This window comes from Candidatus Neomarinimicrobiota bacterium (assembly GCA_036476315.1).
Taxonomy (GTDB): Bacteria; Fidelibacterota; Marinisomatia; order Marinisomatales; family S15-B10; genus JAZGBI01.
The window spans coordinates 1-41,864 of the sequence record JAZGBI010000106.1; the positions used below are offsets into that span (position 1 = coordinate 1).

Here is a 41,864-nt window from a genome sequence, read left to right on the forward strand (position 1 = left end):
ATTGAGGAAGTATTCGGGAATGAGATAGATCTGATTGCAGACGATGGTGTGTTGCCTCCGTCAGAGGGTTCCCGCATCTACGACATGTCCGGAACGGACATCGTTGTTCTCCGAGAAGGCAAATGAAATACCCGTTCTTTCTCGCCTTGACGGCTCTTTTCATCCCCCTCACCCTGCCAGGACAGGGAACATTACCGTTTCAAGTTGGAGAGACACTGCATTACGACTCAAATCTCAATTTTGTGAGAGCAGGAACAGCTAAGCTTCAGGTTCTGGCCCTGGAGTCGGTGGATGATGTTCCTGCGTACCATATTCTTTTTACCATGAGCACCAATTCTATCCTGGATCATATCTTTAAGATTAGAGATAGAGTGGAAACCTGGATTGACGCGGAGGATCTTTACACGCTAAGATTCAACAAGCAGGTTCGTGAAGGGAGGCACAGGTACAGGTTCTCGGCGAACATGAACTACGAGGACTCCGTGGTGACGACCGGTGACGAATCGTTCAAGTTTGATCACGAACTGAGGGATCCCTATTCCCTCCTTTACTATCTTCGAACGCTTCCCTTAAAAGTTGGAGACGAGTTTTCGTTCGTGACATTTGACAACAATCAGTTCATGGATATTCATCTCACGGTGCACCGGAAGGAGAGAATTGATGTGCGTGCAGGTGAATTCGACTGCTTTGTCGTTGAGCCTTTTAGAGAAGGAAGACCGCTTTTGAAGAACAAGGCAGATATGACAATCTGGCTATCAGACGATCACCTGAGGCTTCCCGTAAAGGTGGTATCGAAGGCGGTGTTTGGATCGATTATACTGAAGCTTAGAAAGCTGGAAGATTAGTTCACGAAGAGGCGCGTCAGATCGTTGTAGATAATCACCAGAATCAGAAGGAGCAACAATGCCATCCCTGCTTGCTGAATTACCATTCTTACCTTTGCCGATAGCTGGCGCCGGGCAATTGCCTCAATTAGAATGATCATAATATGTCCCCCATCGAGGGCGGGAATGGGCATGATGTTGATAAACGCAAGGTTCACGCTGATGACCGCCAACAGGTTGAGAAGAGGAAGAAAACCCTCCTGAGCCGATTGCCCTGCCAGTTGGGCTATCAGAATCGGACCCCCAATTTCCTTTATTGACACTTCACCCGTAGCGATCATCTTCAGCGATTTAACGATAACCCCGAACCATATACCTGTCCGGAGAAAGCCCTGCCCGAGGGACTCCCCCACACCGGCATTCCGGATCTCATAGCCTCCACTGATTCCGATGAGACCCACCGTTTTCATCTCATCGCCTTCCACATTTTGTTCTTCCCGCGGAGTAATTCCGGCCGTCATGACCTCACCGTCCCTCTCCCACTGGATTGAAATCGTTTCGAGAGGTCTTTCGCGGATCAGATCTCTCACGTCTGTCCAGGTGTCCGCCCGCTGATCCGCTACCCGCAAGATTCTGTCGCCCCTTGCCATTCCTGCTTCTTCTGCAGGATAGGAGGTCAGAACCTCCAAGATAATGGGTTCATCAGTGAATTCAGGAATGCCCGTTAAGTAGGTAAGAACGGCAAACACCAGAACAGCGAGAAGCACGTTCATGAGCACGCCTGCGGACATGACCCACACCTGCTGGACCCGGTTTTTGGATGCGAGTTCATGGGGAGCACCCGTAATTGTCTCATCCAGGTTCTCATCGATCGTCCCCGCCATTCTCACAAAACCTCCAAGAGGGACGAGAGCCACACAATAATCGGTTTCACTCGCCCTGGAAAGGGGCTTCGAAATAGCCTTCTCGATCACTGGCAACCATTTGAGCTTTCCCGAATCGTTTCTTCGGAAAAAGAAAAATCTGAAGATCCACCCACTGGACGTAGAACGGAACGAAAAGAGCCTGGGGGGAAATCCAAGGGATAACCGGAGGACTTTCACTCCTACAGATCTGGCAGCGAGAAAGTGTCCCAGTTCATGAATAAAGATGAGTACCAACAGAACAAAAGCAGTAGCAAGAACTGTGGTCAAAGGAGTATCCTTTCTGCGATGTGCGTCTTCACGAAATCCGCACCCCATTCTTCGAGTTCCTTCAGATCATTAAGATCTGGATTTTCGACCCAGTCGTGCTCCCTGAGAGCCATTCCATTTATCTCTGATATCTGTGAGAATGAAATCTGACGATTCAGGAAACATCTGACCGTATTGTCATTGGCAACATTCAGCGCGGCCGGGGCCGAACCACCTTTCGTGAGAGCTTCGTAGGCAAAATGAATGCAGGGGAATCTGTCCAAATCAGGTTCCTCAAATGTTAGAGGGGAAATGGCTGAGAAATCGATATCTTCCCACGCCGATCTGTACCTGTCGGGGTAGGTTAAGGCATACTGGATTGGAATTTTCATGTCGGGAAGTCCCATTTGAGCCTTGATGGAACCGTCCGTGAACTCCACCATACTGTGAATAACGGACTGAGGATGCACAACGATCTGTATCATCTCTTGCTCAAAACCGAAAAGCCAATGAGCTTCGATGACCTCTAAACCTTTGTTCATCATCGAGGCAGAATCAACGGTGATTTTACTCCCCATCTTCCAATTGGGATGCTTGAGAGCTTCTTCAACGGTAATCTCAGAAAAAGTTTCCCTGGATCTGGTTCGAAACGGACCCCCCGATCCGGTCAATATCAAGCGCTTTACCGACTTCAGGTCTTCGCCGGCAAGGCACTGCCAGATGGCACTATGTTCACTATCCACCGGGAAAATTTCCACCCCGGTTTCATTCTTGATTTGATTGATAAGATGACCGGCCATCACGAGGCTTTCCTTGTTGCTGAGGGCCACATTCACGCCGGCCATAATGGCGGAAATGGTGGGTTCCATTCCCGCGCCTCCCACAAGAGCATTCAACATAATATCCACATCATCTCGTCCGGCGATCTCCAGAATACCTTCCCTGCCCGACAGAATTTCCAGCTTTTCCCCCGATATGCTGTCCCTCACTTCACGAGCGGCCTTATCATCCAAAAGGGCCACTCCCCGGGGACGGAAACGGCGAATCTGTTCCATCATTCGTTTTGAATCCCTGGCGGCAGTGAGATAGGTGACTTCGAATTGTTCCCCAAGATTTTCAACTACCCTGAGTGCATTTCTTCCGATGGAACCCGTGGAACCGAGGATGGATAGTGATTTTGTCATTAATGGAGTATCCTGGATACTCCTACCATGAGGCTCAAGAATGATGGGTGTATTTTTACCTCCACGTCGACAGCATAATGTGTGCCGAGTTCCCTGTCTAGGCCCGCAAGAAGATACGTAACGTCCCCTTCCAACCTCTGAGGAAAAGTCACATCGCCGAGGCGGTTTTTTATGTGAACCCCAGCACTGTAAAATCCCGAACCTACCCCGATCCAGTAGTTTCGCTTATCGTAATTTATCTGTCGCACGATAGCCACTCCAACGGTTTTCAGAAAAAAATCGTCGGTACCTTCCAGATGGCCTCGTTGAAGCTCCACCAGCCAAGGTCCCCCCAGGAATAGGTCCATACCATACCGGTAGACAATGACCACATCACCTGAACTTGAAAAGGCTGTATATGCCCCATTCAGAGAGAGATTGGTTGTCACAGGAAGATTACCCTCAAATACGGGTAGCAGACCTGTTTTGCCCGAGATGGGTCGAAGGTCCGAGTGAGTGAAAGATGAAGTCATGGTTACAGTACCGCCCAGGCTCAAACGGTCACCGCTCGATTCCCTGGAAAAAAGGTGATGGGACGTTTGGAGGGTAAGGGCCTGAAAGAAGCGGCCGGCCTTTTCGCTGAACTTTGAACCTGCCCACTTACCGATATCGTAGTCCGGAACCTGGCCAGGAAGAGCTGAAAAGAACCAGGGGAAAACCGCGGCGCAAGCCAAAGGTATGAATCTAAACGAGTCCCCTTTCACTGTTCTCCGCAAAGGATATGATTTCTTGAATCTCCTCTGATTGTGGCAATATTTTTCTGATTTTCTGTAAGGCCTGAGTGGTATTCAAGGACGACCGATAAATAAGATGATACGCCTGCTTGATGTTTCTCCTCGATTCTTCACTGAATCCCCTTCGTTTGAGACCAGCAGAGTTTATGCCCTGGAATCGCAGTGGTTCGCCGGCTACGGTGATGTACGGGGGCACATCCTTAATCACCCTGAATCCTCCCCCAACGAACGAGTGTTTTCCTATCTTGCTGAATTGATGAACGGCCACAATTCCTCCGATCACCGCCCAGTCATCAACGGAAACATGTCCCCCGAGCTGAACGGCATTGGTGAGAATCACATGTTCACCTACGAAGCAGTCGTGACCCACGTGAACGTAGGCCATGATATAGGCGTGATCACGCATTTCCGTCCGCCCCCGGGCTTTCGAACCGCGGTGGACAGTAACATGTTCCCGGAGAGTCACACCTTCCCCGATCTCAGTCGTCGTCTCCTCCCCACCGAATTTCATATCCTGGGGCACTTCCCCGATAACCGCTCCAGGGAAGACCCTGCACCCTTTCCCCAGACGGGTCCCACCTCTGAGTGTGACATGGTTTCCGATTTGACAATCGTCACCCACCACCACGTTGTCGTCAATAACAGAAAAGGGACCTACCTCCACATTGGTACCAACAGATGCGTGAGGATTGACGATAGCTGTGGAGTGGACCTTTGTGGCGATCAGTCTTTCTCTCTATCAGCGATGGTGGCAAGGAAGATGGCTTCAGCCACCAGCTTGTCCTCAACATACGCCTTGCCCTCGATCTTAATCGAGTTCATGCGGAACTTCAACAACTTCATTTCGAATCGAAGTTGATCACCTGGAGAGACTGGGTGACGGAACCGAGCTTTTTCAATACTGGCAAAATATATGAATTTTGATTCCGGATCTTCCGTCGTGTGAAGCACCAGAAATCCCCCCGCCTGAGCCATTCCTTCCAGAATTAGGACGCCCGGCATGAGCGGTCGATGGGGGAAATGACCCTGAAAAAAGGGTTCGTTGATCGTGACGTTTTTGATGGCCACCAAAGACTTCCCTGCTTTTAGTTCCAGAATCCTGTCCACCAACAGAAAAGGATATCGGTGGGGCATGATCTTGCTGATGGCCGAAATGTCGAGGTGGTACTTCGAAGTCTGGGGGGAACGGTACTGTTCCCGGAGAGGTTTACTCATATATTCCTCACTGATTTTCTTCACAAATGCCGTATGGGAAGCGTGACCCGATCTTGCCGCCATCACGTGCCCCTTGATCGGCTTACCCAGAAGAGCAAGATCACCTATGAGGTCCAGGGCCTTGTGACGCACCGCCTCATTTTCAAATCTAAGCTTTACTCCATTCAGGATTCCGCTAGAACCCTGGACGATATCTTCCTTGACATCAAACAGTGTCTGAAGATAACGGATCTCTTTCTCGCCAATCTCTTTGTCTGCTATGACGATGGTATTCCCCAGATTCCCGCCTCGTGCAAGTCCATCCTCCCTCAATTTCTCCACCTCGCTCAAGAAACAGAACGTGCGAGCAGGGGCTATCTCTCCGGCAAAATCTTCCAGAGAATGAACCGTCAGGTACTGGGTACCGAGTGCGGGATGTTTGTAGTCTATGATGCAGGTAATCCGGAAATGATCGGACGGCAGAAGGCCAATATCCACCCCGTTTTTCTCGTCGTAGTAGGAAATAGGCTTTTCGACTTCGAGGTATCTCCTGGGTTCTTTCTGGGAAACGATTCCAGCTTCCTGAATTGCCTGAACGAAGTCTCTACAACTTCCATCCATAATTGGTGGTTCTTTGTTCGTCAGTTCGATAAGCACATTGTCAATTTCGAGTCCCATTATGGCCGCCAGAACATGTTCGACTGTATGAATCTTGACACCGTCGGCTTCCAGGCTGGTCCCTCGGGAGACATCAATAACGTGGTCAATATGAGCTCGAACCTCGGGATATTCTTCCAAGTCAGTTCTCATAAACCTGATACCCGAATTCTCAGCCGCTGGCTTAAACGTCACGGTGGATTCCACTCCCGTGTGAAGACCGGTCCCGGTACAGGAAGCGGATCTTCCCATAGTCTGTTGAACCTGTTTCACCGATCTTCCCGAAGCTTGGAGATTTCTGACTCGAGTTCCTTAACTTTTCTGACAAGATCCGGAAGGCGGCGAACCAGAGCGTCGGACCGGCTCTTTTCCATAATCTCCCTCGCAGGCATACCTGCGTAAGTCTTCCCACCGGGAAGCGACTTGGTCACACCCGTTTTTGCGGCCAATCGAGCGTGACTCCCAATCTCAACATGGTTCACCACACCCGCCTGTCCCCCAAAAGCGACGTAATCGCCCACAACACTGCTCCCGGCGATTCCCACCAATGCCGCCACAAGACATCCTTTACCTAACTTGACGTTGTGAGCGATGTGAACAAGATTATCGAGTTTCGACCCATCACCGATGACGGTGTCACCAATGGTTCCCCGGTCGATGGTACAACCGGCGCCAATTTCCACGTTGTCCCCCACCACGACGCAACCCGTCTGTGGCGTTTTATGATGAATACCGTCGTCCGTGATATACCCAAAGCCGTCACTGCCGATGACCGTACCGCTGTGAATGGTTACATGATTACCGATTACACATCGGTGATAAATAGTGGTGTGAAATTTCAGCTCAGTGGCCTCTCCTATCTTCGATTTCCTACCCACTACGGAATGGGGACCGATAATAACATTGTCTCCTACATCTGCCCCATCCTCGATGACGGCGTAAGCGCCCACAGAAACATTTTCCCCAAACCTTACATGTTCCCCGATGACAGCGGTGGAATGGATTCCCGGCGCCACACTCGTCGAGGGGGAAAAATGGTCAAGGATTCTCGTGAACGAGAGGGCGGGGTTGCCAACACGGATGGCATGGATATGACCCACGTCTTCCTCCAGAGTTACCACCAGAGCCGATGCTTGAGTGGTCTTTAGATATTTCCTGTACCTGGGATCGTGAAGGAAGGAGATGGTTCCGGGGGCCGCATTATGTATCTCGGCAACCCCCGTGATCTCTACGGCGGAGTCCCCATCGATCTCGCCATGGATCAGGGCGGCAAGTTCCTCCAGTGTGGCCAAAGACTAGTTTCCGGACTCGCCTTCGGTGAGCCTGCGCAGTTCATACAGAACATCGTCAGTGAGATTGTGCGTTGGTTTTCCGTACAATAGGGCCATGGAATCGAGCACAAAATCGTATCGCTTGTCTATGGCCACCTTATTGACGGCCTGCTGTACCTGCTTTATGATTTCTGTCTCAAGCTGAAGTTGCTTTCTATACAGGTCACCTTCCGGACCTACTTTCTGCACCTGGAAGTCCTGAACTTGCCTCTCCAGAGCAGAGATTTCTTGTTCCTTCTCTCGCCTCCATTCTGGAGAACTCATAAGCCGCTGTGTCTCAAACACCCGGCGGAGACTGTCGAGCCTGCCGGACATGGTCTGAAACTCAAACTGAACCTTGCGAAACTCCAGCTGAAGCTCATCCTCCGCCTCTTTGAACTCGTCATATTCCGCTCGAATTCGTTCAGACTGAACAAAGCCGACCTTCAACTGACCCATCCCAGCCATCGGTATGATGAGAAGGAATGACAAGATGCCCCATTTCGTCAATGAGTTCAAATTCACCTCCTTTTCAATTACACTGGATCCAAAAGAATCTGTCTGATCTCTCAAATTGCAAAGGCGCGAAAGCACCACAGTACAGGCTAATTTACGAATATCCGTTCCTAAAAGGGCATTCCAAAGAGGATATGAAAATTCCACCCCTCAGGAGACTTGGACGTGGCAGGAATATCGTCGAAACCGTAACCGAGATCAAACCCGAGCATCCCCAGCATAGGCATAAACATCCGGATTCCAAATCCCGCCGAACGTTTAAGGTCAAAGGGATCAGTTTCCGTGAAGTCTTTCCAGACGTTACCCATTTCTGCAAATGCCAGGGCGTAAACCGTCGGATTCTCAGAGAAGGGAAATCTCAGTTCCAACATCGCTTTCAACAAGACATTTCCCCCCAAGGGTTGTCCGCTGTAGGGACCCACCGTGTTGTCATCATACCCCCTCAACAGGATACCGTAGGGAATGCCACTTCCCCCCATGATGAATCTTTCATCAATGGGAATGATGGAACCACGTGGCGAAGGGAGTTCCTTGATGGAACCCATCTGAAAAGAATTCAGGAGAACAAATTTCCAGACCAAGGGCGCATATGCGTCAAATTTTAGTACGTGTTTGTGAAAGTTTTCGTGTACGGGCAGGAGGCGGGTATCCAGAGGTCCACCCGACAAGGTGGATGTCCAGGAGAATACAGAACCTTCCGAAGGGAATTCCGGGTGATTCCTGCTGTCGCGAGTCACAAATTGAGTGAGGGCAAGTCCCACGGTTGTCTCCCGCCCCCGCACATACCTTTCGAGATCTTCCTCTGATCCCTCGTATCTCTTCTGAGTGCCCTGAACCATCCACGACGCCCGGAAATAGTTGTCGGGCCATTTCAGCCGGCGCCCCACGCGGACCGACGCCCCGACAACCGTTCTGTCCAGCGGAAAGGAGTAATAGGTAACATTCTGACCCCTGAGGTAATAGAATGCGGAGAATCCCAACAGAACCGGAGTGTCCTTGACCATGGGATCAGTAAAATTAAAGGACAGTGATCGGTATCGGGACCTTTGTCGACTGGATACGAAATTGTACTGGGTCCCCTGCTGAAAACTGAGTCCCAATTGCTGGCCCTTCCCGAGGAAATTGTTGAATTTGATACCGGCGCCGCCCATAATACCATACTCTTCTGTGAACCCGATAGAAGCGTTTGCCTCATCGGAAGACCGTTCTTCTACCGTAACCAAAAGGTCAATTTCATCTTCATCCACCGGAATAACGTCGGGTCTCACATCGCTGAAATAATTGAGAATCATGATTTCCCGGGCACTTCGCATGAGCAGGTCACGGCTGAAGATGTCACCCGGCACGATCTTCATTTCTCGACGGACTACGTTCTCCCGGGTTTTCGTGTTGCCTGTTATCTCAATCTTGCGAACCGAAACCTGATGATTCTCAGCAATGACGAAATGAACGTCAAGAGAATCCTCAGCCACAGGCCTGATTTGAGGCTCGATTCTGCTGTATATGTAACCCCTGTCCATGTAAAGACCGTGCACTCCTTCATAAACTGCCTGGGTGAATTCCTCCTCGTTGTAGAGGTCACCTTTCGACAAGTTCAGTACAGACCCTAATTCCTTCTCTGAATAAAGCACATTTCCTTCCCAACTGAGATGACGGAGGTAATACTGGGGACCTTCATACAACTTCAACTCAATAGTCATTCCACCGTTGTCATCCTCATACTCGATGGATTGAGACAGAATCCGGAAATCCCTGTACCCGCGGTTCCTGTAAAAAGACGCCAGGGCAGCCTTGTCCTCCTCAAATTTCTTCTCCTCAAAGTGAGATCGCCAGAAAAGGTACCACTTCTGGACCTTCGTGTTTTTCAGCCGGCGGCGGAGTTTCCGGTCTGAAAAAGCGTTGCTTCCAGTAAAACGAACCTCTCTCGTCTTAACCTTTCTGTTCCTTCGAACGTTGAAAACAATGTCTTTCACGTTATCCCTATTACCGTCCTTCAGCTCAACATCCACCTCCGCTTTCAGATACCCGTCCTCCCCGTAAAGTTTCCTTATTTTTTCCACAGATTCCTTCGCTAAGTAGGGTTGAAGTCTCTGCCCGGTAGTCAGATCCAGCGCTTCTTCGATATCCTTCTTTTTCTTCTTGTCGCCTTCAATCTTCACCTCACCCAAAATGGGATTCTCTTCCACTTCTACTGTCACAAAGATGCCGTCGACGGTTTCCCGATCAAGGTGAATCTGTACATCTGAGAAAAGACCCGTTTGCCACAGCTTCCTCACCGCCCGTCCAAAATCGCCTGGACTGATTTCTTTTCCCTCCATGAGTCCAGACGTATACTTGATCACACTGGCAGCCGTCATATTATTCCCCGTCACTTCCACTCCCAGAATATCCACCGACTGGACGGACTGTGCCGAGGCAAAGGAAAAGGAAGCGACGGCAAAAAGGATATATCTCACAAGATTTTTCATGAGGTAGACACCGCAGTGGAATCTACAACTTTTCCAAAGCGTCTTTCCCGGTGTTGATAATCCAGAATCGCCTCATGCAATTCCGTTCTCCGGAAAGCCGGCCAGTGAACTGGAGTGACATAGATCTCTGCATAGGCAAGCTGCCACAGAAGGAAATTGCTTATGCGATGTTCACCGCTCGTTCGAATGATCATATCCGGATCAGGGATATCAGCTGTATAAAGATAACGACTGAAAACATTCTCACTCAGATCCTCGGCTCTGACTTTCTCCAATGTGAAATCCCGGCAGAAATCCCGGATTGCGTCCAGGATCTCTGAACGTCCGCCGTAGTTTAGCGCCAATACCAGATTCAATCCACTGTTACCTGCCGTGCGCCGGACACCTTCCTCCATCTCCTTTCTCGGTTCGCCTGGCAGTTCGTCCAGGCGGCCGATGACGTGGAGTCGTACGTTGTTTTCCATGAGATCATCAATTTCATTTCGAATGGTTTCCACAAGAAGTCTCATGAGAGCCGAAACTTCCGCCAGGGGCCGGGCCCAGTTCTCCATCGAAAATGTGTAGAGGGTGAGATACTCGATACCAAGTTCTCCACAACAGCGGGTAATCTCGCGGACCGAATTAATCCCCTCCCGGTGACCGGCAATACGAGGAAGCTTTCTCCGTTTGGCCCACCGGCCGTTTCCATCCATGATGATGGCAATATGCCTGGGTAAATTCCCGTTCGCTTCGATTTGCTCTCTTAACCCCTGTCTGTTCATCCGTCACACACGCGAATCAATTAAGTTAATTGTTAGTTTCCCCGAATGTCAAGATCCGTCTGAGTTACTCCGTTGCCGCTTTCATGACTACTTCAACTCGTCACATCTCCACTAGTTTCGTACAACTCAGCGGTGTGATGATCGAAAGAACTCACAGTGTCGGGAAGCAACCCGAATTCCCTAAACTCGGAGCCACACCTGTAGCATACGCCCAAATCAGATACATTTCGGTAGATGAGCCAATCCACGAAGACCAATAGTGCCAGGCTAATCCCATAAGTGAAAGGGACGAGAACGGCCCCCACGATGATGATGAAGCACCCCATTGCCTGGTTGAAGTCCTTCCGTCGATAAAATTGCCTGCAGTCACAAAAAGGACACCGGGTGAGGTTCCATGAGACCCCAGAGATTTCCGCCTTTTCGTTTCGGCAGTGAGGACAGATAATCTCCGTCTCTCCCTCTACCACCTGACGGTAGTACTCCCCACACACACCACATTCTTTGCTAACCGAGGGCATTCAAACCAGACCTGCCCGCCCTCCCGATGAGGAGGGAGCAGGCGGGGAGAACACAGAGTACATAGATTTCATGTTTGGGAGTTCCTGATCACTCATTTGAAATCTCTTTCCTGGAATTCCCCATGTCAGATTGTCCTTGTCAAGACTATTCTTAATCTTCTCTGTGCCCTCCCCGCCTGACCTGCATGTCGGGCAGGTGTGGCTAACCGTTAGAGGAATATGCCAAACTGCAAAGCATAATATTTGTAAATGAGGTCTCCCATAAGGATCGAAATTACCACCACGTAGAGGAGTCCTGTCGCTGACTGGGTCGAATGAATCTTCACAACACGTAACGTGAGCAAACAGAGGACTATGGGAAGAGCTGTTCCAAATAGGAGGGCTATCCCCAGGAAGAAACCGTTGAATGTCTCGATAAACTCAAGAATCGTAAGGAGGACTCCTCCTGCATCAACCGTTCCAATAAGCAGGTGAGATATATCCCAGAGAAGTCGGGCAGTCAACAGGGTAAGCAGTAAGAAGACCGAACGCTTCAGCAGTCTGATAGGAAGATCCACAACGTTCAGATACCAGTGGCCGAGAAGCATGGAAAAGACGCTCCCACTGAGAATCAGACCGCCAAGAATCGATACTCCTTTGAACAAGAAATCGGACCCAGTGAGAGCGGTAATCGTCTCCATGACCAGCACAACACCAATCAGTGACGGAATGGTAACTACCCATGCCTGGATTCGCTCCCGGTTCCAGTAGAACCAGGCGACAGACAGAAGGGAAACCAACCAGACAGCTGCCGACATTTTCACAACAAACCCTGCATCCATAAGACCGAAGAAGACGACGCCCATGCCTCCAACTAAACTGGCAAGACCTAAAATGAAACGGTGAAATCCGGGATCCATCTTTCCCGTGGCAGTTACCCAAAGAAAAACCGGGAATAGGCTCCCAAAAAGGAAAAAAGTGAGCGTGGAAATGATACCTAACATGGAGTCACAAAGCTCTCCTCGCGACGAATCGCCCGTGAAACTTCACTGCTGCTTCTGTAAAGAAAATACAGATTATGGTCCGGCAGCCACACGGTCTTCAATCGTGTCTGCAATACGGGAAAAGACCAAACTGATGGGCGAACCGGGATCTTTGATGGTCAAGGGAGTCCCGTCGTCGCAGGCCTCCATCAGCTCCTGAGAGATGGGAATCTCCCCGAGAAGAGGAACGTTAAGTCGTGCACTTTCCCTGGACCCTCCTCCTCGCTTGAAAAGGTTTACGTCTATCTGAAACCGGCCCTCTGAATCAGATATCACGTCCGATACTTCGTCCATCCGAGGGAGAGAGATGACCGCACCACCAAGGGGATTCCCGGTTTCGTCGTGCACCAGACCCGATACTACGTAACCTGACATGTTTTCCACAACGCCCAGAACGGGTGCGCTCACTTTCCGGAACATATCGGCCCCTTTCCGCGCGTCAGAAACCGCCAGGTCCTGGGGTGTGGTCACAATGACCGCCCCGGAAATTCTCAACTTCTGCAATAGGGTCAGCTGCACATCGCCCGTTCCCGGGGGAAGATCCATGATCATATAATCCAGAGTCTCCCATAGCACATCGGAGAAAAACTGCTCTGTCATTCGAGAGATGAGGGGACCTCTCCATATGATGGGCGTTTCATTGCCGCTGAGGAACCCGAACGACATGATTTTCATTCCGAATTTTTCAAGGGGAATGAGCTTTCCTTCCGGCGTCGTCGCAGGTCTCTCATTGATACCGAGAAGAATAGGAAGGCTGGGCCCATATATATCGAGATCAAGAAGACCGACCTTCCGTCCGCGAGCGGCCAGAACGGCGGCAATATTCACAGCCACAGTGGATTTACCCACACCTCCCTTGCCGCTGGCTACCGCCACAGTGTATTTCACTCCCGGAATGAGATCCTGATCTTCAACACGCGCTGTCCTCCCTTGAGCCTCTGAAGGTGCCGTAATTCTTATATCAATTGTCTCAAACGAACCGCCAGTCTGTAGCGTCTTCTCCACGCGATTCCTTATTTCAAGCTTGCTCTCTTCACTCATGGTGGACAGTTGAAGATCAACCACCACATTTCCCCGGTCGACTTCCACATCTTTAACGATACCGAAGGAAACAATGTCACGGCTGAAACCGGGATACTTCACAGATTTCAATAACTCAAGAACATCTTCTTTACTCAATTGATCTTCTCCTTCCAAGACCCGGCCTAGACAAAAAACGGCTGTTCACAAGAACAACCGTTTAACTGAAGATGATATCCGCGACTATTGTTCGCGACCGAAGTACTTGTAGTTCTTGGGAATGTAGCTGGCCCATTCCTCGGGCACTTCACTCTCTTCAAAAATAGCTTCCACGGGGCATTCAGGCTCGCAGGCACCGCAGTCAATACACTCCTCCGGATCGATGTAGAGCATCTTGCCCTCAAGATCGTTTTCGTCATACCCCACTTCATCCCACTTTTCCTTGGTGGGGTGAATGCAATCCACCGGGCAAACGTCAACACAAGCCGCATCACAAACGCCCACACAAGGTTCTGTAATGATGTATGTCATTCTTCCCTCCTATGACGATCTACTCTAGGAATGATATTATCCAGGAACAATGGCACTCTTTGTCCTATTCAATTTAGTTCGAAGGGACAGTTTATGAAAAGTTTTTTCGGCGTGCCTGCACTCACAGATTCTCTCGGTAATGATTAATTCCAATGTTTCCAAAGTGTGGTATATTAGGGGGATCTCTGTCCATTCTCAGTGGAAGTCTGATGTCGAAGAGCGAGCGGATGCGCCGGGAGAACATTAAGATAAGAAAGCTACGACGGACCGTGGACTTAACCTGCTCACTTCTATACCAATTGCCCCTCACACCAGAATTGGCTCAGAACATCATTGGTGCCACAAAGAAGGTTGTTTTGACTCTATTCCCTGGCTGCGAAGAAGAGTTCAACCTCATATACTTGAGCCGCTTTGACCGAATTCTCCGTGAGCGGGGTATTGAAGAGAAAGAGCCCGTCAACATCTGAACTTTCCCTTGCAACTCCCTCGTGGTAAGTCTTACTTTTTTCAGCTACCTTGGAGCTGACGCTGGCTACAAAACCGAAACGAAAATACGATCTCTATAAAGGAATACCTGAGCTCACGGTGGAGCCCGGGAAAAAGAAAAAGAGACCGCGACTCATGGCTGTGGTCGATGAAGACAACTGCACAGGGTGCCAGGCTTGTATCCCCTTTTGTCCCGTGGACTGTATCGAACCCGTGCCCCGAGAGAAATATGAAATCCCAATCCCCCCCGTACAGATCCGGTTTGATGAGTGTATCGGCTGCCAGATCTGCGCCAGGGTCTGTACCAGACTCACCTGGGATGCCATCCGGATGATTCCCACGGAGAAATTTGAGGAGTTGTACGGAATCACAGTTTCTTGACATCCTGAAAACGATACCTTACCATACCCCTATTGTTGCCTGCCCCTGGCACAGGTAAATTCTTACACGAACATAGACTCACAAACGATGGTTGCGAGCCACAGACAGGGTCAACTCTGCCCACCGTCGGTGAGCCAGGGGAGGGGGATACGGAGTTACGGATATGAAAATCTTTTTCCCGGGAGGGAAGAGAGTCTTTGCGGATTACAAAAGATTCATTCACAAAACAGATCAGGCAGTGGAATCGGGAGGAGAAGGAACGGCTCCCCAATCCTTCGACCTGTTTCCTGTCTCCCTGGGAACCTGTGCCGGTTCTTATACTCTCGAGTTTTCCTAGAAGCGCGATCTTAGTGCAAAAGGACTCGGGATCATACAGGCCATGGAGCGTAATGAGGCGACAGGTTTGATCTCAGCGGTGAATCTGAACATCCAACTTCCGGAAAAGTTTCCGGAGAAATATCGCTCTGCGGTTGTCCGATCGGCCGAGCTCTGCACGGTCAAAAGGAACATTGAGAATCCCTCCCGGTTCAATATCGTCACGACACGACATTGATGTGCAAAGTGAACAAGCCAGCTGTCCTGGTCATCGATCAGGGGACCTCGGCTACAAAGGGATTTATCTTTGACCGGCAACTTCGTCACATTTACGGGGAAAAAATCCGCCACAAAACAGTCAGACCGCGGCCAGGGTGGGCCGAAACGGACGCTCGAGAGATTCTGATTGCCTGCCGAACTCTCCTCCGGTCACTTCTGGAGGTGTGTAGGAGGGATTCCCTCTCTCCCCAGGGGGCCGGCATGGCTTTTCAACGATCCACGTTTCTCTTCTGGGAGCGCAAAAGTGGCGATCCCTCAATACCGGCAATAAGCTGGCAGGATTCCCGGGCCAGAGAACTTACTGCGCGCTTCCGCAACGATGGAGATTGGATTCAAAGAATCACTGGCATTCCTCTTGCCGCTCACTTCGGCGGACCCAAGTTTCTATTCTGCGTGGAACACGATCCAGAGTTGAAATCTGGAATTGAAGGCGGGGATCTCTTGTTCGGGACAGTGAGTGCGTTTGTGACTCACCAGCTTACCGGAAATGCAGTCCTGGATGAATCGATCGCGGGACGGACTCTGTTTCTCGATTTAGAGAAAATGGAATGGAACTCTCGACTTCTGGATATGTTTGGCATTTCCCGTGATTCCCTGCCGCAATTGGTTCCCACGTGCGGACACCACGGGACGATAAAGCTGGACTCAGACTCCATCCCCCTCTTTTGTGTTATGGGAGACCAACAGGCAGCTATGGTGGGCCAGGGCCGATCTGATATTGGAGATGTGGCAATGAATTTTGGGACATCTGGATCTGTTCTGGTGAATCTTGGTGATCACTCGACCTCCGTCCCGTCTCTCCTCTGCAATGTTCTCTATTCATTCGAAGAGGAACGAAAATATCTTCTGGAAGGCACCATTAACGGCGTGGGCTCATTGTTCAGATGGCTGGAAGCACACCTGGATATCCCCCACAGGAAAATGAAGTGGGATGAAAGATGCACGGGGGCGACGCAAGGAATCGTTGTCCCGGGCATCAACGGTATTTCCGCGCCATATTGGACAGGTGAATTCGATACGGCCTTGATGGGTTTCACGGAGTCGACCCATCCCAATGAACTTGTCAGAGCTGCTATGGAGTCCATCGGATTCCTGGTCTGTGATATCTGGGAGATTCTACAGGAGAAATTGGGAGACGGACTCAGAGATATCGTTGTTTCAGGAGGTTCATCAAGATCAGTATTGCTCCAGTTTATTGCGGATATATTGAACAGGCCGCTGTGGAATTCGGAAGGAATGGACATGACGGCTTTGGGAGTCGCCAAATTGGTGGCCAGGCAGATCTGGGACGGACAGATTGACGATCTCAGCGACAGACGAATGAAGAAATTCGAACCTGGCATGGATGATGAAATTCGTTCGCAGAAAATCAACGGCTGGCACGATGCTCTGCGCCAGTTGGGAATTAGAGATGAGCAGATCAAACAGACAAGGGGGTAATCTATGGCTCCACCTGGCGCGTCCCTTCCTCCCCGTGATGAGGCATGGGACCTTCTCTCAGAATATACGGATTCGGACTCCCTCAGGCGTCACGCTCTTGCCATGGAGCACGTCATGCGCAAACTGGCCGAGAGATATGGAGAGGATCCCGAGCTGTGGGGAATTACAGGGCTCTTGCACGATTTTGATTATGAGAAACACCCCACGATGGAAGAACATCCGTATGTAGGGAACAAAGTCCTCGAAGAACGCGGATACCCGGAGGCTCTACGAACCGCGGTTATGGGTCATGCAAACTACACGGGTATTCCCCGCGAGTCGCTAATGGCGAAAGCTCTCTTTTCCTGCGACGAACTGACGGGCTTCATTTTTGCCGTCACCTACGTCCGGCCTTCGAAGTCCATTCACGAGGTTAAGGTGAAATCCGTCGTCAAAAAGCTAAAGCAGAGGAGCTTCGCCGCAAGTGTCAATCGGGATGACGTGGAGAATGGGATTCGGGAATTGGGTGTGGACCGGGGAGAGCATATCCAGCTCATTATCGACGCCCTGAAAGAGAAGGCCGAAGAGCTGGGTCTTGCAGGGAAACCTCACCACTCTACATAGATTCCATCTTCCTTAACGCACAACGTGAAACGTTCAACCTTGATGCCCGGGTTCTCCAGCGCCTCCCCAGTTCGGCAATTGAATTCCCATCCATGCCATGGACAAGTGACCACCTCGCCGTTGAGCTTTCCCCACCCCAGCGATCCGCCCCGGTGGGGACAGGTGTTATCTAAGGCAAAGTATTCTCCACTCACGTTGAACAGCGCAACGGGGTGATCTTCAACGGTGACCACTTTGCCATGACCTGGATCTAACGAGTTCCGTTCTATCAGTTTTTTCAGGGTCACAAAGGAGGGATAATTCTTGTGGAGTGCATTTTGTGGAGTGAACCATCTCCTGATGGTTCAGCATCATCGGGAGATGATGCAGTCCATAACTCACTCCATAACTCTTGGAACTTAATTGACGTTGCACTAGTCCTTCGGAATCAACTCCTCTTCCATGAGGAACAGAAACGGCTCATCATGAATCAGTTTCGCCCTGTCGAGAATCCACGTCACAGGAATATCGGTTTCGAACGCTTCCATGAGCCTCAAAAGATCGGATCTTGAATCGAGGGGGACCGTGAATTTCACCTCTTCAACACCTTTGTACACTTTCAACTGATACTTGTCCCTTTTTAGCCCCGCCGCATCGCAGGCAATTTCCAGTGCCCGGTCGAGACCCCCCAATTCATCCACAAGGCCAATTTCCACGGCATCCGCGCCGGACCAGATTCGGCCCTGGGCGATAACATCGACTTCATCCCGGGAAATATTCCGGCCTTCCGATACCCGGCTCAAGAATTGCTCGTAGTAACCGTCAACGAGGGCTTGCATCCGTTGACCCTCCTCGTCACTGAAGGGGCGGTGTGAGGAAAACTGTTCGGCATGAGGTTGCTCCTTGACAACATCGATGCTGTATCCAATCTTTTCAAAAAGACCTGCGAATGACAGTTTCCCGGAAAGAACACCAATGGAACCGGTGATGGTACCGGAGTCGGCCACGATGGTATCCGCGGCGCACGAAATATAGTATCCTCCAGATCCAGCAACATCCGACATGGAAATGATAAACGGTTTCCGGTTTTCCATATCAGCTGAATCAGGGTGAGTTGTCCGGTGCACCTCTCGCCATATGTCCTCGGAGGCCAATACGGATCCCCCGGGACTGTTCACCCTCATTACTATGGCCTTCACGGACTTGTCTTCCCTTGCGGACTTAATCGCCCGGCCCGTCGTCACTGAGCCGATGATCTTACCGCCGCCGAAGGGGGAAGGTTCACTCTTACCAGGAATGATCGGACCCTCCGCATAGATAAGAGCAATCTTGGACGTCACACTTGGCTCCCAGTCGTATGCCCATTGTCTTGGACGCCGAGCGGCTCTTACAATTCTGACCTTTTCTTCCCCCGTGACTTCTTCCATTCTCGTCTCGATTTGGTCGGGATGAAAGAGACCGTCAACCAGCCCTGCCTCAAGGGCCATTTGAGGAGTGAAAAGGGCCTTATCAAAAACCTCCTCCAGTTTCTCCCGGGACCACCCTCTCCCCTGCATAATCATTCTTGAGAATACGCTGTGGACATCCGCCAGGACTGCTTCATACGCCTCACGGCTTGTCTCCGTAAGGCTATCACGGGTAAACGGCTCAGCGGCTGTCTTATAGTCTCCTCTTCGGTAGAACTGAGCCTCTACCCCGATTTTGTCAAACAGGCCTTTCAAGAAGCCCACGCCGAAGGCGAGACCGTCCACCATGAGAACTCCTCCAGTATTGAGATAGATTGAATCTGCAATGGTGGCCATTGCATAGGCGAGGTCACCCCCCATATCCATGAACGCATAAATTGCCTTTCCACTTTCTTTGAAATCCAGAAGGGCTCGCATGACCTCCTCCATCATTCCCATTCCTGTTACGTACAGATCTGGTTTCAGTATGATGCCGTCGATCTCCTGGTTTTTCGCCATCTCGTTGATGGCGTCTGTAAGGTCTTTAAGCACCAATGTTTTGGGACCGAAGAATACCCTCGGAGTTGGAGAATCACTGAGGGGACGTTCAAAGGACAACTCAACGTATGTTGGCGCTCTCTCTCTGAAGATGGCACGGCGAATTTCACTCGAAGTTTGAATACCCGCAAGGTTCGCCACATAGTCACTTTCAGCCAAATCGTGATAGGTTTCAACGCTCAATTCGCCAAAACCGATTCCAAAGCCGATCTGAATCCCTTCTGTTTCGAGGTTATAGCTTGCAAACAGTTTCAAGCCGTCGAGAATTTCCGCCTCTACCTGGGCAGTTCCTCCCAGATCCCTCCCGTCCGACGTGAACGATGCGGGAAATGCAAAAAGATGGTCATAGGCTACTGTGAATCGATTTCCCAAAGGCCTTAATGCCAAACCAAAACCTGCAAGCTGGTCTTCTCGTCCATCGCGAAGCCTCGACCACAGGTTTTTCCACATAATTCCAGCAGATAAATGTGGAATACCTCGATACAAAACACCCATATCAAGTGCCTCAAGACCCTCGGAGGAAAAATGAAAAGCGTCCCCCAGATAAATCCCGTATCCCAGGTGCTGGGCACTCCCCCAGTGAAAGTAGTTCCTCCCATACCGAGCAGCGGTAAGACCCAGTCCCAGGTGACTGGTCTGGAAGTAGAAACTTGCATGAGTTGCCACAGAGTTCCCGGCTCCCATGTCACTCCTCCCCAGGATGAGCATATTTTCTCCCCGGCCTATTCCGAGACCCGCCGGGTTCAAAACCAGACTTCCGGCATCGTCTATGATGGCCACGGATCTGTTTGGCGCTGCAATCTCAACCTGTCCCGACGCAGCGGTCGTGATCAAGAGAAACAGCACTACATTGTATTTCATCGATACCCCCGTCAGTATGTCTATTTCAGATTTGCTTTAATATTCCTCTTAAGACCGTCAAATTTAGCGCGCTTCACAGCACTGTTCTCAAAGGATCGTCTAAAGTCCTCTGCGGTCATCTCCCGCCACTCCTTGGCAGTTCGGGAGGTAATCTCTTCCCTCGGGGCAAAACTCGATTCGGAACTTGTTTTGGCAAATCTGCTATTCCATGGGCAGACCTCCTGACAGACATCACATCCGTATATCCACCCATCCAGCTGGTCCGCCATTTGGTCCGGCAATTGATCCCTGTGTTCAATGGTCAGGTAAGAAATGCATCGGTTCGCATCGAGTATGTACTCTTCCACAATGGCACCCGTCGGGCACGCCTCAATACAGGCGGTGCATGTACCGCACAGATCGTCATCAAACATTGAATCATAATCGAGATCGCAATCGAGGATCAATTCTCCGAGAAAGAGCCACGAACCGTAATCCCTTGTGATCAGATTCGTATGCTTCCCGATCCAGCCGATTCCAGCTCGCCGGGCCCAGGCCTTTTCCATGACGGGAGACGTATCGACACAGACGACTCCCCGTACCTCAGGTCGAATCCGTTGAATTTCAGTCAGAAGATCAGAAATCCTCGTTTTCATCACCTGGTGGTAGTCATCCCCCCAGGCGTAGTTGGATATTCGGAGCTCACCATGGGAATGACCGTGGAAATAGTTGAGGGTAAGGCTCACAATGGACCTGGCCTCAGGAAAATAGCGGTTGAGGTCCCTCCGTTCCTCCGCACGTCCGTTCATCCACACCATGGTAGCGTGGAAATCTCGCTCAAGCCACTCCTGCAGGCGGTTTCCTTCCGGGGACAGGCGTGACGCCTGCGCAATACCCACGTGGTTAAAACCGAGACGACGTGCACGCTCTCTGATGAACCGGGTCAAATGGGATTTGCCGGAGTCAGGGTCCATCTCCTCGAACGGACTTTCTCGGCCCAAAATATGCCAATGATTGTCTTAATATCCTTTATCTTACCTGACCGAATCCATTCAAGACAGAGTGAGAACTCCGTGGGAAGCAATTCGATGAACTCATCGTAGTCCCTTTTCGCACTGGTTTCTTTGAGATTCTCAGCAAGGAATATCCACATCCTTTCCGAACTGTAGCCGATGCAGGGATGGATTTCGGCCAGTTGGGTGACCTTTCCAGCGGTGTATCCTGTCTCTTCCGCCAATTCCCGATCGACCGTTTCGAGAAGTGATTCACCGGGGTCTATTTTCCCCGCAGGTAATTCTATTTCCACTTCTGCAAGAGGGTATCGAAACTGTCGAATCAGAAGAATCTTATCGTCTGGAAGCACGGGAACCATTACCACGGCTCCGGGATGCTTAATGTACTCCCGCTCGGATGTGTCTCCGTTCGGAAGTTTTACTGTGTCTGACCAGACGTCCAGAAGTTTTCCCTTAAAGATATGGGTGGAAGAAACTCGAGTTTCAGTGAGGTCTTTCACGGCAGGAAAGATGGCATCCCGTCCGGACGGGATGCCATCTTCTTAGCCTGGATTACTCGCTAGCAAAATCCTAATAGCGGTTAAGTGACTATAATTCATGGACATACAGACATTGTTTACTCTTCGTTTCTGAATAATCCCCCGTTTGGTCCCGCAGGTATGCGGGAGGTTAATCCCGCCCCGCATTTTGCGGGGCGGCCCGTCGAAGATTCCGCAGAATGCGGGGAACGGTCCCGATAAGTCGGGATGAAAGCTCATGAATTAATCAGGTTAGAGATCGTTCAGGAGCTTTCGTGCCTCTTGCTGGAGAAGCCGATCGCTCTCAGACTCTGGCTTAATGGCCAGGGCCTGCTTCAGAGTCTCGGCGGCATCGTCCTCGTCATCCAGTTCAAACAGAGTCTTTCCCAGCCAAAGACGATGACGAATTTCTTCTGGCGCCTTTTCAATGGCCTTTAAGAAGTAATCCCTGGCCTCTTCAAAGCTGGCTTCAGGGGGCCTTGTGTATACGATACTCGCCACGGTTCGTTCGAACCAGTTCAAATCCGCGAGAGAATAATGCCACCTGCCCATAACGTGATAGTTACCGTCATCCTCGAGATCCAGTTCAATGGCTCTGAGTGTGTGCTCTGCCACCTCGTATGAATTCTTGATCTTCTGTTCCGTCCCTTCAATCTCTCCCACGCGACCCGTGAGAATTCCATACCACTTATGAGCTTTCGCACTGTTCGGCGCCTTCTCCAACGCTTTCTTGGCATAATCGAATCCGGCGTACACGTTTTCTTCCACCGAACCTTCATCACCGGTGTTATCGGAAAGATCGAAGTGTGCCCTTGCCAGTCGCCATAATACCTTCCCGTTCTCCGGATCCAGACGTTCGGCTTCTTTCAACGCTTTGTAGTTCCCCTGGAAATCGTTCCCTTCCTCTCTTTCATCGGCAATCTCAAGAAGGGTGGAGAAATCCTGACTGAGACAGATGGATAGAAGCATGACAAAGTGCAAAATCGCAATCTGAAGAATTCGTGGTTTCATGATTTGGTTGACCCTCTTAGCCATGAGAGCGGGGACTTTGTTTTCGCACGTGAGTCACCCACGATTATGTTCTAAAGCCCGTGCTATTCATGTCTCTCTTAGACCCAGCAGGTGGATAATGACGCTAGAAATATTCGATGTAAGTTACTTTCAGCTCCCGATTGAAATAATTCACTTTATCACTATCGAAAAGAAGATTGTTGAAATCGAGCTCTATATGGAGACGCTCCACAAAGGTCCACCGGATGGCTGCGTTCAAATATCCACCCTTGTTGAGAGCAATATCCCTGGCCCTGGTGTCATTCTCGTTGAGAGCAGCATTGTATTCCACCAAGAGTGATAGTTCGGGATTGACCTCCACGTCAAATCCGGCAAATCCGCTTATAGACTTATCCCCATCATCCTGCTCGGTGAAATTGTAGTTGAACCCGAAGTGGACACCGGCGTTTCCCAGAGGAGAGCGCCAGTTCTTGCTGAAAGCGAGATAGGCACCGTAGGCCTTGATACTGTACCGTTTCAAACTGTCCGCATCATTGTATGTCCCGAAGCCCTGAGTATTTAGCCCGAGAGCGATACCAGGGAGGGGTGTGGATTCGTCAATGAGGCGATACTTCAAGATGACCTCCGGCCGGGGATAGGGAATCGCCTTCCCATCCCCTATCAAATGACTGGCACCATAAGAAAGACCGAACATGAAACGATTGGTGATCCCCACGGAGAGCCCGGTGGTCAAGCCCCCACCCTTTTGAACTCGCATTTCTCCGGAGAAGGTTCCCCTGACAAGTCCGCCGGCCGTAGGAATGGTGACCAGATTTGTAGGCGGCGGATATTCCACTGCCTGAGCTGAGAGAAACGAGATGCCAAGAAGGAAAACAGAAACTTTCATTTTCATCTCCCGCTTTGAGGTGCTGCCAATATACTTTGAGGTCTTTCCAAAATCAAGCCCATTCGGGGATGCTCCCTTCAATATACAACGGGGTAGACTGTCTTGCCGCCCTGCCTCTCAATTTCTCCAACCTGTGAAAGAGGGATTGTCAGCGTATCCTCCTCACCCATCATTTTGAACCGGACGTATCTATCGGTGATTTGAATGAGATTCACCCGCAGTATATCTCCGCTATTCAAACGGATAAGATCGGCCAGAGACCCCGGTTGCTTGCCGGGATCCCATCCGGCAGCTCTCTTCTGACGGATATCTTGAATAATCTCGGTGCTCTCCTCAAGATAGTTGGACTTTCCATCCGGAGGATTAACAACTCCAACGTGACTTACTTTTTGACCCGTTGAGTCGTATTCCGTTAGTTCGTACGTTCGGGACTCCGGGTCATGATCATAACGAAACAGGCGAATTGTTTTCCCCCGGGGTTCTTTGATCCACCGTTCCTCCTTAACTAAACCCGAGTCAAAATATTCATACAAGATGGTTCCGAGTAGGGTACCATCAACGCTTGAGAATTGATATCTGTCGATCTCTCCACCGGGAAGATAGCTGTAAATCGTCACCCGGTCACTAAACTCGCCCATATCCCGATGTGGGAATGCATAAGCGAGGAAGGCCGCCGACATCTTTTCATTTCCCCAGTACACATACATGGTTTCCACGTTGCCGGAACCATCGCGAATAGATCGCCTGAGAAGAGTCCCCGAAAAACTGTACTCGTAGATCTCTTCCTGGAGTACAGTGCCATATTCATCGATCTTCGCTTTTGACAGGAGCCGGTCATACTTGTCGTAGAAAACTCTTAGATGGTTAACGCCCGCGCGCTCTGATGCTTTCATGGTCACATCGATCTTGAAATCCTCGGCAGTCCTGTAGTATCTCACATACGAGACATCCTGAACCGCGAAGAGACTCAAACATAGGGCCAGCAGCACTGTCACATTTCTTAACATTGCAGAGTACCTCAGCGTAATAGAATTATTTTGCGAGCGGCCGCAAACTCAGAGCTTCCCGTTGCGGAAATGCTGCAGAGATAGATTCCAGTACTCGCCGGCTTGCCCCGATCATCCGTTCCATCCCAAATGAGAGTTCTGAAACCAGGTTCCTCAATGCCATCAATCAACGATCTCGTGTGTCTACCCAGAAGATCGTAAATGGAGATGACCACGTGCGTCCGCTTGGGCAGAGAGTAGGGAATGGTGGTCCCAGCGTTAAAGGGATTGGGAAAATTTTGGTACAGTGCAAATCCAGTGGGAACGGGATTTTCTCCATCAGCGACGGAAATGGCCCCGAATTCAGACGAGCCCATGTCAGGCGCAGATCCTGTATAGTGATGGACAGCGACGTTGATCAGCGTGTCTCCATTCCACTCAAAGAAAGGAGTCCCCGTGTAAATACATGGCGAATCTTTCAACAGACGGAAATTCCGTGTGTCTGGATTGACAAAGAGTGGATCCGCTTCAATATTTCCTTCCACTCGGTTGACCGTGCCGTTGCCGGCACTCGCACTGGTGTCTGTCTCCGGTGAGATATCCGAGTAAGCGATGGTGACCGAACTTGAGTCACCATAAGAAGCAAACATGATTTCAACCGGTTCGTTCTCCCAGAGTATGCAGTTCACGAGCTTCGGGATTGACCCGTAGAGAGCGTAAATGCCTCCGCTGGTGAAGCCCCTGTTCCCGCTTATGGTGCAGTGGAGGAATTCTGGGGCCGATCTGTCGCAGGCAACGGCTCCAGCAATGGAGCCCTCGTTCTCGATTATGGTAGTTTGCACAATCCTGGGGCGGGAATTCCGAATGTATATTCCGGCGCCCAGGAATGCGGGAATGACGTCTTCGCCTATTCTGTTGTGGTTAACTGTCGAATGAACTATGATTGGGGTTGAATCGTCAACGATGTACAGGCCACCACCATAGTACGTCGCCGTGTTGTCCCTGATGATGCAGTGATCGATGGTCGGACTAGAATGTCTTATGTGAACCCCGCCTCCCCTGTCTGAATGGCCGTTCAAAAGGGTAAAGCCTGCCAGAACTGCCGTTGTCTCCTCTTGGTCTTCGAATGTGACGACGCTGCCGGCGCTGTCTCCATCGATTATTGTCCGGGAAATATAAGAGGTGTCGCCAAGAATCAAGAACCGGGAGCCAAGAACAAGATCCTTTCCCATGAAGTTGATGTTTTCAGCATAAATCCCCGGGTCAACGAGCACGGTATCGCCTTCATATGCCAGGTCGATACCTTGCTGAATAGTAGCGAATGGGCTCTCCCCGGAACCACTGCCCGTGACATCCGAACCAGTTGTGGATACATGCCAGATTGGGCCAGCGTACGGGAAATTGAATGATCCTGGCGTTCCAAAATCCCCACTTCCGTAGGGAAGCGAAGATTCGGCCCAGTACGATCCGACATTATTGTCCAACGCCGGATCCAGAAGCGCCATGGATTTTCCTTCTGGATCTGGAAACTCTGCGCCTCCATCGTATTCCACGCGGTCAATTTCCAGACTGTCCTCATTCATCAGGATAATCTCGTCGCTGCCATTGCCCAGGGTGATAGATGAATATTCATAATCCACAAGCACACCACCGTTAAGGCTGGAATCCCCCTCTCGCCCCATGACAAAATAGTGTCCGGGCTCAACGAGAAGGGGTCCCTCGGACTCCATGACGTGCCCGTCCTCTCCTTCGTCCCGAATCGTCCAGCCACGAAGATCAAACGACGCGGTATCCGCATTATACAGTTCGAACCACTCTCCATCGTAATCACGGACGGCGTAGGGGTTTTGCATGATTTCGTTTATGACAATTCTGGGTGCTGACGAAACCGAGGACACCGGGAATTTCCATCCAACAGGCCGGTGGTCAGAAAGGACAGAACCGTATTCAGAAACGATATCATCGAGACGGAAGGTTGTCGCCACACCGGCTCTCGCCTCATCAAAGAACGCCCGTGAGATGAGGATGTGGTCGAGGAAACTGGGCCAGCTGGGATAGGAATCATAATAGTCCGCCGGGTCCTGGGCCAGGGGCAGCGTAACAAAGTGAAAGTTGATGGAATCATTGAGGAATTCAGTAAATGCGTTTTCATGAGGCGGATCCACCAGGTCATCGTTCCAGTCCCCGATAACGACAAAATTGGAATCCCCGGATTCCATCTCTTCCAGCAGGTACCCGTGAAGCAACTGCGCGGATATTCGTCTCCTTTCCAGATCCGTATTTTCAAAGTTGCAGCATTTTAGATGAACGCTCATGACGGAAAAATCTACGACCCCGACCCCACATTCCCAACGGAGGTCAACTTTGAGCGGCGGTCGGCTTGCGAAATAGTAGAGGGCATTGTTCTCATAATCGTTGTCTCCGTCCTGCCCATAGAAAGTATCCTCCCAGATCTCATCACTCCCCTTAAGTGTAAGCACCTCCTTCCTGTACAGGATGGCCGTATTCGTGTAAAGCCCTCCCTCACTGAGAACATAGCCATAATTGGGCAGGAGGGACATTAATTGATTCACGAACGTCGATGCGTCCTCGATTTCCTGCACGGCATAGATGTCCGCCATGATATCCAGCATAACCTCCGCCACTCCATTGACTGTTGTCATGCCGAGCTGTGGGAAGTTTTCGATATTCCACGTAACCATTTCAATTCCCTGCCAGTTGTTCCAGGTTGGAATGGGCCACTCGTCTTGAGGTGGCGAGACAAGAATGGTATCGGAAGGTGGACAATCTTGACCCCACAAGAATAGAAGGTGGAAGCAGACCATCCCTGCGAGGCGGTGCATCAACTCACCGAACGATCTCCGATGCAAAGACAAACTCGAATCCTTCTTCACTGAGTCGAGAAATCTCCCGTCGAAAGGCAGCCAGTGTTTTCTCTCTGGGATGGGCGATTCCAACAGCCACCCCTACCTCCCGTGCCTTCTCTTCCAGAACGGTCAATTGATTCAGCACGGTCTCCTCATCGTCTTCGTAGTCAAGAAAGACATGTCTCACGGCAACGGGGACGTCGGCTCTTTGCATCTGTTCCACGGCCACGGATTTTGAACTGGTTCTGCTGTCGACAAAGTATTTCCGCTCTGCCCGCAATACTTCCGCCACGGTTCTCATGAGTCGCCTGTTCTCCGTCGCATCGGATCCTTGATGATTATTCACACCCTGCGCGTGAGGAATCTCAAGAAAAGCTCTCCTCAGCCGCGAGCGAATTTCGCTCTCTTTCTGGCCGGCCTTCAAAATAAATTCCTCTTCGCCGGCACGATGATCACTCGATTCCATGGGCATATGGACCATAACTTCAAAGCCAGCGTCATGGGCAAGGTCCGCCACCCGGCTGGAGAAAGCGTGCCCCGGCAGGACGGAAAACGTTGCCGGGACTCCAAGCTCCAGAAAATCGTTCACGATACTGTTCAGGCTATATCCAAAATCGTCAATGATGAGGCAGATTTTCCCCGCGTGGGTGGACATATCGGGCGTGCAGACCAACTCCGCAAACGGTTTCTCACGTGAGCCGAGGACAAAAGTGACATCTCTCGTTTTTTTGCTGATCGTGACCTTACCTACTCCCACGTCACGGTCTTTAAGAATTCTAGGGACGCTGTTGCTGATGCCCTCGGGCGTGTATCGACGTGGGTAAAGAAATTCATATACCCGGCCGGTAAGGCTTTTTGAGTTGCGGATAAAGAAAAGTCCGAGCGTCTTTTCGAGTGTCTTTTCCCTGACAACCCGGTCCCATGCCGATGCGGTGGGCGACAGCTCACGGTCCAGTAGACCCTTCTGCCGCTTCACATTGATGTAAAAAGCAAGAAGAAGGATAAGGACCAGCAGGACAAAGAGGAAGGAATGGTCTCTCTTTCCGAGCGGATCCATCACCTGTTCTACGGCAGTCTCGTCATAACATGGAAAAGGTGAGGGACACCCAGGCGATGAGATCCAACCGCCACGCCGTAGGAGAACCGAAATCGACGCCAGCCCACGCTCGCACCCACTGCCACTTCCGCAACCCGATGAGATGAACGCAGACCGACGGTGAGTCTCGCATCATCGATGGAGATTTCACCTGCCAGTCTGATAGTCCTCCCGTGCACCTTCGAGAACTCTGCTCCTGCCGTAAACAAAGATCTGAAGCTGCTCCTTTCAGATCCGGGTCCTGAAGACATATGCCATGTCCCTCCTATTTGTAAGGCGGTGGGCAGGGACGGTACTTTCTCACGCATGGGGGTCATGTACCCCAAATTCTGAAGGGCCGCCGCCAGGGAGATCTGGCCCCCTGCGAGAGGCCACCAGGCACCAAGATCCACACCAAAACCTGAAGAGTTATCCACATACGACTCAAGACGAATCCAGCGAATTGTTCCTCCCAGACGCCACCGGTCAAGGCGGCGACCCCAGGTTGCTTCCACGGTCGTTCCCGATTCCTTGAAAAGGGATAGATAATCGTCAGTTGGTGTCGTTGTTCGGAGTTCCAGATCCGATATCTCCAAATGCCTGACGCTAAAGCCGAAGGTACTCCCGAAAGCAGGTTGGGCGATGAGTACCGATGTTCCTCTGGCTCCTGCGAACCACAAATTGTAACCGAAATGAACATCCATGGCCGGGATTGATTGAACAATCAGTGCCGGGTTGCCCCGGGCCAGTGAAGGATCTCCCGTAACGGATGGTGTGAAGCCCCCAAAAGCGAGTTCCCTAGGTGAGGATGGAATGGTCAGAAAAGCAGTCCCGACGGCAGAGGAATTAGCTACCAGGCTCAGAAAGAAAAATGCGGCAGAGCCCGTGAGGAGGAACCTTCTCATCAAAAAGTGAAAACATAGGTAAGAATATGCGACACACCTTCCCCCCTGCGACCCAGAGCGAACGCATAATCGACGATAGCGTCATCACGCTTCAGGAGAGAGTAGTTGAGTCCCACACCCACCGCTGGAGAGAAGTTATTCATTCCCCCCCGAACGGTTACGTTGGATCTCACCTCATATTCCCCGCCCATGCGGACGCGATGAGCTGCCATGCCGTCTTCTGTGGAGAAGTAGGTGTGATCTCCCATGACACTAAACAGACCCGAATGGTAATTGAATCCGGTTCGAACCTGAATTGGGAATGGATCTCGATACGACTTCCCTTTCTCATCAAAGATGTCACCGGTGTTCCACGTGTAGGCTGCGTTCAAATCCTGAATCACGATACCCAAATCGAATTTCTCAAATTGACGGATCATGATCCCGACATCCACGCCGATTCCCTTGCTCGTCTGTTTTCCTTCAAAAGGAATGATATTTTGAAGAAGCTTAACGTTTACGCCAACGCTCAGACTCTCAAATGGTCTGTTGGAAAAGGAGAAATATAGAGCGTACTCTGATGTGGAAAGCGTACCGGTTTGGTGACCGGCCTGATCTCGACCGTCTATGTCGTCCACACCGGCATTCAGAAGTCCAATGCCCAGCCCACCGGTTGGAGGCAGGGAAGTGGCAAACGAGGCCGATACCAGATATCGATCCAGTGGCAGAAAATGGTGGAACACGGAAATCCGTCTCTTTTCAAGAAATGCAACGGCTGCCGGATTGTGATAGGCGGAGAATCCATTGTCCACAGCCGCCGTCAAGCCGCCGCCAAGGGCCATGGATCTCGCAGTAGTTCCGACACGCAAAAAAGCTCCTGCATAACCCCCCATGTCCGCCGCTGAAATCACGGTGGTGAATACGACAGGAATAATCGACCTTCGGAAAACCTTCATTTCAGAACGATGAGTTTAATCCAATGGCTTTGATCATCGTAGAACAAATTACAGAAATACGTCCCGTTTGCCACAAGTCCCCCCTGTTCGTCTCTCCCATCCCACTTCAATGTCCCCTGGCCTCCTCCCGTTTCATAGTCAATGGAGCGGACTTTTTCCATGGCAAAATTATAGATTCTGAGTTCCATCCTGGGTCTCTTGCCTCGATAGAAGAATCGGACATGACCGTCCCCGTCCACAATGTTGTACACGCTGGGAGAAAACGGGTTGGGATAAGCATACGGTTGGTTGCTGGAAACATGGGTCCGGTAAATCTCCCAAACGGGCTCATCCGTGCCGGGATCAGGAGATCTGGCCAGTCCGTCGCCGGTGCCTATGAACAGGGCTCCAAGGGAATCCGGACCCTGCCAAAAATCCCGCACATCGTGTACCACGGCGTAGACGTCATTGTCCAGAATCTCATCGTTGTTAACCGCATCCACGGCGGGCCGGAAGAGGGCAAAAGTCACGCCGTCCTCTGATTTCCATAATCCATCTTCCGTGGCCACATAGACAAGGCTATCCACGGTATAGATGTTGTACCCTCTCCTATCTCTCAGAGCGGACACCGGATACCAGGTGAGGCCGTCATCGGGAGTGTAACTCACGCCATGGTCCTCACCGGGCTCATCGGCTCTCAGGGTCACCGCCCATATTTTCCTGACGCCCTTCCACTGCTGCCTGGCCAATGCCACGACCCAATTCCCCGTGATGCCAGACAACGGATACGAGTAGTGAATCCAATCGACACAGCCAGACTCATCCAGTATGCCCCGGTTTATGCCTCCTGCAGTCCCAACCCACACCGTATCACCGTAGACAAGAACAGAGAAACCCTTGTGGTTATGATTGCCGTCGGGAGGGTCCCGGGGATTCAGTTCGTAATCGGAAACCTGCTCTCCACATGCCAGGTCTGTTTGAGCATCCTGGGGCAGGGGAACACGCTCCCACCCAGAACTCACATCGCTCCGGTCAAGACGCCGAAGACCGCCGGCCCAGCTTGCGATCCAGAAGTATTCGTTACCGATGGCAATATCGTAGGTAACGTTCTGCTGGGGAACCGTAACGGGAAGAGCCTCGAGAGAAACACCACCCCATATGAGAGTACTGTCCCCACTGCTGTCGACCGGCTGACTGAAATATCGCCAGTTGACGGCTGTCGTATCTTGGGAATTAACGGAGAGCGCCAGTCCGGCGCCGGTCTGTACATCCTCGCCTGAAGTCGGATCCTCTGTGGTTGTTGCAACAGCAACGATTAACGTATCATCGTTCGCAACACCGATAGCCGAGACGCCCCCCTCGGGGAGTTTCGTTACGTTCTCTCCTCCCTTCAATTCCTGGGACGAAAGAAACGTTCTCGCGGTGAGACTGTCCCGGAGTACTGAGAGTCCCTGCCCTGTGCCGAGCCATACCAGAGTGTCCCCCTGTGTCCGGATTTCCACGATAACATTACTCTGCAATCCGGCCTGAGTTGAATCCGCGACCGTTGTCCGGGAAAGGGAAAACAGCTTCGGAAAAGGTGCCGGCGATCGTCCACGCACCTGGCCGTGGAGGACTCCCGATGACAGGACAAGGACAATGAATAGATTTCGGATCATTCAAGAACCACCACAAAATGGGAGGTGTCGCGAAACGCATTGGATTGGTCCTGCACGCGGAACCGCCATTCGAGCTCACCCGTCTTGGCGTTGTAGGGGAAGGAAATCAGGATGGAATAAACGCTATCGCCCACTGCCGTATCCCCGTGGTCTTCCTTTCCATCATCAAACAGGTAGACATGGTTTCCATTATTGAGCATAGTATCGGGTTCAACGTGTCTGGAGGTAAAACCGACCCATTGAATGTCATCCACCCCATTGGCGTCTGTCACCTTGGCCTTAATATCCACGAGACGGGCAAAACCTGAATCCGGAAGGTTGAGCGTGTCGGGAGCATCGATCCAGAGAAACTTGGGATTGATATTTCCGAGATCGAAAGAATCGACTTTAGCCTCTACATTGTCGTCGTAATGGGCCAACACCTGCAGATAGACGATACCCGTGTCTCCATACAAAATGGAGTTCGTGTCACCGAGATCCTCAATGGGAATCTTGACGGAGTAGACATTGTCCTTCTTGAGAATGTCGCCAAAATCGCCGTTATCACTCAGGAAAAAGGAGTCAGGTGTGGTCTGGTTGAAACCGTTGGTTCCGTACCATATGAGCTGAGCGAAAACGAGGTTATCACCATTAAAAGGATCCTTCAGTTTCGCCGAGGTGAATATCTTTTCATCCTCTTGGAGATAGTTAAACGTGATGTCTGTGACGGGATCTGTTTCTTCCTCTGGTTCCACCGGCGTTTCGCAGGAGAAGAAAAATACGGAAATGATCGAGGCAACGATGAAATCTCTTCCTGGCACAGCGCCGGGAATATATAGGCGTCTCTTTTTCGTATCAATTATTTCTTCTCGCCACTCACTACTCACCAAGTGCTTATTCCTTTCCATAGATGTGATGCAGTAGCAAAGTTCCCACTGTTTTCAGACTTTCGGGACTGCATTTGTCAGGAGTGTCTTCCAACGTGTGCCAGTAGTTATCTGAGCGATTGGGATATTCAAAATCTATGATATCGACTGACGGAATGCCCCCTTCTTCAAAAACCACCACGTGGTCATCATCTACGGCATGTCCCACTCGCCACTCAAACGACGTGAGAGTCAGATGAGCGGCAAGATTCCACAACTCTCCCACCAGTTTGGGTGCCTGGCGCCATGAATTCAATTCAACGGGAAGTTGAAGGTCCTTGTCTCCCACCATGTCGATGAGGATGCAATAATCGGGCATCTGGGTGGGAATATTCTTTGCGAGATATCGCGACCCGTTAAAAAAATGGTTGCGGTCACCCTGCTTGCCAAGATCTTCTCCATCGAGGAAAATGAGGTCGACACCTGTGGCGGGTGGCAACTCATGGAAATGATGAGCGAGTTCAAGGAGGACAGCCACTCCGCTGGCACCATCATTGGCGCCAAGAATAGGACGAATGCGGTTCCTTTTCGTCTTATCCCTGTCCGCCCACGGTCTCGTATCCCAGTGGGCAGCCACCCAGAGGCGACGGTTCAACTCCGGATTGAATTGAGCCACTACGTTTGTCAGCTCGAACATGGAACCCGAATAGGGATCCGAATAGGGAAACGGTTGAGTCAACACTTCGTCTGCAAGGGGAGAGATTACGTCCAGAATATATTTCAATCCGTCCCGGTGGCCCGGGGAGCCAGGATTTCTCGGACCCAGGGCACACTGTTCCTCCAGGAAACCGAACGCCCGCTGGGCATCGAATTCAGGCACATTCTGGGCCAAAACCAAAACGGGGAAGAGAATCCCAGTGACCCTCGATACGGTATTCGTCACCTTGAGCATCTAACTCATAACGCATAACCCAAAACGGTCAGCCCCTAATGGCAATATTCACGTCAAATCCAAAATCGCGATCCACCTTCCGCCCCACCACGCGTGAGTCGCTTTCCCTGTATTCGAACCAGACGCCGCCGGTTACTGTCCGGGAAAAAGAGTAGGATATTCGAGGAGATATCTTCCACGACTTCCTTGTGGCACTTGTGGATAGAGGGTACTCCGCACCGTTCCGTTCCCTTGTGACGGACTGGGTATGATCGAAGGTGAGGGAAAAATTCATCGTGTTTTCCATATTGAAGTCCCGGAAAAAGACCAGAGGAATATGCAAACCGCCCCGGTGGGCGTAACTCGACGTCGCCGTCCAGGAACGGTCCGTTTTGACGCGGGTGCTGTTGAGTCCACTGAATCTGTTATCAACCGTTCGCACCGTTGAAAACCGCGTGGAAAAGGAGATCCCTTTCAAGATGGTCATGGAGAATCCGGCGACGGGTGAATATGAAGCGGTGTACTTTGAGGATAAGAGAACGTCACTTTGCCACGACCGTGTCTCTTTACCCGCGAAGGCATGGTCGAAGGAGGCAGATTTGGCAATCATTTTGATAAGGGGCCATTTTTCAATACCCGACCAGCTCAAGCTCCAGCCAACGAAAGGGAAACCTTCTCCACCGCTGATTCCCGACGGCAAGAAGCCCCTGGTGATTGACTCCCGGCTGATATTGTTTCCATCTAAACCCCTGGACCGATTATGAGAAAAGCTCACGGTCGTCCTGATTCTGGGTGTTATGGAGAGTCCGGATCTCAAGGAAATATCTCGCTGGCGTTGAATGGATCTGCGATTGACGCCTACTTCATCGCTGTAGGTGGCCCTGGGACCAAGCTCATTGTCAAAACCGAACCGGTAGGGGAGATTCACCTCGCCGAGCACGCCGAAATCGTTCTGTGATCTGTTCTCAGAAAATGTGATACTGATGGGACTGATGCGGCTCGCAGCCTCGTGCAGAGTCTTCAAGACACTTTTTAACGTTTCGTTCTCGGGTACTTTCTTGTCCGGTTCAGTCCCCCCTTCCTCTACCGTTTGGGGGGTCCTCCTGCTTCGCCGCCTGGATCCCCGTCCCACCGGCCGGGAAGGGGTATAGACAGTTTCAATAATTGACTTTGGGTTCAGTGTCAAAGAAGAGGAAAACCGGGTTTGGGAAGCGATATTTGCCCCCTCCTGGGTGCTTTCAATGGGCTTTGACCACCGGTAATTGGTGCTGTAATTGAGAGACGGCTTGAGCCAGGTGAAAATGGTAGGCGTAAAGGTGGTGGACACATTGTCCGTTACATCCGAAACAATTCCGGGAGTCAGCGTCTTCAGGGCCTTCAGGTACTGGTTCTCGAATTTGTTCATGTTGCTCTTCATGGACTTGGAATAATTCGTTTTCAGGTTTTCAAGAATCGTGTACCCGATCTTGAACGTCCGGCTGAGCCCCAGATTGTACACCCGTTTACTTTCTCCCACCCTGGGCTTTGTCTCCGTCAGTGCCTCGCTCACTTTCATGGACATGTCGAACGACGACGGTGTGTAATACAGATGAATATCCGAAAACTTGCTGCCCAGTAATGGCACCTCTTTCAGGAATTTCAAGGGTCTCCAGTAATTGTCCCGGCCAAATGACAATCCGTAACCAGCCCCTCCAGTATTGCTTCGACCGAATCGCCGCTCGATTTGTTCGTCTGAACCCCATGTCTGACTTGTTGAAAATGAGGTATTCAACGGATCCAGGGTGTATCGTGTGTACCAGCGGTCCGACCGAGTCGACTTGGTGAATGAAGTGCTCATTGCGACTTGCCGGCTTCGGGTCAGTGCGCTGTCTGGCGGACTATCCCCACTGAGCAGAATATCGGTACCGGGATAGTACTTGGGTGTGGCCACGTTGTTGGAATAACTCAGGGATAGAGGTAAGCCCAAACCCCATGACTGGGGAAAGAATTTATTTAGATTCAGCCGGCTGTCAACACGGACCCTCTCGGTTGTTTGGCCTGTCCCAAGACGCTGCTGCAGGACATGAAAATCGGCATGTTTCCGGCTGTAGGTGAGCGTAGCGTTTCCAAAATCCGCCAGATTGAGAGAGGATTGAAATCTCACCGCCGTACCGGCATCTTTCCTCACGTGGGAGAGGCGGAGCTCATCGAGCCATATCTCCCCACTCACGGGCTCTGTTGAGCTCTTGTTCCGGACCCCCACCTCAAAAAATTGAATCCGGGAAAGGGCCGGGCGTCCCTGAATAAGATAGGTTTTTACTGTATCTTCCCCGGAGTTTTCCGTAGCAATGTACTCCAGTGTTGAATCGGTCACAACAAACATATCCTCGGGATTCTTCCTCTTTATGTTGGTGGAATCCTTGCGCTTCAACCCTGTAAGAAAACCGAGATCGATGGACATGAAGTTTCTCTTTCTCTCTTCGTCCCACCCTTCATAAACAGGCTGGCGAATTTCGTAGAAATCATCACCCCGGCCGAAGCGAAGAAAGAACTCCACATCTGTGGAATCCTGCCAGATGTGATCACCTTCACCGTACGTAAAGAGTTTCATTTTTTCGTAAGTAAGATAACTCAAAGCCTTGTTACCCCGAAGCTCGATCAGGTTTTTCTGGGCGGCTCCCTCCTCGCCAGGCTTCAAGTTGTCGAAGGTGAGGACAAGGGACTGCTCTTTCTTCCTGATGCCGTACACCCGGTCGTATTCACCTCGAACGCCGATATCTTCAACACTCTGGGCATAGTCCTGGTTGTCTTCCGTATTCACCACGGTAACCGCAAACACACTGTCGTCCGGAACAAATGGCCCGGTTCGGCCTTTTCTCACACCCCGCTCCTGCCACTCGTTACCCACCAACTCCACCTTGGCAATCTTGACTTCCGCTTCCTCAGGAATCCCCATCAGGCCAAGGCGCAGAAACTTAATGGTATCCCACGTGATGGCACCGTCCTTCTTCACCTTTGTGAAATCACTCAACGGAATTCTGTAGAGTCGCCACTTCCCCATGCGCGAATCATTCTCTCCGCCCTTGTATTCACGCCAGTCCTCGCCGTAAAGGCTGAGATCAATGCTCATGGTGAAATAATCATTGTTTCTGTCAGGAAAACCGTCACGGTTGATATCCTCTGTATCAGGATAACGGGCCCCCTCCATGGGCCGCTTAGCCGTACCGTTTCCATCAGTCCCGTTGATGTAACGGTATTTTTCTGGTCCCTCGCGCTCGGTTTCGTCGAAACTCCAATTGTCACCGTTGGGATCGCCAGGATCAAAGTCATCGGGATCATCACTGTAATAGACATCATAACCCAACTGCAGGGCGGCCTCGTACGTGATATCGAGACAGCCGCCGTAGCCGTCCTCATAAGCATCCTCACACCCGTCCAGACCAATATCTTCATCGTCCTCCAGGAACGTATTCCCGATGGAAAGACCCGCTTCAGGCTCATCTTCCGTGTCAAACTCCCTGTTCCCGTTCTGGTCCTCGCTTATGAACCCCAGGTCGACGCTCATTCTGCCCTGTATGTCGTCATCTGTCAGCAGCCAGATTTCAAAAAATTTGCTCTGGGATTGATTGTAACTGCTCGAATAGAGACTTGCGGTAATCCCCCCCCACGTGGAGTCGGGATCCACGGATCCGATTTGTGTTTTCCGGCGAGAATAATTGAGAACCAGAATATCGGTCAAGTGATTTTGAGCCCGGGTACTGACCTCCTGCCTGGGCCAGATATCAGTGGTTCTTACCTGGGTGTACGGATTGTACCAGAATAGGTTGGCGCGATTCTTCCGGTCGAAGCCGAGCGGGGTGGATGAGAAGTTCCAGAATCTTCGCCTGATTGATGGACTCGACGTCCGCTTGGCTCCCTCGAAGTCATCAATGAATGCAACTCCCTCCCGGTCATCCGTCGTGGGATTGTCGACGGAATTGGGATTGGGTAGAACCTGGGCGAATTCTCCTTCAACTCTGAACGACGACGGTTTGTTCGTTTCAATAAGAGGAAGTTTGTCTATGGCCCGGGTAAGTAGGTCAAGATCGCTTTCATACCGGCCGTTTAAGTCCCAGATGAAATTCCGGGTGGGTTCATATCCTACCTCAATTTTTTCATTAATAACGGACTGATTGTAGTAGAGAGCCGTCCCCCCTATGAAAGAATTGGGTCCCAGATCAATCTGGGCCCTGGCTCCCATGATAGTCTTCTTGTCAAATGAGACGAGTTCATGCTTGTCATAAAGGATGTTCAACTCGGCTCCCGGGTCATTGATATCTTCATTGAGTATCGTCAGTGTGCCCGTAAAATAGTCAATGGTATAATCTTTGCCGCGTTCAAGAGGACGATCATTGAGGTAAACCTCCTCACTCCCTTCCACAAGCATGAATCCACCGAGATTGATGGTGGCACTCTTGTTCTGATAGGTCGCCTCGATGTCAAACTTCGACTCTTTACGAATACTCTGGTAATCGAGGCTGCGATACATAAGGGCATTATCCGGCAATATGGTGCTCAGACTGGGGCTTTGGTTCCCCTCACCGCGATAGTTTACCGTTCCGGCAAGAGAATCCAGCTCAAATGGATGAAGCATGGGGAGAATCAACTCACCCGTTACACGATTAATGATATTGGTGTTGTAGGTATCTATCAAATCGTCGGGAATTGGCTCACTGTCAACATCGAGACTGTCGAGACCGAACAGGTGAAGGAATGTATTCCCATCCGAATCCCGTTCGTCGTTACCCAGGGCGCCGTCCTTGTAGAGAATCTTAACTTCGAACCCCACGGGATTGATGTTGGTGGCGCCCAGGTAGTAAACGTTCTTGAAGGCCAGAGGCCAGGTAGGGTGAGGAGGACTTGGCGTCAACGGCTTGATGAGTTTCAGATGAATGGTTTCTCCTTGCGATACGTCCTCAGTCAATTGCCCCACGGCTCGTATGACGGCTGTTTTGTCCCGCTCAGACAGAGTGTAGGATACAGCGAGTATCTCATTCTGAACAGGTGTGGTGAGACGGATAAAACCCAGATCCTCGCTCACCACGTAATCGACGTCTCTCTCAAGGAGCTGAAAAAGGCTCCCCTCCGTATAGCTGCTGTCTTCACTGTTACTCTCCCTCCACCTTGATTGAGTCTCGTCGAAATAGGGGTTCACATATGCGAGGCCGTTCAAAGTTCCAGCACTACCCAGAGACCCCACAGACTTGAAAACTTCGATTTCCTTGATCACCACGTTTCCGATACGGTGCTTCCCGTCTTTCAACGGATAGAAACTGGGGACGAAAAGAAGACCGCTCTCCTCTCCATACCTGAACAGTTGATCGACGAAAAAATACTGGTTCTTCCGGTACTGGTAATCCGGAATAGTCTGTCCCTGCGACTTCGCACCATCCTTGAATTGCTGTTTCTCCTTCCTGGTCTTTTCAATAGAGGCCAGTGCCGTGACGTCAACCGGTCCAAGCTTCATGAGGGATTTCAGTCCAAACAGTCCCTGGTTACTCCCGGAAAACGTCACAAACTGGGTTGAGGGTAACGAGAGGGATATGTTTCCTGCTTCAATCTTCTGCACAATCTCGTCTTCGGTTCCCGCATAGTTGATCTTGATTTGATTCTCCCAGTCAACGTCCCTCTCACTGTCCATGTCCATCAAAACGCTGACTCGTTCGCCCACCTTTCCCTCGAGCATAAGGTTTTGACGCTGGTCAAACTCAAAGTGCGTTGTTTGCGCTTGGCGCAGGTTCGAACGGGAAAGCTCCTGATCCTGGAACACCATCTTCCCTGACACATTGATGTTCCCACTGATGTTCAAGGACGCCCGTCCCACCCCTGTTTCCACACCCATAAGCTCAAAGGAACCTCGTCGACGGCGCTGACGTTCGTCCGAGGCCGACAGATCAGTCAGCCTGAAAAAATTTGAGACGCCGTTCCTGGCCAGGCGCTCTCGAAAATACCAATCCACAGGAGCTGAAAAGGGTACCTTGAAGAATGTGCCATTGTGGGCCTCAAAGAGAGTTATGAGACTCCAGTCTTCCTCAATTTCCGTCCATCGTTCTGTACCGTCATCTTCCGGTTTGAGAATACTTCTGGTGGTCGTGGCACTGTCCACGGAAAACATAAAGGTGAGTTGATTATCAAATGGTTCCACGATCCAGAGAGAGCCACGTCCGTTCACAAAGGATATGCTGTTTTGGACGGAATTCGCCCCCTGTCCGCAGAGGGGGGAGAAAACCCTGAGGAACAAAAGAAAGAAAACCGCTATTGCTGTTCTCGTTTGCCGGCTCAACTGACTGAGCCCGCCGAGGATCTCATCCATTGAGCTATCCGCTATGTAACACAGTACCCCTTGTAATACTCCGCCACAACACCGTCGACAAGGGGATCAAACAAGTAGCAGTTTTCCTATACGAATCTCCTCTGTTTCGGAATGACTAGGAAGGTTTTTCGGAGGGAACGATTTTTTGAGACAGTAAATCCGAAAGTTTTCTCATGGCCTTGCCCCGGTGACTCCATCGGTTTTTCTCTTCACCTGAGAGCTGAGCGTATGTCTTGTCGTATTCCGGGATATAGAATACGGGATCGTACCCAAATCCACGATCTCCAACTGGTTTCTCTGTAATCATACCTTCAACGACTCCCTCCACCCAGAGTTCCTGCTGGCCGTCGACGTAGCAGACCGCCGTCCTGAAACGGGCCGTTCGACGCTTGGGCGGGACGGCCACCAAATCGGACAGGAGTTTCCTCACGTTATCCTTGTAGCTGCAGCCGTCTCCCGCATACCGGGCGGAAAAAATCCCGGGGGCACCGTTCAGTGCATCCACCTCGAGACCGGTGTCATCCCCGATTGTGGGACGCCGGGTCAAAGAGAAAACCCTTCTCGCCTTTATGAACGCGTTTTCTCTGAGAGAGGATCCACTCTCCTCAATTTCGGGGATCTTCTCCTCAGGATCTATATCGTCCAGCGCTAATCCTTCCATGTGGGAACCGTCAAGCAGTGCCTTGAGCTCCCTTGCCTTGTCTCTGTTCCTCGTTGCAAGAATTACTTCCATATCCATTACCGCCTGTTCGTTTCCGAGAGGGAAGACAGACAAATCTATGAGCATTCCCGTTCCGCCCGTGGATGACAAACAGTCTATCGAACGGCAAACATAGATATTCTCTCTCAGCCTGTCAAGTGAAATCCGGAGGCGAATCGGAGTGGCATGGCTTCAAGAATGCGATTGCCTTTCGACAGGTGGGACGGTAATTTCGCAGGACACCTTCTGAGAGGATAGCCCGTACGAGGCTCGGTAGCTCCCCGCCAATGCGGGGCAGGCAGTCTCCTCCTTCGCTACTCTCTGATCGTGGCAAATGACGAAAATTAGTAAAAGGCCGAGTAGCTCCCCGCCAGTGCGGGGCAGGCAGTCTCCTCCTTCGCTACTCTCTGATCGTGGCGAGTGACGAAAATTAGCACAAGGCCGAGTAGCTCCCCGCCAATGCGGGACAGGCAGTCTCCTCCTTCGCTACTCTCTGATCGTGGCAAGTGACGAGAATTAGTAAAAGGCCGAGTAGCTCAGTCGGTAGAGCAGAGGACTGAAAATCCTTGTGTCGGCGGTTCGATTCCGTCCTCGGCCACTCGCACTTTGTCGTCGGAAACCTCGTCGAAAGACGGGGTTTTTTCTTGGTCTGAAGAGGAGTGGAAATTGGTGGAAGGCTGATTTTTTCCACCGGCTTCAGCGCCCAAGGTGGTGGAAATTCTTTTCAGACGGGAAGTAAGGTTTAGTGATCCGGCTATCGACCCTGACATCTGCGCTTTGTCGTTGTAGTATTTCATCGTAACTGCTGGGCTGCTATGACCAGGGAGGGATGATACGGCACTCAGGGGGATGATTCTCTCACTCATATTATTGTTCCTTTTGTTGCTGAAGGGTGAAGTAGAACGTGGCCCCGCTCCCCTCTTTACTTTCCGCCCAGACACGGCCACC

Annotated in this window: 36 protein-coding genes and 1 tRNA gene; 8 read left to right on the forward strand and 29 right to left on the reverse strand. The window is 51.0% G+C overall.

What is annotated here, in order from left to right:
• The first annotated feature begins 122 nt into the window (after positions 1 to 122).
• Entirely contained in the window at positions 123 to 845 is a 723-nt protein-coding gene (locus V3U24_11045) for a DUF3108 domain-containing protein (protein MEE9167979.1), read from the forward strand.
• Here V3U24_11045 and rseP read toward each other — a convergent pair.
• The 13 genes from rseP to V3U24_11110 all read right to left on the reverse strand — a co-directional run bounded on the left by rseP (position 842) and on the right by V3U24_11110 (position 13,950).
• Complete coding sequence (gene rseP, locus V3U24_11050) at positions 842 to 2,017, reverse strand: RIP metalloprotease RseP (GenBank protein MEE9167980.1); 1,176 nt, start codon at positions 2,015 to 2,017, stop codon at positions 842 to 844. The two genes, V3U24_11045 and rseP, sit on opposite strands and share 4 nt — an antisense overlap.
• Complete coding sequence (locus V3U24_11055; protein ID MEE9167981.1) at positions 2,014 to 3,180, reverse strand: 1-deoxy-D-xylulose-5-phosphate reductoisomerase; 1,167 nt, start codon at positions 3,178 to 3,180, stop codon at positions 2,014 to 2,016. The genes rseP and V3U24_11055 overlap by 4 nt, the downstream gene beginning before the upstream one ends.
• Positions 3,180 to 3,923, reverse strand: a complete 744-nt coding sequence (locus V3U24_11060; GenBank protein MEE9167982.1) for a hypothetical protein — start codon at positions 3,921 to 3,923, stop codon at positions 3,180 to 3,182. The genes V3U24_11055 and V3U24_11060 overlap by 1 nt, the downstream gene beginning before the upstream one ends.
• On the reverse strand, positions 3,904 to 4,617 hold the full coding sequence (gene lpxA, locus V3U24_11065; GenBank protein ID MEE9167983.1) for an acyl-ACP--UDP-N-acetylglucosamine O-acyltransferase: 714 nt from the start codon (positions 4,615 to 4,617) through the stop codon (positions 3,904 to 3,906). The genes V3U24_11060 and lpxA overlap by 20 nt, the downstream gene beginning before the upstream one ends.
• Positions 4,618 to 4,676: 59 nt before the next feature.
• A complete protein-coding gene (locus V3U24_11070; GenBank protein MEE9167984.1) occupies positions 4,677 to 6,077 on the reverse strand; it encodes a bifunctional UDP-3-O-[3-hydroxymyristoyl] N-acetylglucosamine deacetylase/3-hydroxyacyl-ACP dehydratase in 1,401 nt (466 codons plus the stop codon).
• Positions 6,074 to 7,096: a UDP-3-O-(3-hydroxymyristoyl)glucosamine N-acyltransferase gene (gene lpxD / locus V3U24_11075; GenBank protein MEE9167985.1), complete on the reverse strand. Its 1,023-nt coding sequence runs from the start codon at positions 7,094 to 7,096 to the stop codon at positions 6,074 to 6,076. The genes V3U24_11070 and lpxD overlap by 4 nt, the downstream gene beginning before the upstream one ends.
• Positions 7,097 to 7,099: 3 nt before the next feature.
• Positions 7,100 to 7,633, reverse strand: coding sequence for an OmpH family outer membrane protein (locus V3U24_11080; GenBank protein ID MEE9167986.1), 534 nt, complete (start codon positions 7,631 to 7,633; stop codon positions 7,100 to 7,102).
• Positions 7,634 to 7,740: 107 nt separating this feature from the next.
• Complete coding sequence (gene bamA, locus V3U24_11085) at positions 7,741 to 10,098, reverse strand: outer membrane protein assembly factor BamA (protein MEE9167987.1); 2,358 nt, start codon at positions 10,096 to 10,098, stop codon at positions 7,741 to 7,743.
• Positions 10,095 to 10,859: an isoprenyl transferase gene (locus tag V3U24_11090; GenBank protein ID MEE9167988.1), complete on the reverse strand. Its 765-nt coding sequence runs from the start codon at positions 10,857 to 10,859 to the stop codon at positions 10,095 to 10,097. Before V3U24_11090 ends, bamA begins: the two co-directional genes overlap by 4 nt.
• Before the next feature lie 92 nt (positions 10,860 to 10,951).
• Positions 10,952 to 11,377: a hypothetical protein gene (locus V3U24_11095; protein ID MEE9167989.1), complete on the reverse strand. Its 426-nt coding sequence runs from the start codon at positions 11,375 to 11,377 to the stop codon at positions 10,952 to 10,954.
• 209 nt (positions 11,378 to 11,586) lie between these two features.
• Complete coding sequence (locus V3U24_11100; protein ID MEE9167990.1) at positions 11,587 to 12,360, reverse strand: hypothetical protein; 774 nt, start codon at positions 12,358 to 12,360, stop codon at positions 11,587 to 11,589.
• Between the two features lie 72 nt (positions 12,361 to 12,432).
• The gene (locus V3U24_11105; protein ID MEE9167991.1) at positions 12,433 to 13,578 is read right to left on the reverse strand and encodes an Mrp/NBP35 family ATP-binding protein; all 1,146 of its coding nucleotides are present in this window, start codon (positions 13,576 to 13,578) and stop codon (positions 12,433 to 12,435) included.
• 84 nt (positions 13,579 to 13,662) lie between these two features.
• Positions 13,663 to 13,950 (reverse strand): ferredoxin family protein, encoded by a 288-nt coding sequence (locus V3U24_11110; protein ID MEE9167992.1) that lies wholly within the window; start codon positions 13,948 to 13,950, stop codon positions 13,663 to 13,665.
• A gap of 209 nt (positions 13,951 to 14,159) precedes the next feature.
• Between V3U24_11110 and V3U24_11115 the strand changes: the two genes are divergently transcribed.
• The 6 genes from V3U24_11115 (at position 14,160) to V3U24_11140 (ending at position 17,454) form a co-directional block, all read left to right on the forward strand.
• Positions 14,160 to 14,417, forward strand: a complete 258-nt coding sequence (locus V3U24_11115; protein MEE9167993.1) for a hypothetical protein — start codon at positions 14,160 to 14,162, stop codon at positions 14,415 to 14,417.
• 49 nt (positions 14,418 to 14,466) lie between these two features.
• Positions 14,467 to 14,817, forward strand: coding sequence for a 4Fe-4S dicluster domain-containing protein (locus tag V3U24_11120; protein ID MEE9167994.1), 351 nt, complete (start codon positions 14,467 to 14,469; stop codon positions 14,815 to 14,817).
• Between the two features lie 163 nt (positions 14,818 to 14,980).
• Positions 14,981 to 15,154: a hypothetical protein gene (locus V3U24_11125; protein MEE9167995.1), complete on the forward strand. Its 174-nt coding sequence runs from the start codon at positions 14,981 to 14,983 to the stop codon at positions 15,152 to 15,154.
• Positions 15,155 to 15,196: 42 nt separating this feature from the next.
• On the forward strand, positions 15,197 to 15,370 hold the full coding sequence (locus V3U24_11130) for a hypothetical protein (GenBank protein MEE9167996.1): 174 nt from the start codon (positions 15,197 to 15,199) through the stop codon (positions 15,368 to 15,370).
• Between the two features lie 8 nt (positions 15,371 to 15,378).
• Positions 15,379 to 16,851 carry an FGGY family carbohydrate kinase gene (locus V3U24_11135; protein ID MEE9167997.1) on the forward strand — a complete coding sequence of 491 codons (1,473 nt, stop codon included), beginning with the start codon at positions 15,379 to 15,381 and terminating at the stop codon, positions 16,849 to 16,851.
• A gap of 3 nt (positions 16,852 to 16,854) precedes the next feature.
• Positions 16,855 to 17,454: an HD domain-containing protein gene (locus tag V3U24_11140; protein MEE9167998.1), complete on the forward strand. Its 600-nt coding sequence runs from the start codon at positions 16,855 to 16,857 to the stop codon at positions 17,452 to 17,454.
• On the opposite strand, the gene V3U24_11145 is transcribed toward V3U24_11140, so the two are convergent.
• From V3U24_11145 to rdgB, 16 genes are all read right to left on the reverse strand, one after another.
• Positions 17,439 to 17,741, reverse strand: a complete 303-nt coding sequence (locus tag V3U24_11145) for a Rieske (2Fe-2S) protein (protein ID MEE9167999.1) — start codon at positions 17,739 to 17,741, stop codon at positions 17,439 to 17,441. The genes V3U24_11140 and V3U24_11145 overlap by 16 nt on opposite strands.
• A gap of 126 nt (positions 17,742 to 17,867) precedes the next feature.
• Positions 17,868 to 20,297, reverse strand: coding sequence for a signal peptide peptidase SppA (gene sppA / locus V3U24_11150; protein MEE9168000.1), 2,430 nt, complete (start codon positions 20,295 to 20,297; stop codon positions 17,868 to 17,870).
• A gap of 20 nt (positions 20,298 to 20,317) precedes the next feature.
• Positions 20,318 to 21,223 (reverse strand): tRNA epoxyqueuosine(34) reductase QueG, encoded by a 906-nt coding sequence (gene queG, locus V3U24_11155; GenBank protein ID MEE9168001.1) that lies wholly within the window; start codon positions 21,221 to 21,223, stop codon positions 20,318 to 20,320.
• Positions 21,220 to 21,789, reverse strand: a complete 570-nt coding sequence (locus V3U24_11160; protein ID MEE9168002.1) for an NUDIX hydrolase — start codon at positions 21,787 to 21,789, stop codon at positions 21,220 to 21,222. Before V3U24_11160 ends, queG begins: the two co-directional genes overlap by 4 nt.
• Positions 21,790 to 22,059: 270 nt before the next feature.
• Entirely contained in the window at positions 22,060 to 22,818 is a 759-nt protein-coding gene (locus V3U24_11165) for a tetratricopeptide repeat protein (GenBank protein MEE9168003.1), read from the reverse strand.
• Between the two features lie 124 nt (positions 22,819 to 22,942).
• Entirely contained in the window at positions 22,943 to 23,704 is a 762-nt protein-coding gene (locus V3U24_11170) for a hypothetical protein (protein MEE9168004.1), read from the reverse strand.
• A gap of 77 nt (positions 23,705 to 23,781) precedes the next feature.
• The gene (locus tag V3U24_11175) at positions 23,782 to 24,711 is read right to left on the reverse strand and encodes a hypothetical protein (protein ID MEE9168005.1); all 930 of its coding nucleotides are present in this window, start codon (positions 24,709 to 24,711) and stop codon (positions 23,782 to 23,784) included.
• A gap of 11 nt (positions 24,712 to 24,722) precedes the next feature.
• Positions 24,723 to 27,533 (reverse strand): lamin tail domain-containing protein, encoded by a 2,811-nt coding sequence (locus tag V3U24_11180; protein ID MEE9168006.1) that lies wholly within the window; start codon positions 27,531 to 27,533, stop codon positions 24,723 to 24,725.
• Positions 27,534 to 27,537: 4 nt separating this feature from the next.
• A complete protein-coding gene (locus V3U24_11185; GenBank protein ID MEE9168007.1) occupies positions 27,538 to 28,614 on the reverse strand; it encodes a divergent polysaccharide deacetylase family protein in 1,077 nt (358 codons plus the stop codon).
• 8 nt (positions 28,615 to 28,622) lie between these two features.
• The gene (locus tag V3U24_11190) at positions 28,623 to 29,537 is read right to left on the reverse strand and encodes a hypothetical protein (protein ID MEE9168008.1); all 915 of its coding nucleotides are present in this window, start codon (positions 29,535 to 29,537) and stop codon (positions 28,623 to 28,625) included.
• Positions 29,537 to 30,472, reverse strand: coding sequence for a hypothetical protein (locus tag V3U24_11195; GenBank protein MEE9168009.1), 936 nt, complete (start codon positions 30,470 to 30,472; stop codon positions 29,537 to 29,539). The genes V3U24_11190 and V3U24_11195 overlap by 1 nt, the downstream gene beginning before the upstream one ends.
• Positions 30,469 to 32,109 (reverse strand): FlgD immunoglobulin-like domain containing protein, encoded by a 1,641-nt coding sequence (locus tag V3U24_11200; protein MEE9168010.1) that lies wholly within the window; start codon positions 32,107 to 32,109, stop codon positions 30,469 to 30,471. The genes V3U24_11195 and V3U24_11200 overlap by 4 nt, the downstream gene beginning before the upstream one ends.
• Positions 32,106 to 32,975, reverse strand: coding sequence for a hypothetical protein (locus V3U24_11205; protein MEE9168011.1), 870 nt, complete (start codon positions 32,973 to 32,975; stop codon positions 32,106 to 32,108). Before V3U24_11205 ends, V3U24_11200 begins: the two co-directional genes overlap by 4 nt.
• A 7-nt stretch (positions 32,976 to 32,982) precedes the next feature.
• Entirely contained in the window at positions 32,983 to 33,906 is a 924-nt protein-coding gene (locus V3U24_11210; protein MEE9168012.1) for a M28 family peptidase, read from the reverse strand.
• Positions 33,907 to 33,934: 28 nt separating this feature from the next.
• A complete protein-coding gene (sprA, locus tag V3U24_11215; GenBank protein ID MEE9168013.1) occupies positions 33,935 to 40,216 on the reverse strand; it encodes a cell surface protein SprA in 6,282 nt (2,093 codons plus the stop codon).
• A 115-nt stretch (positions 40,217 to 40,331) separates the two neighbouring features.
• Entirely contained in the window at positions 40,332 to 41,003 is a 672-nt protein-coding gene (gene rdgB, locus V3U24_11220; GenBank protein MEE9168014.1) for an RdgB/HAM1 family non-canonical purine NTP pyrophosphatase, read from the reverse strand.
• A gap of 438 nt (positions 41,004 to 41,441) precedes the next feature.
• On the opposite strand from rdgB, the gene V3U24_11225 reads away from it, so the two are divergent.
• A tRNA-Phe gene (locus V3U24_11225) sits at positions 41,442 to 41,514 on the forward strand.
• The last annotated feature ends 350 nt before the right edge of the window (positions 41,515 to 41,864 follow it).

What these genes read in the sequence shown, in the direction of transcription:
- V3U24_11045 (MEE9167979.1), top strand. Translation starts at nt 123, where the DNA reads ATGAAATACCCGTTCTTTCTCGCCTTGACGGCTCTTTTCATCCCCCTC.
- V3U24_11055 (MEE9167981.1), bottom strand. Translation starts at nt 3,180, where the DNA reads ATGACAAAATCACTATCCATCCTCGGTTCCACGGGTTCCATCGGAAGA.
- bamA (MEE9167987.1), bottom strand. Translation starts at nt 10,098, where the DNA reads ATGAAAAATCTTGTGAGATATATCCTTTTTGCCGTCGCTTCCTTTTCC.
- V3U24_11090 (MEE9167988.1), bottom strand. Translation starts at nt 10,859, where the DNA reads ATGAACAGACAGGGGTTAAGAGAGCAAATCGAAGCGAACGGGAATTTA.
- V3U24_11095 (MEE9167989.1), bottom strand. Translation starts at nt 11,377, where the DNA reads ATGCCCTCGGTTAGCAAAGAATGTGGTGTGTGTGGGGAGTACTACCGT.
- V3U24_11100 (MEE9167990.1), bottom strand. Translation starts at nt 12,360, where the DNA reads ATGTTAGGTATCATTTCCACGCTCACTTTTTTCCTTTTTGGGAGCCTA.
- V3U24_11110 (MEE9167992.1), bottom strand. Translation starts at nt 13,950, where the DNA reads ATGACATACATCATTACAGAACCTTGTGTGGGCGTTTGTGATGCGGCT.
- V3U24_11115 (MEE9167993.1), top strand. Translation starts at nt 14,160, where the DNA reads ATGTCGAAGAGCGAGCGGATGCGCCGGGAGAACATTAAGATAAGAAAG.
- V3U24_11125 (MEE9167995.1), top strand. Translation starts at nt 14,981, where the DNA reads ATGAAAATCTTTTTCCCGGGAGGGAAGAGAGTCTTTGCGGATTACAAA.
- V3U24_11130 (MEE9167996.1), top strand. Translation starts at nt 15,197, where the DNA reads ATGGAGCGTAATGAGGCGACAGGTTTGATCTCAGCGGTGAATCTGAAC.
- V3U24_11140 (MEE9167998.1), top strand. Translation starts at nt 16,855, where the DNA reads ATGGCTCCACCTGGCGCGTCCCTTCCTCCCCGTGATGAGGCATGGGAC.
- sppA (MEE9168000.1), bottom strand. Translation starts at nt 20,297, where the DNA reads ATGAAATACAATGTAGTGCTGTTTCTCTTGATCACGACCGCTGCGTCG.
- V3U24_11165 (MEE9168003.1), bottom strand. Translation starts at nt 22,818, where the DNA reads ATGAAACCACGAATTCTTCAGATTGCGATTTTGCACTTTGTCATGCTT.
- V3U24_11170 (MEE9168004.1), bottom strand. Translation starts at nt 23,704, where the DNA reads ATGAAAGTTTCTGTTTTCCTTCTTGGCATCTCGTTTCTCTCAGCTCAG.
- V3U24_11175 (MEE9168005.1), bottom strand. Translation starts at nt 24,711, where the DNA reads ATGTTAAGAAATGTGACAGTGCTGCTGGCCCTATGTTTGAGTCTCTTC.
- V3U24_11180 (MEE9168006.1), bottom strand. Translation starts at nt 27,533, where the DNA reads ATGCACCGCCTCGCAGGGATGGTCTGCTTCCACCTTCTATTCTTGTGG.
- V3U24_11185 (MEE9168007.1), bottom strand. Translation starts at nt 28,614, where the DNA reads ATGGATCCGCTCGGAAAGAGAGACCATTCCTTCCTCTTTGTCCTGCTG.
- V3U24_11190 (MEE9168008.1), bottom strand. Translation starts at nt 29,537, where the DNA reads ATGAGAAGGTTCCTCCTCACGGGCTCTGCCGCATTTTTCTTTCTGAGC.
- V3U24_11195 (MEE9168009.1), bottom strand. Translation starts at nt 30,472, where the DNA reads ATGAAGGTTTTCCGAAGGTCGATTATTCCTGTCGTATTCACCACCGTG.
- V3U24_11200 (MEE9168010.1), bottom strand. Translation starts at nt 32,109, where the DNA reads ATGATCCGAAATCTATTCATTGTCCTTGTCCTGTCATCGGGAGTCCTC.
- V3U24_11210 (MEE9168012.1), bottom strand. Translation starts at nt 33,906, where the DNA reads ATGCTCAAGGTGACGAATACCGTATCGAGGGTCACTGGGATTCTCTTC.
- sprA (MEE9168013.1), bottom strand. Translation starts at nt 40,216, where the DNA reads ATGGATGAGATCCTCGGCGGGCTCAGTCAGTTGAGCCGGCAAACGAGA.
- rdgB (MEE9168014.1), bottom strand. Translation starts at nt 41,003, where the DNA reads ATGCTCATAGATTTGTCTGTCTTCCCTCTCGGAAACGAACAGGCGGTA.